General features: G+C 65.4%; 46 protein-coding genes and 1 tRNA gene (1 of these 47 cut by a window edge). 22 read left to right on the top strand and 25 right to left on the bottom strand.

Annotated elements, in window-relative coordinates:
• The 8 genes from ACFY5D_RS16630 to ACFY5D_RS16595 all read left to right on the top strand — a co-directional run.
• Positions 1 to 573 carry the final stretch of a hypothetical protein gene (locus ACFY5D_RS16630; protein ID WP_387532286.1) on the top strand. 897 nt of this gene lie to the left of the window's left edge, so only the last 573 of its 1470 coding nucleotides appear in the window; its start codon lies beyond the left edge, outside the window; it ends in the stop codon at positions 571 to 573.
• Complete coding sequence (locus ACFY5D_RS16625) at positions 570 to 4145, top strand: hypothetical protein (RefSeq protein ID WP_387532283.1); 3576 nt, start codon at positions 570 to 572, stop codon at positions 4143 to 4145. The genes ACFY5D_RS16630 and ACFY5D_RS16625 overlap by 4 nt, the downstream gene beginning before the upstream one ends.
• Positions 4146 to 4249: 104 nt before the next feature.
• Positions 4250 to 5059: a M15 family metallopeptidase gene (locus ACFY5D_RS16620; RefSeq protein ID WP_387532280.1), complete on the top strand. Its 810-nt coding sequence runs from the start codon at positions 4250 to 4252 to the stop codon at positions 5057 to 5059.
• Positions 5059 to 5403, top strand: a complete 345-nt coding sequence (locus ACFY5D_RS16615; protein ID WP_387532278.1) for a hypothetical protein — start codon at positions 5059 to 5061, stop codon at positions 5401 to 5403. Before ACFY5D_RS16620 ends, ACFY5D_RS16615 begins: the two co-directional genes overlap by 1 nt.
• A gap of 12 nt (positions 5404 to 5415) precedes the next feature.
• Positions 5416 to 5664, top strand: a complete 249-nt coding sequence (locus ACFY5D_RS16610; protein WP_387532275.1) for a hypothetical protein — start codon at positions 5416 to 5418, stop codon at positions 5662 to 5664.
• A 33-nt stretch (positions 5665 to 5697) separates the two neighbouring features.
• Positions 5698 to 6195: a hypothetical protein gene (locus ACFY5D_RS16605; RefSeq protein WP_387532273.1), complete on the top strand. Its 498-nt coding sequence runs from the start codon at positions 5698 to 5700 to the stop codon at positions 6193 to 6195.
• Positions 6196 to 6330: 135 nt separating this feature from the next.
• On the top strand, positions 6331 to 7128 hold the full coding sequence (locus ACFY5D_RS16600) for a hypothetical protein (protein ID WP_387532270.1): 798 nt from the start codon (positions 6331 to 6333) through the stop codon (positions 7126 to 7128).
• A gap of 764 nt (positions 7129 to 7892) precedes the next feature.
• Complete coding sequence (locus ACFY5D_RS16595) at positions 7893 to 8879, top strand: hypothetical protein (protein WP_387532267.1); 987 nt, start codon at positions 7893 to 7895, stop codon at positions 8877 to 8879.
• 674 nt (positions 8880 to 9553) lie between these two features.
• Here the strand turns inward: ACFY5D_RS16595 and ACFY5D_RS16590 are convergent.
• The 4 genes from ACFY5D_RS16590 to ACFY5D_RS16575 all read right to left on the bottom strand — a co-directional run bounded on the left by ACFY5D_RS16590 (position 9554) and on the right by ACFY5D_RS16575 (position 12873).
• Positions 9554 to 9685, bottom strand: a complete 132-nt coding sequence (locus tag ACFY5D_RS16590) for a hypothetical protein (protein WP_387532264.1) — start codon at positions 9683 to 9685, stop codon at positions 9554 to 9556.
• Positions 9686 to 9860: 175 nt separating this feature from the next.
• Positions 9861 to 10802 carry a type II secretion system F family protein gene (locus ACFY5D_RS16585; protein ID WP_387532261.1) on the bottom strand — a complete coding sequence of 314 codons (942 nt, stop codon included), beginning with the start codon at positions 10800 to 10802 and terminating at the stop codon, positions 9861 to 9863.
• Entirely contained in the window at positions 10799 to 11650 is an 852-nt protein-coding gene (locus tag ACFY5D_RS16580) for a type II secretion system F family protein (RefSeq protein WP_387532258.1), read from the bottom strand. The genes ACFY5D_RS16585 and ACFY5D_RS16580 overlap by 4 nt, the downstream gene beginning before the upstream one ends.
• The gene (locus tag ACFY5D_RS16575; protein ID WP_387532256.1) at positions 11647 to 12873 is read right to left on the bottom strand and encodes a CpaF family protein; all 1227 of its coding nucleotides are present in this window, start codon (positions 12871 to 12873) and stop codon (positions 11647 to 11649) included. The genes ACFY5D_RS16580 and ACFY5D_RS16575 overlap by 4 nt, the downstream gene beginning before the upstream one ends.
• 333 nt (positions 12874 to 13206) lie before the next feature.
• On the opposite strand from ACFY5D_RS16575, the gene ACFY5D_RS16570 reads away from it, so the two are divergent.
• Positions 13207 to 17352 (top strand): FtsK/SpoIIIE domain-containing protein, encoded by a 4146-nt coding sequence (locus tag ACFY5D_RS16570; RefSeq protein WP_387532253.1) that lies wholly within the window; start codon positions 13207 to 13209, stop codon positions 17350 to 17352.
• A 32-nt stretch (positions 17353 to 17384) separates the two neighbouring features.
• Here ACFY5D_RS16570 and ACFY5D_RS16565 read toward each other — a convergent pair whose 3' ends face one another.
• Positions 17385 to 17840, bottom strand: coding sequence for a hypothetical protein (locus ACFY5D_RS16565; protein ID WP_387532250.1), 456 nt, complete (start codon positions 17838 to 17840; stop codon positions 17385 to 17387).
• A 326-nt stretch (positions 17841 to 18166) separates the two neighbouring features.
• On the opposite strand from ACFY5D_RS16565, the gene ACFY5D_RS16560 reads away from it, so the two are divergent.
• Together ACFY5D_RS16560 and ACFY5D_RS16555 are read left to right on the top strand one after the other, a co-directional pair.
• Positions 18167 to 18415 carry a WhiB family transcriptional regulator gene (locus ACFY5D_RS16560; protein WP_068738138.1) on the top strand — a complete coding sequence of 83 codons (249 nt, stop codon included), beginning with the start codon at positions 18167 to 18169 and terminating at the stop codon, positions 18413 to 18415.
• Positions 18416 to 18575: 160 nt separating this feature from the next.
• Positions 18576 to 20801 carry a PASTA domain-containing protein gene (locus tag ACFY5D_RS16555; protein WP_387532246.1) on the top strand — a complete coding sequence of 742 codons (2226 nt, stop codon included), beginning with the start codon at positions 18576 to 18578 and terminating at the stop codon, positions 20799 to 20801.
• A gap of 220 nt (positions 20802 to 21021) precedes the next feature.
• Here ACFY5D_RS16555 and ACFY5D_RS16550 read toward each other — a convergent pair whose 3' ends face one another.
• A complete protein-coding gene (locus tag ACFY5D_RS16550) occupies positions 21022 to 22419 on the bottom strand; it encodes a class II 3-deoxy-7-phosphoheptulonate synthase (RefSeq protein ID WP_387532243.1) in 1398 nt (465 codons plus the stop codon).
• 111 nt (positions 22420 to 22530) lie between these two features.
• Positions 22531 to 23238, bottom strand: a complete 708-nt coding sequence (locus tag ACFY5D_RS16545; RefSeq protein WP_387532240.1) for a lysophospholipid acyltransferase family protein — start codon at positions 23236 to 23238, stop codon at positions 22531 to 22533.
• A 188-nt stretch (positions 23239 to 23426) separates the two neighbouring features.
• Between ACFY5D_RS16545 and ACFY5D_RS16540 the strand changes: the two genes are divergently transcribed.
• The 3 genes from ACFY5D_RS16540 (at position 23427) to ACFY5D_RS16530 (ending at position 26706) form a co-directional block, all read left to right on the top strand.
• A complete protein-coding gene (locus tag ACFY5D_RS16540) occupies positions 23427 to 24209 on the top strand; it encodes an alpha/beta hydrolase (protein WP_387532237.1) in 783 nt (260 codons plus the stop codon).
• Entirely contained in the window at positions 24202 to 24675 is a 474-nt protein-coding gene (locus ACFY5D_RS16535; RefSeq protein WP_387532234.1) for a hypothetical protein, read from the top strand. Before ACFY5D_RS16540 ends, ACFY5D_RS16535 begins: the two co-directional genes overlap by 8 nt.
• Positions 24676 to 24891: 216 nt before the next feature.
• Positions 24892 to 26706, top strand: a complete 1815-nt coding sequence (locus ACFY5D_RS16530) for an AMP-dependent synthetase/ligase (RefSeq protein ID WP_387532232.1) — start codon at positions 24892 to 24894, stop codon at positions 26704 to 26706.
• Positions 26707 to 26825: 119 nt separating this feature from the next.
• Here the strand turns inward: ACFY5D_RS16530 and ACFY5D_RS16525 are convergent, their stop codons facing one another.
• The 3 genes from ACFY5D_RS16525 to ACFY5D_RS16515 form a co-directional block, all read right to left on the bottom strand.
• The gene (locus ACFY5D_RS16525; RefSeq protein ID WP_387532230.1) at positions 26826 to 28256 is read right to left on the bottom strand and encodes a mycothione reductase; all 1431 of its coding nucleotides are present in this window, start codon (positions 28254 to 28256) and stop codon (positions 26826 to 26828) included.
• 3 nt (positions 28257 to 28259) lie between these two features.
• The gene (locus tag ACFY5D_RS16520) at positions 28260 to 28973 is read right to left on the bottom strand and encodes a hypothetical protein (protein WP_387532227.1); all 714 of its coding nucleotides are present in this window, start codon (positions 28971 to 28973) and stop codon (positions 28260 to 28262) included.
• A 237-nt stretch (positions 28974 to 29210) separates the two neighbouring features.
• On the bottom strand, positions 29211 to 32663 hold the full coding sequence (locus ACFY5D_RS16515) for a pyruvate carboxylase (protein ID WP_387532224.1): 3453 nt from the start codon (positions 32661 to 32663) through the stop codon (positions 29211 to 29213).
• Positions 32664 to 32943: 280 nt separating this feature from the next.
• Here ACFY5D_RS16515 and ACFY5D_RS16510 point away from each other — a divergent pair, with 280 nt between their 5' ends.
• Complete coding sequence (locus ACFY5D_RS16510; RefSeq protein WP_387532221.1) at positions 32944 to 33759, top strand: ParA family protein; 816 nt, start codon at positions 32944 to 32946, stop codon at positions 33757 to 33759.
• A 192-nt stretch (positions 33760 to 33951) separates the two neighbouring features.
• Here ACFY5D_RS16510 and ACFY5D_RS16505 read toward each other — a convergent pair whose 3' ends face one another.
• From ACFY5D_RS16505 to ACFY5D_RS16490, 4 genes are all read right to left on the bottom strand, one after another.
• Entirely contained in the window at positions 33952 to 34533 is a 582-nt protein-coding gene (locus ACFY5D_RS16505; protein ID WP_387532218.1) for a MerR family transcriptional regulator, read from the bottom strand.
• Between the two features lie 188 nt (positions 34534 to 34721).
• The gene (locus tag ACFY5D_RS16500; protein ID WP_387532215.1) at positions 34722 to 35204 is read right to left on the bottom strand and encodes a bifunctional nuclease family protein; all 483 of its coding nucleotides are present in this window, start codon (positions 35202 to 35204) and stop codon (positions 34722 to 34724) included.
• Positions 35205 to 35256: 52 nt separating this feature from the next.
• Positions 35257 to 35946 carry a MerR family transcriptional regulator gene (locus tag ACFY5D_RS16495; RefSeq protein ID WP_387532212.1) on the bottom strand — a complete coding sequence of 230 codons (690 nt, stop codon included), beginning with the start codon at positions 35944 to 35946 and terminating at the stop codon, positions 35257 to 35259.
• Between the two features lie 71 nt (positions 35947 to 36017).
• A complete protein-coding gene (locus tag ACFY5D_RS16490; RefSeq protein WP_387532210.1) occupies positions 36018 to 36482 on the bottom strand; it encodes an FHA domain-containing protein in 465 nt (154 codons plus the stop codon).
• Positions 36483 to 36652: 170 nt separating this feature from the next.
• Between ACFY5D_RS16490 and ACFY5D_RS16485 the strand changes: the two genes are divergently transcribed.
• Positions 36653 to 37375 (top strand): hypothetical protein, encoded by a 723-nt coding sequence (locus tag ACFY5D_RS16485; protein ID WP_387532207.1) that lies wholly within the window; start codon positions 36653 to 36655, stop codon positions 37373 to 37375.
• A 169-nt stretch (positions 37376 to 37544) separates the two neighbouring features.
• Here ACFY5D_RS16485 and ACFY5D_RS16480 read toward each other — a convergent pair whose 3' ends face one another.
• Positions 37545 to 39434, bottom strand: coding sequence for an FAD-binding monooxygenase (locus tag ACFY5D_RS16480; protein WP_387532204.1), 1890 nt, complete (start codon positions 39432 to 39434; stop codon positions 37545 to 37547).
• A 1425-nt stretch (positions 39435 to 40859) separates the two neighbouring features.
• Here ACFY5D_RS16480 and ACFY5D_RS16475 point away from each other — a divergent pair.
• Positions 40860 to 41045 (top strand): CsbD family protein, encoded by a 186-nt coding sequence (locus ACFY5D_RS16475; RefSeq protein ID WP_387532201.1) that lies wholly within the window; start codon positions 40860 to 40862, stop codon positions 41043 to 41045.
• 1369 nt (positions 41046 to 42414) lie between these two features.
• Here ACFY5D_RS16475 and ACFY5D_RS16470 read toward each other — a convergent pair.
• The 9 genes from ACFY5D_RS16470 to ACFY5D_RS16430 form a co-directional block, all read right to left on the bottom strand.
• Positions 42415 to 42488, bottom strand: a tRNA-Pro gene (locus tag ACFY5D_RS16470).
• 86 nt (positions 42489 to 42574) lie between these two features.
• Positions 42575 to 44110, bottom strand: a complete 1536-nt coding sequence (der, locus tag ACFY5D_RS16465; protein ID WP_387532198.1) for a ribosome biogenesis GTPase Der — start codon at positions 44108 to 44110, stop codon at positions 42575 to 42577.
• A 130-nt stretch (positions 44111 to 44240) separates the two neighbouring features.
• On the bottom strand, positions 44241 to 44906 hold the full coding sequence (cmk, locus tag ACFY5D_RS16460; protein WP_387532195.1) for a (d)CMP kinase: 666 nt from the start codon (positions 44904 to 44906) through the stop codon (positions 44241 to 44243).
• A complete protein-coding gene (locus ACFY5D_RS16455) occupies positions 44906 to 46009 on the bottom strand; it encodes a prephenate dehydrogenase (RefSeq protein ID WP_387532192.1) in 1104 nt (367 codons plus the stop codon). The genes cmk and ACFY5D_RS16455 overlap by 1 nt, the downstream gene beginning before the upstream one ends.
• Positions 46010 to 46016: 7 nt before the next feature.
• Entirely contained in the window at positions 46017 to 47084 is a 1068-nt protein-coding gene (locus ACFY5D_RS16450; RefSeq protein ID WP_387532189.1) for a pseudouridine synthase, read from the bottom strand.
• A gap of 36 nt (positions 47085 to 47120) precedes the next feature.
• On the bottom strand, positions 47121 to 47768 hold the full coding sequence (gene scpB, locus ACFY5D_RS16445) for an SMC-Scp complex subunit ScpB (protein ID WP_387532186.1): 648 nt from the start codon (positions 47766 to 47768) through the stop codon (positions 47121 to 47123).
• A complete protein-coding gene (locus tag ACFY5D_RS16440; RefSeq protein WP_387532183.1) occupies positions 47765 to 48676 on the bottom strand; it encodes a segregation and condensation protein A in 912 nt (303 codons plus the stop codon). The genes scpB and ACFY5D_RS16440 overlap by 4 nt, the downstream gene beginning before the upstream one ends.
• A complete protein-coding gene (locus ACFY5D_RS16435; protein WP_209996116.1) occupies positions 48676 to 49572 on the bottom strand; it encodes a ParA family protein in 897 nt (298 codons plus the stop codon). The genes ACFY5D_RS16440 and ACFY5D_RS16435 overlap by 1 nt, the downstream gene beginning before the upstream one ends.
• 247 nt (positions 49573 to 49819) lie before the next feature.
• Positions 49820 to 51136 (bottom strand): cation:dicarboxylate symporter family transporter, encoded by a 1317-nt coding sequence (locus ACFY5D_RS16430; RefSeq protein ID WP_387532179.1) that lies wholly within the window; start codon positions 51134 to 51136, stop codon positions 49820 to 49822.
• 173 nt (positions 51137 to 51309) lie between these two features.
• Between ACFY5D_RS16430 and ACFY5D_RS16425 the strand changes: the two genes are divergently transcribed.
• From ACFY5D_RS16425 to ACFY5D_RS16415, 3 genes are all read left to right on the top strand, one after another.
• Complete coding sequence (locus ACFY5D_RS16425) at positions 51310 to 53001, top strand: ATP-binding protein (protein ID WP_387532177.1); 1692 nt, start codon at positions 51310 to 51312, stop codon at positions 52999 to 53001.
• 93 nt (positions 53002 to 53094) lie between these two features.
• Positions 53095 to 53808 carry a response regulator gene (locus ACFY5D_RS16420; RefSeq protein WP_387532174.1) on the top strand — a complete coding sequence of 238 codons (714 nt, stop codon included), beginning with the start codon at positions 53095 to 53097 and terminating at the stop codon, positions 53806 to 53808.
• 119 nt (positions 53809 to 53927) lie between these two features.
• Entirely contained in the window at positions 53928 to 54449 is a 522-nt protein-coding gene (locus ACFY5D_RS16415; RefSeq protein ID WP_387532171.1) for a transposase, read from the top strand.
• A 1086-nt stretch (positions 54450 to 55535) separates the two neighbouring features.
• Here the strand turns inward: ACFY5D_RS16415 and ACFY5D_RS16410 are convergent.
• Entirely contained in the window at positions 55536 to 55721 is a 186-nt protein-coding gene (locus ACFY5D_RS16410) for a hypothetical protein (protein ID WP_387532168.1), read from the bottom strand.
• Positions 55722 to 56055: 334 nt separating this feature from the next.
• Between ACFY5D_RS16410 and sbnA the strand changes: the two genes are divergently transcribed.
• Both sbnA and ACFY5D_RS16400 read left to right on the top strand, forming a co-directional pair.
• Positions 56056 to 57129, top strand: a complete 1074-nt coding sequence (gene sbnA / locus ACFY5D_RS16405) for a 2,3-diaminopropionate biosynthesis protein SbnA (RefSeq protein ID WP_387532165.1) — start codon at positions 56056 to 56058, stop codon at positions 57127 to 57129.
• 164 nt (positions 57130 to 57293) lie between these two features.
• Positions 57294 to 57671, top strand: a 378-nt coding sequence (locus ACFY5D_RS16400) for a phosphopantetheine-binding protein (RefSeq protein WP_387532162.1), incomplete at its 3' end; no start/stop codon positions are given.

Raw genomic sequence — 57671 nt, 5'->3', positions numbered from 1 at the left:
GCTTGGTGGGAAACGGACAACCTCCAGACGGTCATCAACGATCTCGTGGACAGTGCCCCGTTCGAGTACGCCGAACGCTCCCACTGGGACGGCGAAGAGATCAAATACCACCTTGACCTCGGCTACCCAGCCATTGGTTCCCGCAAGGAAAACGCGCGCTTCGAAATCGGAGTAAACGTCTCAACGACCCCCAGGATTTCGCTGGATGACTACGCCTCGGAAGTGCTCATGTTCGGAGCCGGCGAGGGATCAGCCCGAGTCCGAGGACACCTGACAACACCCACTGACCGACTCCGAAGAGTCGCAGTCAAGACCGATCAATCCATCACCAGCACCGCACGCGCAGAGACCGTTGCACGGCCCTTGCTCAAGGAACTCAACGGTGATCGAAGCATCGATTCACTGACGATCATTGACCATCCACTGGCCCCTCTCGGCACCTTCCAACCCGGCGATCAGATCCGGGTCATCGGTGATGCCGGATGGGGAGACCTAGATATGTGGGTCCGAATCCTCGAACTCACCAGCACTCCCGACAACAATTCCATCTCCCTGAAAGTGGTGACAATATGACCCGCGACAACAACCGCTCCACCGAGTGGATCGCCAAGAAAATCAACGAGCAGGACCAACGACTTAAGAGCCTTGAAATCAAGCCGAAGCTAGCCCACTCATCCATCGATGACGGCTCCTTGGTCATCATGGACGCTGACGGAATCGTGTCGGCCATCATCGGCAAACAGGAAGACGGAACCTTCGTTGCCGCCTCGGTGAATGGTCCGACTCCCCCAACCCCATCGGCACCCAATGTGACTGCCTCCACCGGCAACATCACCGTCTCGTGGAACGGTGGTTTCGAAGATGAAGAAGACGCCACCCCAATGGACTTTGCACATGTTGAAGTACACATGTCAGTTGACGAGGATTTCGAACCGGATCTTGAAACGCTTGCCGGTGTCATCACCTCCAAATCAGGTGGCTCGAAGGTCACGTCCCCCGAGTACGGTGAATGGTTCATTTGCCTCGTGGCAAAGTCCCAGTCCGACAAGGCTTCCGATCCCTCGGCGGTCGTTGCCACGGTCCTCCGACCACTCGTTGATGAACCGGACATTGCCGGGGCCATCGATGAGATCTACGAGAAGGTGGCCGAGGAAGCAACCAAGGCACAGGCCTCAGCCGATGGTAAGAACTCCATTTGGCATATGGGAACAGCACCAGTCAACGACCCCCTGAAGCCACACAAGGTTGGGGACATCTGGTTCGACACAGCCAACGGAAACCGAATCAACAAGTGGGACGGAACTTCATGGGTCTCAGCCACCATCGGCATCGAGGGTCTTGGTTCGGATGTCACCACGGCCATCGAGAACGCGAAGACCAAGGCCGAACAGGCTCAAGCCGCCGCAGATCAAGTCACTTCGGATCTGGCTTTGGCCGAGTCGGACTTCGCAACCCAAATTCTGGCAACCAACAACTCCGTTGTCACCGCCAAGCAGGAATCCGCCACCGATGCACAGGCCAAGGCAACCCAAGCCAAGGCAGAAGCTGTTGCCGCCGCCAAGATAGCAACTGATCTAGCCGCCGCTGGAGCCAAACAAGAGGCCATCGACGCGGCAAAGATCGATGCCCAGACCAAGGCCACTGCCGCACAGAATGCCGCCATTGCTTCCGCTCAAGCTGATGCTACGGCGAAGGCTGAAGCCGCGAAGACAGCGGCAATCAACTCTGCCGCCCAAGATGCACAGGCCAAGGCCGATGCCGTAAAGGCTATTGCCGATGCCGCCAACCAAGCCGCCGCCGATGCCGCTGGTATCGCCAACGGCAAGGGCAAGGTTCTTGTCCAAAGCACCGCTCCGGGTCTGGCCGACCGCAACACCAACACGCTCTGGATCGACACCACAGGCGGGGCCAACACCCCGAAGAAGTGGACAACCGGAACCACGTGGATTGCCGTCACCGACAAAGCCACTACGGATGCCGCCACAGCCGCCGCTACGGCAAAGTCAGCCGCTGATGCCGCCGATGCCAAGGCCGTTACGGCACAGACCGCCGCTGGCACAGCCCAGACCACGGCCAACAGTGCCCTGACTATGGCCGGTAGCAAGACCAACGTCTTCTACAGCACCAACCCGGCAACTGGGACAGGTACACGCGTTGATGACATCTGGCGACAGCGCAACGCCCAAGACGAGATCATTGCCGAATGGCGCTGGGTTGGTGGAGCCACCGGCTGGCAAAAGATCACCCTCACATCCGGTGTCTTCTCCAACCTTGACGCTGGTCTCTTGACTGCCGGGACCATTCAAGCGGATCGAATCGGTGCCCAATCCATCACGGCCAACAAGATCCTTGCCAAGTCGATCACGGCCAACGAGATCAAGGCCGGTGCCATCACCTCGGCTTCCGGTGTCTTCGGAACCGTGGACGCTTCCGTTCTCAACGCGGGAACCATCAGCGCCGACCGACTCAACGCCAACGACATCAGAGCCAAGTTCCTCAACGCAGGGAAGATCACGGCCACGGACATCGTAGCCGGGACCATCACCGCCGAATCGGGAATCATCGGCTCCGTTGACCTTGGGACGGCCACCGTTGGAAAGCTCAACGGCAAGTACATCGAAGCCAAGACCATCTCCGTTGACCACCTTCTGGTTGGTTCCTTCGACAACCTAGTTCCAGACCCGATGTTCTCAAACAAGCTCGGTGACTGGCCAATGGGTGGGATTCACTCCGTAGACCCTACGGGTGGCCGTGACGGGAAGACCGCATACAAGCAGATCACCAACGCAACTCAGGCAGGTATGTATGCTAACCAACTACAACAAACCAATCCGGGGCAGTCATACAAACTCTCCGTTTGGGTGAAATCCTCGGTGGCATTGCCCATCAACAGTATTGGTCTTTATGCACGAAGTCTTCAAGCCAACGGGACAGCGGTCATTGGTGCGGATAACGCAACTTTCAATCACCCGGCGATCTCGGCCAACGTGTGGACTGAAGTGAAAGGCACTGTACCAACAAGGGCTGGAGCTGTTTGGGTTACTTTCGGTGTCTACACCCAAAGCAATACCCCGAACGGGGCAACTGTCCTGTTTGATTCGTTCTACGCGTCCAAGGCCGTGGATGCTTCCCTGATCGTGGACGGTGCCCTTGATGCCAAGATCATTACAGGTGCAACCATCACAGGTGGAACCATCAACGGTGCCGCATTCAACTACACCGGAACAGGGGCAGGTACCGGGTACGACGTTTCAATCAACCGGGACTCCGCTGGCTCGTTGATCAGCTTCACAACTCCGCTATCCACGACGGTGGGTTCTATCCGCGCAACGGATGAAGGCGGTTTGATTCTTCGAACCCCGGCCACTGCCGCATATCCGCTCAGAGGTTACCTCCGAATGGAAGGCAACGTCAGCTCAGGTGCAGGAATCATCAACAGCAACTGCGACATCTTCATGGAAGGTAAGGCTCCTACCCTGACTCTGGCATCTACGAATGCCAATATCACGGTGGGTACCGCTGGATCGATTACGGGCATGGGTGCGCTCACCATAGAGTCAACCAACACCATGTACCTAAAGGGCATGAACGGGGCTGACTTCTCGCTAGGGTATGACAGCTCCGCTCGACTATTCTCGATGGGCATCTACGACCGTACCTATACCAACGCGGCCAACATGTACATCACCAGCGCCGGAACCATTGGACGCTCCACGTCCTCTATCCGGAACAAGCTCGTGGTTGAAACTCTTCCGGGCACCATGGATGACAAGATCCTTTCGCTTCGTTCCGTGTCTTGGTTCGACAAGACCGAGTCCGAGAAGGTGGCCGAATACTACCGCCGCATAGCGGAGAACGACTTCCCGGTGGATGAGGATGGCAACGTCCAATTCCTTGAGACACCTAATGAACTCAGGCGTATCCCCGGAATGATTGCCGAGGAAGTCCTAGCGGCTGGTCTTGGTGAGTTTGTCCACTACGGCGAAAACGGCAAGGTAGAAGGTTTGATGTATGACCGTCTTGGTGTCGCATTGATTCCGGTGGTTGCACGCCAACGAGACCGAATCGATGAGCTTGGATCTTCCGTTCAAGACCTCACCACCCGGTTGGCAAATCTGGAAGCACGCTTCCCACCCGAAGCCTGATCCATGAATCAACACCTCCACAAATAACTGAACATACCGATCCACAAGGACGGGACTGAATCACTTCGATTCGGTCCCGTCCTTCCAAATTTAAGGAGTAGCACATGGCTACATCACAGAATGGTTGGCCCGTACTATCCGGCTCCAGCGCATTCCTCCAGAACTTCGAACCAATCACCGGCAAGCTCCGAGGCGGGGATGTCAACACCATCTTCACGTGGCTTGCCACGGAATACGAAAAACGCGTTGAGCCGATCACCAAGACCCACTCATGGGGATTCGCACCCCGACCAATCCGAGGTGGAACAACCCCGTCCAACCACGCCTCCGGAACCGCCGTGGACTTCAACGCACCGAAGCACCCACTGGGGGTCTCCCCCGCCAAGACCATGACCAAGGAACAGATTGCCGCTTGCAAGGCAATCGCCAAGGAATCCGCTGGAGTCCTTCGCTGGGGTGGAACGTACCTACTCCGCAAGGACACGATGCACTGGGAACTCAACGCCTCAGCCGCCAAGGTTTCAGCCTTTGCGGACAAGATCCGAGAAGGTCAGGTCAAGCCGAAACCTTCAAAGCCGGAAAAAGTTGTCATCAAGTCCAACCTGACCGCCGAGGTGAAGGCCAAGCTCAAGAAGATGGGCTTCGCAAAACAGGATGCCAACGCGGTTCGCACCTTCCAGAAGCAACACGGCCTCTTCGAGGACGGCAGTTGGGGAACCAAGACCGAAGCAAAGTACCAGACCAACATCAAGCTCCAGAAGGCGCTCAACAAGCTGAAGAGCACCACGGCCAAGCTGGCCGTTGACGGTTACATCGGCAAGCCCTCCGAAGCACGCATTGCCGATATCCTCCACCGCAACGGATGGAAGCGCCCGGATCTCGCTGCAAGCCTCAAGAAGATCGGAGCTTGGTGATGGCCGAATTCCTCATCTTTCTCGGTGTCCTAGTAACTGCCGCCTTTGCCGGTGGTGGTCTTCCCCGGATTATCACCGCAGTTAGTGACCACAAGAACCGCAAACAGATTGCCGAAGACAACAGCACCATCAAGGTTGTCAACCTTTTGGAAGCTCGACTTACCGCAAGCGAAAACAGAATCTCGTTGCTCGAAGACTTGGTCACGGATAGCCACGCCTACATCGGGGAACTAATCGAACTTCTCCGAGCCAACGCCATCCCAGTCCCCGAGCGTAGAAAGCCGAGGCAGGAACCTAGGCACTCGGCACAACCAACCAATGAACCTCAAGAGTTCACCGACTAGAAAGACACCGCAATGAACGAACTATTCAACAAGCTCAAGGAGCCTAAGACCCGCAAGTGGATCTACGGCATTGCCACAGCGGCCATCCCGCTCCTTATCGGCTACGGAGCACTTACCGCCGCAACCGGAGGTCTCTGGTTGGTGCTCGTGGGAGCCATTCTCGGGGTTGGCACCAACTCCCTCGCTTCTGCCAACACCAAGCCGGAAGCGCAGCCGTTGGAGGAATCCCCGGAATCGGATCAGGAAGAGCTAGGCCCCTAAACGCATATCAACATCTGGATGTACCCTTGATGTATGAGCAAATCACTTGACCAGATTTCCAAGCAGATCAAGAAGCTACTCAAGGCCGAGCGCGACTCTTCCGGAATGCCTTCCGTGGATAATCTCAAGGCCATTGCCAAGCTGATCGTAGAGGCTCGCCAAGACCACTTCACCAACAAAGTTGGAGACCCCGACCTCAAGGGGCAGTCATGGGCCTACCGACAATGGGCCAAGGAGGCATTCCTTGATGGCGAAGATAGCTCATTGGCTGCTCGCGTTCGATTCCACACAGGAAACGCGCTCCGTGAGATTGTTCCAGCAGAACAATTGAAGGAAGCCGGACTACTCCCTTCCTCCCCCAAGGAGCGCTCAAAAAAGGTCAACAATTCCATTGCCAACCTGAACCACATCATCAACGGCGGCGGCAAGCTCAGTCCGGATGAACTTCCACAGGCGCTGGAGATCCTTGCGAAACTCAGCAAGCGGATTCCGGACAAAAACAGAGATGACCTGAAAGCAATCTTCAAGTAGGACCACGAAAGACCCTCGACTACTCGGGGGTCTTTCCCTTTGCCCAGAATATTTTCTGCATATGGTTGTTGTTACCGTGGTAAAATATTATAAGCATCATTCAACATGCACATGTTTACAAACGAAGGAATTACAGTGACCAATATTCTAGACACCCTATTCAACTCATACATAGCCGTCCCGACCCTCACCGAGGAAGTGGAGCGCAACCTAATTTCCGAAGCCCTAGAAGGCAACGAGACAGCCATCGAGACGCTTCTATTTACCTATGCACCAGTCCTAAAGTCCGCCATCAAGAAAGCTCCATGGAGCGCCGACAAGGAAGACGTTCAGTCAGCCGTCCTCTTGGGATTCCTGGAAGCACTCAAAGCCTTTGACCCGAGCAAGCACAAACGCCTCGCCGGTGTCATCAAGAAACTCGTGCTGGCCGAAACTAGCAAGATCGGTCAGGATGCCATGGGATTCCACGTCCCGGAACGCACCCTATCCCGATTCTTCAACCTGCTTCGCCAAGCTGATGGCAACATCTACTACGCACTTTCATTGGCTCCGGAACAGTCCATGAGCGCCGAAGTCTTCATATCGATACTCACAGCACTTCGGCAGATCGGCTCCATTGATAAGGCACTTTCCGATGGTGACGTTGAAGCCGCATGGAAACTCGTTGACGGTCCACTCGTGGCAACCGAACCAATCGCCGAAACCGACCTCGAACTCATCCGGATCATCTTTGAAGATCGAGGCGACAACTTGGACTTCACGGAGCGCGAGCTGAAGGTGGTGCACACGGCATACGGCTTCCTCGACTACGACGACCAAGTGAAGCCTGATGCCGAAGTTGGCGAGATCCTAGATCTAACCCGTAGCACCGTTCAACGAACCCGAACCTCGGCACTCATCAAGGCCCGAAACCGCTTGGGACTCGCCGCCTAGAAGCATGAATCAACACACGCACATGAGATGAGGTTCGAGTCATGGGCCCTCTCGCCAAGCGGCGGGAGGGCTTTTTTGCTGAAGTGCACTAGCGGCGAAAACTTACTTGTGGACACTCCCGTGGTTGCGGACTCGCACCTCAAGCGGCGACCATAGCAAAGAATTAGACACGCCGAGGGGTGCGACACGCCAAAATAATTAACTGTGGGTTGTCCCTCCACAGGGTGTGGACATAGCGGGTCTTTTGCTGGAATCACGGGGTTAAAGTGGGTCAACTTATCCACAGTGCATGTGGAGTGCGGCTGACCGGAATGACAAACGTGTAATACATCATCTGGGGGTATAACCCCTCCGGCCCCACTAGATGTAGTATTGAATTAGAAATCAAGTTCGAACAAATCTAGCCCCACGGCTAGACCGTTGGGGCTGAGATTCGGTATTGAGTTGATTCCATGCGACCGGAATTTATCTAGCCTAGTATTTGGTAGGCACGATCACCAACTTTTATGTCGAGTCCCACCTTCCGACAGGTTCCGATTTCTGAACACGAGTCGAAGGACGACAAACATGGCCCAGAAGCCACTTAAGCCGGGGCAGACAGCACCCGCATCAGGACAGTACGGAATCCGTGGAGCACGCGGGGCAGACACGGGGATTGAACGCACCGTCCCCAAGGGGACTAAGCTACCTCCCACGCCGAAGGCCGGGCAAACATATGTGATGAATGACCGGACGGCCAACAAGTCTGGACGTGGTGTCTGAACATGAGCACGGCATCCAACGCCTCACGAGGCGGTTTCAGGGCTACCCCACCCGCAATCCTGCATCAGATTGAAGATCTTGGCACAGGTTCGACTTTTCAGATCGGATACCGGCGCGTCTTTACCAAGGATCAGTTGGAGCAAGGATTCCTTGCCCATGCAGGGGTAACTGTCGTAAACGGTGCGGTCACCTACGAGGAGTCATTCCTGCCCGCACCCCGCAAAAGGTGGGCACGATGGAACGTCAATGGGAGGCTGAAGGTCCGAAAGGACTTGCCCAAGCGAACCGTCTCATGGTCAATCACTTCGCCGAACTTCGGTGATGGTGCGAGGAACGGCTATTCGACCCAGACTCGCTCAGCTCTCGCATTCCGACGCGAATTGCTCCACGGGCGGGGGTACCAGATCCTTGTGTCCCACGACGAGCAGTCCAAGGATTCCTTCATCTTCACCTTCGTGGTTGATGCTGTCTTCCCGTCAGGCGTTGAGGATCACGACATTGACCTGCTGATGGCTGTGTCCCTGATCGGCGAAACGGTCGGATACCCGCAGGTAATCACCGCGACGCAGACCGCTGCCGAATGGGCGGCAACACAGGCGGTCGCGTGGGAAATCCTGCCAGTGGACCATGACGGACCGCTTCCCGAATTCGACGTGGTAGCTCAGCGCTCGAAGCTCCGTACCGGACGAGAACTGCCGGATACGTATCGTGAGCGATACGAAACGATGAAGAATCTTGCGCCGAGGGAGATCTACGAAGGAACTTCCGGGTTCAGCCGTTATATGGCTTTCGTTTTCGATGAAGCCGTTGTGCTGGAGAACTTCACCTACGGCAATGCTGCATACGTGATGTTCGATGATTGGAAAACCCTCAGCCAGCGAACCCGCCCCGACCTGCTGTCCGACCCAACGGCGAACTTCATTCGCATCATCCACAAGAACGGGTGGGCGAAACGTGTTGCTGCTGAAGTCAAGGCAAAGGTTGACTAGCTCCTAAGTACCGCTTGGTGCCGGTCGAACGCGCGCATTGGTTCGGCGTTCGGGCTAAACCAACCGTTCTCCCGTGCCACAAACGCCCCCAGCCGTTTCAACGGCTGGGGGCGTTCAAGCTAGTCACTGGGCTAGTCAAGGTATCTGGTAGAGTAGTTCCTAGTCACTTCATTGTGACGCACGAAAGTCGCACATGATTCGAGCATGTACGACTGAGTGCTTGTGTTAAGTTACCAACTTTTCAACATCGCTAGAGGTTTAGAAGTTATTACAACAATAACGTACACCCGGTACATTTCTCAAGTTACGCATAATTCACAACCGTAGAAATCTACCGGGGTACAAAAGTTGATCGGTAGAACACGGGCACTCAATTCCATGAAACACCACGTTATTGAGGAGTACCGAATGATTCACACTGTCAGCACACTACGCCCAAATAGCCGTTGTAACGGTCGCCGTATTTACACGGATGAATCAATCCCACCAAAACATGGTGATCGCCGAATTGGACGCGATGAATCATTTGGCAGGAATTGCTACGAATATTTCGATGCCGCTATCAATGCTTGGATTCCACACCCGTGACCTTTTGATCGGCAGATCCAATTAGGGTGAAACCCCGCTTACCCGACGATAGGCGGGGTTTCACCGCATATACATAACTCGTTATTTCAAATCATGACCCAGCCGGGCACGTCCCCGCGCTCATCGCGCCGGACCCGCCGCGCCAGGTTGCCGGTGCAGGCGGTTACCCACAATCCGACGCCGAACATCAAGTAGCCGATCCTGTGTGCGATTCTCATGACGGTTCCTCCGTGGTTTTGACCCGGTGTGGAGCCCCTTCGCCCGGGGTCGGGACTGCGGCGAAGAGGCATGCGGACTTGCGGACAACAGTGGTGCCCGGGTGCAGCCCCGGGCGGTCTTTCGGGAGCGATTCGGTGGCGGGATCCCCCGGCCGGCGCATCGGTGGCTCGCGCATCAGTAGCTCATGTCGATCAGCGACAGGCCCGGGTACACCGCAAAGACGATGGTCAGCGGGAGGATGCCGAAGACGATTGGCACCATCATGCCGATCTCCTTCTTGCCCGCGGTTTCCATCAGCTCGCGCTTGGCCGCGTCGCGCACGTCCTGCGCCTGGGCGCGCATGACCTGGGCGATCGGCGTGCCGCGTTCGCTGGCGACGGTGATCGCGTCGACGAAGCGGGTCATGGCGGTGAGCTGGATGCGGTCGGACATCGCGGCGAGCGCGGCCACCAGCGTCGAGCCGGAGCGGACATCGGCGAGCGCCATCGAGAACTCGTCGCTGAGCGCCCCCTTGGAGGTGCGGGCCACGCGCTCGATGGAGCCGATGGTGCTCTCCCCCGCGCCGACGGCGAGCGCCATCAGCTCGGCGATCGTCGGGAACTGGTTCAGGATGCGCTTGCTGCGCCGGGCGATCTGCTCGCCCAGCCACCAGTCGCGCAGCAGGTATCCGGAGAGGCCGCAGAAGACCAGCACCACCAGCGCCAGCATCGGGTTGAAGGACCCGCTGGCAAGGTTCAGGCCGAGGTACCCGGCGCCGGCCAGCACCAGCCCCGCGGACCAGAACAGCTGCTGGGCGCGGAAATCCAGCACGCCGATCGGCAGGCCGGCGCGGGCCAGCCGCCGGGCGAGCGCGTCGTTGCCGGGGTTCAGCCGATGGGTGAAGCGGGCGAGGTCGGCGAGCGCCGGGCCCAGGATGCGGCCCAGCGGCCCGAACGGGGTTTGCGCCGCGAGCGGCTCGCCGAAGATGCGGGAGCTGGTGCGCCCGGTGCGCAGGTGCGGGGCCATGCGGTCGGCGAAGCTGATCGGGCGCATGGCCGGCAGCCTGACCAGCACCAGCCAGAGGCCGCTGCCCAGGCAGAGCCCCAGGACCAGCGCGAGGATCGTCGTGGGGCTCATGCGAAGACCCGTTCCTCGGCAGGAAGCCGCCCGATGCGCATCATCGCCCGGTAGCAGACGAAGGACACGCCCAGGCCGGTGAGCAGCACCAGCATGCCGGTCACGGTGGAGTAGGCGGCGACGGCCGCGGGCTGGCCTGCCAGCAGCAACAGGATGACCCAGGGGGCCGCGACGGCCAGCCGCGCCGCGGAGACGGTCCAGGACTGCCGCGCCTCCAGCTCGCCCCGGGCGCGGGCCGAATCCCGCAGGAAGGAGCTGAGCGTGCCGAGCATCTCGCCCAGGTCGGTGCCGCCGACCTCCCGGGTGATGCGCAGCGCCGCGACGATCTTGTCCGCCACCGGGTCCGCGAGGCGGTCCGCAAGCCGGTTCAGCGACTCCTCGAAGCGGGCCGTGGCCCGGTAGTCGAGCCCGAAGTCGATGAAGGCGGGGCGCAGCGCCTCCGGCCCCTGCTTGCCGAGCTGGGTGAGCGCCTCGGGCAGCGAGAGCCCCGCGCGGATGGCCGAGCGCAGGTGGTCGACGACGTCGGGCCACTGTTCGCGCAGCGCGGCGCGGCGCTTTCCTGCCTGCCGGTGCACGATGGCCCACGGCGCGAAGGCCCCGAACCCGGTGAACGTCAGCGCGATCATGAACGCGCCGGTGAGCACCAGGACCGTGAGCCCGACGACCACGGCGCTGGTGATCGACGCGGAGATGAAGCCGGCCCGGGTGACCTTGTCCATCCCCGCGTGCAGCAGCAGGGTGTCGATCCTCGAGGGCCGCGCGTCCCGGGCGCGGGGCCTGGCGGGGGTGAAGGAGCGGAAGACGAGCAGCAGCCCGAATCCCAGGGTCAGTCCCAGCAGCAGGCTCATGCCACGGCCCGCCCGAGTTCGGCCACGTCGATCCCGGCGTCGAGCAGCTTCTGGTGGGCCAGGTCGGCGGCCGGCTGCAATTGCAGCACCCCGTCGACGGCCTCGAAGAGCGTCGTCGTCTCGATGGCGCCGTTCTCCACCCGGCGGCCCAGGCCCAGGATCTCCCCCACGTAGCGCCGCCCGGAGGCATCGCGCCGGCAATGCACCACCAGGTCGATGCACGCCGCGACCGTGGGCACCACGAACGCGGAAGAGATGTTCTCCCCGGCCAGCAGCGGCAGCGTGCACAGCTTGGTGACGGCGTCGTGCGCGGAGTTCGCGTGGATGGTCGAGAGCCCGGGCAAACCTGAATTCAAGGCGATCAGCATGTCCAGGGACTCGGCCTGCCGCACCTCACCGACGATCAGCCGGTCCGGGCGCATGCGCAGGGCCTCCTTGACCAGCTTGCGCATGTCGATCTCGCCGGTGCCCTCCAGGTTCTGCTGCCTGGTCTGCAGCCCGACGACATCCCGCAGGTGGATCTTCAGCTCGAAGATCTCCTCGATGGTGATCACGCGCTCGCGGCTGCCGATCGAGGAGGACAGGCAGTTGAGCATCGTGGTCTTGCCGGCCTGCGTGGCGCCGGAGACCAGCACGTTCAGTCCCGCAGCGACCGCCACGTCCAGGTAGTGGGCGCCCTGCGGGGTGATGGTTCCGAGCTCCACCAGGTGCTCGAGCCGGCTGGCCTTGACGATGAACTTGCGGATGTTCACCGCCCAGTGCCTCCGGGTGATGTCGGGGATGACCACGTGCAGGCGCGAGCCGTCGGCCAGCTGGCAGTCGACGAAGGGCTGCGAGAGGTCCAGCCGGCGGCCCGAGGCCTTGAGCATGCGCTCGACCAGCGCGGGGATCTCGGTCTCGGGGATCCTGATGCTGGTCAGTTCGGAGGTGCCTCCGCGGGCCACGAAGACCTCATGCGGGCCGTTGATCCAGATCTCCTCGATCTCCGGGTCGTCCAGCAGCGGCTGCAGCGCCCCGAGCCCGGCGACGGCATCGAGCACGCGCCGCCTGGCGGCCGTCAGGTCCCCGAGCGGGGGCAGCACCCCCATGAGCGAGCGCTCGTCGTAGTCGCGGACCACGTCCTCGGCCAGCCGGCGCACGTCGCCAAGCTGCGTGGCCGGATCCAGACCGTGCCGGCGGATGAGCTCGCGCACCTCATCGACCACGATGTTTATTGCGTCCACAACTTCGCCCCCCGCTTCGTTCCGCTCAAGCCGACCCACCGAAGGTCCGGCGGAATCCGGCGTGTCGTCGAACGAATGCGCTTCGGGCCGCCTGTCTTGCCCCATGTGACGCCGGGATCCCCATATTTACGGCGAGACTACCCGCGGCCGCAGCGGCCAAACAAGGGCGCGGCGGAATCTGTTGATATCCGGCCCGGGCCGCGGGTCGCCCGTCCACAGTCCGCACCTCCCGCGCACCGGCTCCCCACCTGCACTCTTACGATTGGACCAGGAATTTTCGATGCCGCGGCGCGCCGGTGCCAGCAGCCTCGGAACCGCGCAGAAAGGCAGAAAATGGCCGATCGGCTATTCATCCGGTTGTGCTCGGGGCATCCGCAGCGGCGGGCCCTGCTGGAACTGGTGTGCGTCCGGGCGTGCAGCGGCCGGTTGCTGGCCGGGGCGCTGGGCGGGCACTGGCCGGACGCGCGCTGGTTCTGGGGGCCGGTCCCCCTGTCGGAGGTCCACCTGTTGCCGGTGTCCGGCGAAATCTTCCTGTGCGACATGCCGATGGGCGGGCCTCCGGACGGTTCGAAGGGCGGGCGGCCGGGTTGGCCAATCGACGGACCTCCGGACGGACAATCGGATGGACGAACGGACGGACGAACGGAGCGCGGCGTTCGCCGGGCGACGGCCGCCCTGGTCGTCGTGGAGGGCCCGGACCCCGGCGGCGCGCTGCCGCTGCTCCGCGGCGCGTACTCGCTGGGGCGCGGCGACGTCGACTTCCGCATCGACGATCCCCGGCTCTCGCGGCTGCACGCGGTGCTCCGGGTGTCGGAGACCTCCATCGGGATCAGCGACGAGGGCTCCGCCAACGGGCTCTGGTTCGCCGGGGCAAGGATCCGCGAGAGGCGGCTGCTGCTCGGGGAGCGGTTCACCGCAGGGGGCAGCACCCTTGCGGTGCTTGCCACCCAGGCACGCGAGACCGGGCGCGGCCCCTGGCCGCTGCGTCCCGTCGCGATCGAGGGCCGCGAGCCGCCCTCGCACCCGGGGACCGTGCTGCTGGGGGCCTTCACCCCGCTGGTGCTGGGCGCGGGACTCTACCTGATGACCGGCCGCGCTTTCTTCCTGCTCTTCTCCACGCTGTCCCTGCTCACCGGCGGCCTGCCCGCGTTTTTCATGCTCCGGGCCCGGCGGGCCTACCGGCGCGCCGCGGGGCTGGCCCGCACCAGGGACGCGGCGAGGCGCGAGGAGCTGGCGGCGCCGATCGGCTCGGTGGCCGCCGGACTGTGCCGGGCCGTGACAACGGGCGCCGACGGCTTCCCGCCGATGGTGCCGGGGCACGCGGTGCAGCGCGCCTGGATTCGTGCGGCGTCCGGGGCGGATCCGGGAGCGGCCTCGGGGGCCTCGTCGGGGGCGGATCCGGGAGCGGCCTTGGGGGCCGCGTCGGGGGCCGCGTCGGCCGCGGGAGCGCTCGCATCGCGCGGCGAACCCGCGCGCCGTTCCCCGGTGTTGGTCGCCATGTACGACGGGCTGCTCCTGGCGCTCGAGGGCAGCGACTCCCGGCGGGGCGGGCTGTTGCGGGCCGTGCTGGTGCGCTGGCTGCCGCTGCTGCACAGCGGGGCATTGCGGGTGTTTCTGGTGGGCCCGGCGGAATTCCTGCCCGCCGAGTTCCTCATGCTCCGCGGCGTTGAGGTCTGCGAGGTCGGGTCCGGCGGTGCCGGGCAGTTCACAGCCGCCGTGCCCGTGCCGACCGTCGTATTGGTCGCGCCCGGCGAGGAATACGGCCCCGCCGGAAGCGCCACCCCGGGGAACACAGCCCCGCCGAAGCCGGAGCCACGGCCCGGTTCCGCCTCGGCGCCGGGCGGCAAGTACGGTGCGCCGGTGGCCTGGGTGTACTGCGGCGGGACCCCGAAGCAGGTGCGCGCGCAGGTCACGCTCGACGGCTCGGGACTGCTGCTGCTCGACGAGGCGGCGCTCGCCCACAGCCCGTGGCTCGGGGCCGCGGCCACCTCCGAGGGCCTGCGGATCGAACCGGCCGCCCTCGGCTTCGAGACCCTGGCCCGGGCGGTCCGCCGGGTGCTGTCGACCGGAAGCGGGGACCGGCCGCGGCCACCGGCGACGGGGCTCACCCCGGGCGCCGTCCCCCTGCCGCCGGGGCCACCCCGGCGGGCCCTGGACACCGTCGTCGGCGACGCGGACGGCGGTCCGCTCCCGCTGGATTTGCTCCGCCACGGGCCGCACCTGCTGGTCGCCGGAACCACGGGATCGGGCAAATCCGAGTTGCTCCGCACATTGGTGCTTGGCCTGGCACGCGGCCACGGCCCGCATGAACTGGCCTTCATGCTGGTGGACTTCAAGGGCGGGGCGACGCTTGCCCCGCTGGCCGGGCTGCCCCACGTGCAGAACCTGGTGTCCGACCTGGACGCCGCGGGTGCCCGCCGCGTGCTGGAGCAACTCTCCTGCGAGTTGCTCCGCCGCGAACGCCTGCTGGCGGCCCACCACGCCACCGACATCGCCAGCTACCGGGAATCGCGCACCGACGCCGACCCGCTGCTGCCGGCACTGGTGGTGGTCGTCGACGAATTCCGGGTCTTCGCCACCGAGCTGCCCGGGGCGCTGGAACGGATCGTCCAGGTGGCCACCGTCGGCAGGTCGCTGGGCATCCACCTGGTACTCAGCACCCAACGCCCCGCCGGGACCCTGAACGCGCAGCTGCGCGCCAACATTTCCAGTGTCATCGCCCTGCGCACCACCGGCGAATTCGAGTCGACCGACCTGATCGGCACCGACGCGGCAGCGCACCTGGAACCCGGGGAACCGGGGTGGGCGTTCCTGCGGTTCGGCGGCGAGGCCCCGCTGAAATTCAGGGTGCACATCAACGCCTCGGCCGGCACCGGGGCAAGCCTCCGGGCCTGGGGCAGGAGCCTGCGCACCCCCCTGTGGCGGCAGGAACTCGGCGGGCCTGCAGTGAACGGACGGCAACCCGATGAACAAGGGCCCGTCGAACAGCCCTGCCCGCAGGCCCCCGGCACCGGAACCGCGAAGGCGGTCGAGCAGATCCGTCGCGTCTGGTCCGGCCAGGAACGCGCGGCAAGCCCCTTCTCCCCCGCGCTGCCGGAGGTGCTGGCGCAGCTTCCCCGGGCGGCCATGCAGTCGGTCCCCTCAGACGGCGCAGTCGCCATCGGGCTGGTCGACCGCGTGGAGTCCGCCCGCCCCGCGGCGATGCTCTTCGACATCCGCTCGTGCGGCGGGCTGGCGGTGTGCGGCCTTCCCGGGTCCGGCGCCGAAACCGTGCCGGCGCTCCTGGTCCGGGCGCTGAACCGGCTGGCCTGGACGGCTCCCTGTTTTGTGCTCGACGGCAACGGCGCGCAGCGGGAGCTCGCCGGGCATCCCGGGGTCGGCGGCTACTTCGGGCCGCAGGATTCCTGGCGCATCCAGGAGCTGCTCCTCCAGCTGGCCGATGCGGCACCCACCGACCCTTTGGTGCTGGTGGTCAGCGGGCTCGGCGGCTGGGCGCAAGCGTTGGGGCCCGGCGCCCAGGCGCTGCTCGAGGCCGCCTTGGGCGCGTTTGCGCGGACCGCGCAAACGCCGGGCCGGGCGCTGGTGCTCTGCGGGGACCGCGAACTGGCCGGTTCCCGCATCGCGTCGCTGTGTGAAACGCGCTGGTACTTTCCGCGCGGCGCCGGGCCAGAGGTCCTGATGGGCTGGCCCAAGCTCAAGCAGGTCGGCCCGTTCCCGGGGCGCGGCCTGCTGGTGGGGCCGGGCGAACCCGAGACGGGAACGGAGTTCCAGCTGCTCGATCCCTCGGCAGCGGCCGGCCATCCCCGGGGGCCGGTTCCGCCCGGCTGGCTCCGATCGGTCCCGCTGCCGGAGCTGTTGCGGCCCGCTGAGTTGGACGCGTTGCTGCCGGCGTCGGTATCGGAGTCGCGCAGGCCGACTGGAAACGGTCTGGATCATCGCCCGTCGGCGCTCCCGATCGGCGCGTGCGGACCGGACAACCGGGCATTCAAGTGGTCACCGGGGCAGTTCGGGGTGGTCATCGGGCACGAGGGCTCCGGCAAGAGCGGATTGTTCGGCCACCTGGCGGCGCGCGGCCTGCCGGGGAACCAAACGTGCCTGCGATTCGGCCTGGACGACGCGCTGCCCTCGCACCCGGGGCAGCTGAGGGAGGGGCGATTCGCGGACGCACGGGTGGGCCTCGTGCTGATTGACAGGGCCGACCTGCGAGTGCGGGAGGCTGCCCGGGCCCTGGAGATCCTGGGCGAGGCGCGGATCCAGGTGGTCTTCGGCACCGAGCCGTCGGCGCGCATCCTCATGGAGCTGGGTCTCGGCGCGGTGGTGCGCGACCAGCACAGCTTCCTGGTGCTCGATCCGCGCTCGCCTGCCGACGCCGACCCTTCCGGGTTCAGGTTCACTCCCGATGCCCGCAGCATTCCAGGCAGGGCGCTGGTCTGTGACAACGGGACGCTGCGCCAGATCCAGTGCGCGAACGCTTCATGACACCTTCGCGACCGGGCATGCCCGCGGTTTGGCTAGCCGTCGCCGGGGCCCGCGTCGGCCCGGCCCGCGGAGGGCCGATCGCCCAGGAAACCGGTGGTGCGCGGATCGAAAAGCAGCACCGTGACCACGGCCGCGGGGACCAGCCACAACCAGGCCATCAGCGCGTTGCCGGGCATGACGAACTGGAAGGCCAGGATGATCTGGAAGACCTGCCAGACCAGCACGGCGGCCCGGGTCCAGGCCCGACCGCGGAAGAAGAAGTGGGCGACCAGCAGCTGCCATGCCCCGGCCGCAAGGACCAGCGCCAGCATGAACAGCCGCGCACCCAGGCCCAGTGTCCCGGGTGCTCCCAGCTGCATCGCGTAGCCCACCCCGTAGGCGAGCACCGCCGCGCCCTCGAGCACCAGCAGGGCGCTAATCAGCAGCACCGAAACCGGACGGCGCATGGGAACGGGATGGGAGGGTTGCACGGCAGGCTGGTTCATCACCCCTCAAATCTAGCCGGGCGCACCCGGCGAAGCGAAAGCGGAGGGGATCGGAATTCGACCCGAACGGCGGCGAAGGTGCCAAACAACACCCTTGTCAGCGGCGCCGAAACCTGTTACTCGATGCCCCGTTTCGGCGGCTTGTGACGAAGCACTCAAGACTGCGGCCCTATTTACAACACCGGCCCCTTGTTTACGTGAACGTAACATGAAAACCTTGTTAGGCAGTCGATCGGGCGAGCTAAATTCTCCCGTCCTGCTGTTTTCGCCCCGGCTGCAAGCCTTGGGCAGTTCTCCCTCAGACCTACTTTCAAGGAGCATCATCAAGCATGGATTGGCGTAGCCGCGCGGCCTGTCTGGACAAGGACCCGGAGCTGTTTTTCCCGGTTGGAAACACCGGACCGGCTCTGCTCCAGATTGAAGAAGCCAAGAGTGTCTGCCGACGTTGCCCCGTCGTCGACACCTGCCTGCAATGGGCCATCGAATCCGGCCAGGATGCCGGCGTCTGGGGTGGCATGAGCGAAGACGAGCGCCGTGCGCTCAAGCGCCGGGCTGCACGCGCCCGTCGCGCTTCCTGACGCTTCACAGCACCAAGATTTCGATCGGGGGCCGGTTCCAATGGAGCCGGCCCCCGATTTTGCACCTCCACACCTCCCGATCCGAACACCGGCAGCAACAAACCTGCACGGATTCGTGTTGGAACAACCCGATATCCGCACCCATAGTTACGATCGATAAGTGACAGAGCCCCGAACCGACCCACGCATTGGCGCCACCCTCGACGGCCGCTACCGGCTGGATGCACGCATCGCCGACGGCGGCATGTCCACCGTGTACCGCGCCATGGACACCCGCCTGCACCGCACGGTGGCCGTCAAGGTGCTGCACGCACACATGTCCTCCGACCCGGTGGTGCTCGAGCGCTTCGCCGCCGAGGCCATCATCTCCGCCGGGCTGACCCACCCGAACATCGTGGGCGTCCGCGACCACCACGTCTCGGGCGACGCCGCCTACCTGGTCATGGAGTACGTGCGCGGGCTGAACCTGCGCGAGGTGCTGGCCGAGCGCGGCCGGTTCACCCCGCGCCAGACCCTTGCCGTGCTGCAGGCCATCTGCACCGGGCTCTCCGTCGCGCACGCCGAAGGCATCGTCCACCGTGACATGAAGCCCGCCAACGTGCTGATTTCCGACGACGGACGCGTGAAGGTCGCCGACTTCGGGCTCGCCCGCGCCGCCTCCGCGCACACCAACGCGACGACGTTCTTCGGCACCGCCGCCTACATCTCCCCCGAGCTTGCCGTGGGCGACCCGGCCGACGAGCGCAGCGACATCTACGCGGTGGGCATCATCGCCTACGAGCTGCTCACGGGGCAGCAGCCGTTTACCTCCGAAAGCGCCTACGGGCTGGCGTTCAAGCACATCAACGACCGCGTCCCGGCGCCCTCGGCGATCGTGCCCGGGCTCTCCCCGGAGCTGGACGAGCTCGTCGCCTATTGCACCAACAAGGACCCGGAGGACCGCCCGCAGGACGCGTCGTTCCTGCTCAGCGATCTCAAGCAGATCCAGCAGTCGCTGACCCGCGAACAGCTGGACCTCGATTCCGAGACCCTGGGCGGCATCACCGACCTCATTCCCCCGGCCGCGGCCCCGCACACCACGGTGCACGACAGGCTGGCCCAGGCGCAGCTGTTCCGCAATTCCGCCGCCGAAAGCGCCGCTTCGGCCATGGCCGGCGCGGCGGGCGAAACCGCCGTCCATGCGCCGCAAGACGACGCCACGGCGGCCCTCCCGGCCTTGGCGCGGGACGGCGATCCGGAGGCCGCGTCGCTCTCGGACGACCGGACGCAGGCGATGCCCGCGCCCTCGCAGGAGACCACGCTGCTGCAGCCCCGCTCCGACCAAACCAGCGTGCTTTCGCGGCAGGGTTCGGTCGGCGGCAACACCGGGCAGCTTGAAACGGTGCAGTCACCGGGCCAGCGCCCGCTCTCGGCGCGGCAGGCCAAGAAGAGCGCCCGGGCCGCGGAACTGGCGTGGAAAAAAGAAGCCCAGATCCCCACGCACCAGCTCGCCCCGAAGTCCCCCGCACGGCGCAAGTGGCTCATCGCCGTGCTGCTGACGATGCTTGCGGCGGCGATCGTGGCGGTCGGCCTGTTCTTCGGCATGGGCCCCGGCGCCCCCTTCACGGTTCCGCAGCTGACGGGCGTGGCGCGTGCGGAGGCGCTCTCGCGGCTCGAGTCGCAGGGCGTCGCCGCCACCACCAAGGAAGTTTTCGACGAGAAGATCGAGCGCGGCCTCGTGGTGGGAAGTGAACCCGCCGCCGGGGAAACGATCCGTCGGTTTCAAGGTCTGGAGCTGAGCGTTTCCAAGGGTCCGGAGCTCTTTGCCGTGCCGAACCTGACCGGCCGCAAGCTGGCCGCCGCCGAAAAGGACCTGGCGGAGGCCCATCTGGCCCTCGGCGAGGTGTCCAGGAAGTACTCCGAGGAGGTCGACAAGGGCGTGGTGATCAGCCACAGCCCCGAGACCGGGGACAAGGTGCGGCGCAGCAGCAAGGTCGCGCTCGTCGTCTCCCGCGGGCCGGCGCCGGTCGATGTGCCGAACCTCGTGGGCATGAAGGCGGGGAAGGCCAAGTCCGCGCTCAAGGATGCGGGGCTGAAGGGCGCCGAGGGGTCGAAGGAGTACAGCCGCACGGTCCCCGAGGGCGCGGTCGTTTCGCAGGACCCCGCGGGCGGCCAGGCGGAGCGCGGCTCCACCGTCACCTACGTCGTCTCCCGCGGACCGCGGATGATCGAGGTCCCGGACGTGCAGGGCAAGCAGGTGGGCGAGGCCCGCGCGGCCTTGGAGGCGCTCGGCTTCAAGGTCGAGGTCGACGAGTTCCTCGGCGGGTTCTTCGGCACCGTGCGCTCCCAGAGCCCGTCGGGCGGCACCGCCCCGGAGGGATCGACCGTCAAGCTGGTCGTCGTCTAGGAAGGCGTTCCGGGCAGCAGGTTGCCCGCTGCAAACTTGAATCGTCGAGAGCCCGGGCCCGCCGGAGTTCTAGGCGATCAGCCTGTTGCGTGCCGCCACGGGTGATGGCCCGCAACGGGCCAAAGTCCCGGGCGCACAAAGTCCGATGGCCGGGTTCCTACCCCACGGAAAACGTGGGAAGGAACCCGGCCATCGTGCTATGCCGTGGTTGCGGGAACCGCTAGCCGCGCTGTCCGCGCTTGGCCAGCGCGCCGGAGACCAGGAACGCCATCTCCAGGGACTGGCGGTGGTTCAGGCGCGGGTCGCAGACCGACTCGTACAGGTCGTCGAACTGTTCCTGGCGGATCGGGTCGGCGCCGCCGAGGCACTCGGCCACGTCGTCGCCGGTCATCTCCACGTGCAGGCCGCCCGGGAAGGTGCCCAGCGCGTCGTGCACCTCGAAGAAGCCGCGGACCTCGTCCATGACGTCGTCGAAGTTGCGGGTCTTGTAGCCGTTGCCGCTGGTCACGGTGTTGCCGTGCATCGGGTCGGTGACCCAGAGGACCTGGGCGCCGGAGGCGGTGACCTTCTCGACCAGGTTCGGCAGCTTCTCGCGGATGTTCTTCGCGCCCATGCGGGTGATGAAGGTCAGGCGGCCCGGCTCGCGGTTCGGGTCGAGCTTGTCGATCAGCGCCAGTGCGTCCTCCGGGGCGGTGGTCGGGCCGAGCTTGACGCCGATCGGGTTGCGGACGCGGGACAGGAAGTCCACGTGCGCGCCGTCCAGCTGGCGGGTGCGCTCACCGATCCACAGGAAGTGGCCGGAGGTGTCGTACGGCAGCTCGGTGCGCGAGTCGGTGCGGGTCAGCGCGCGCTCGTAGTCCAGCAGCAGGGCCTCGTGGGAGGCGAAGAACTCGGTGCGCTTGAGCGCCTCGAAGTCCGCGCCGCAGGCGTCCATGAACTTGACCGCGCGGTCGATCTCGCCGGCCAGCTGCTCGTAGGCGGTGTGCGCCGGGTTGGTGGTGAAGCCCTTGTTCCAGGAGTGCACGTCGCGCAGGTCGGCGAAGCCGCCCTGGGTGAAGGCGCGGATCAGGTTCAGCGTGGCCGAAGAGGTGTTGTACGCCTGCACCATGCGGCGCGGGTCGTGGGCGCGGGACTCCGGGGTGAAGTCGTAGCCGTTGACGATGTCGCCGCGGAAGGCCGGCAGCGTCACGCCCTCGCGGGTCTCGTCATTGGAGGAACGCGGCTTGGCGAACTGGCCGGCCATGCGGCCCATCTTGATGACCGGCATGGAGGCGCCGTAGGTCAGCACGACGGCCATCTGCAGGATGGTGCGCACGCGGGCGGAGATCTTGTCGGCGGTGGCGCCGTCGAAGGTCTCGGCGCAGTCGCCGCCCTGGAGCAGGAAGGCCTTGCCCTGCGCCGCGGCGGCGAGGCGCTCGCGCAGCACGTCGACCTCGCCGGCGAAGACCAGCGGAGGGCGGGAGCCGAGTTCACGAATGGACTCGGCATAGTGCGGGTTGTCGTTCCAGGTCGGCTGCTGGGCGATCGGCAGGGTGCGCCAAATATCCAGTGCTGGGTCGGCTGCGGGGCCCGCCGGCGAACGGCCTGGCAATGAGGAATTCGAAGATAGCTGAGTCACCCTCTAAGCGTAAACCGCCGCGCCCGCCGCGCGGGCATCCGGAGCGTAACCCAAGGCATCGGGCCGTTCACAGTGCGCCGCCAATCCGCGGCGCACCGGCGGCGCCGCCGGCTACTTCTTGCCCTGCTGTTCGCGGCGTTCGGCGTCGAGCCGCGCCTTCACCGTCGCCGCGTAGGAGTCCACGTATTCCTGGCCGGAGAGGCGCATGATCGCGTACATGATCTCGTCGGTGACGGAGCGCTGCACAAAGCGGTCCTCGCTCATGCCGGCGTAGCGGGAGAAGTCCAGCGGTTCGCCGATGATCATGCCGACGCGGCGGATGTTTGGCACGCGCTTGCCGATCGGCTGGACCTTGTCGGTGCCGATCATTGCGACGGGGATGACGGGAACCCCGGCTTCCAGGGCGAGCTTGGCCACGCCGAGCTTGCCGCGGTAGAGCCGCCCGTCGGGGCTGCGGGTGCCCTCCGGGTAGATGCCCAGCAGCTGCCCGTCGACCAGCGCCTGGGCGCCTGCGCCGAGCGAGTTGGCGCTGGCGGCACCGCCGGAGCGGTCCATCGGCAGCTGGTTGATCATCCGGAAGAACCACGCGGTGACGCGGCCCTTGAGGCCCTTGCCGTTGAAGTAGTCGCTCTTGGCCAGGAAGATCACCGGGCGGTCGACGGCCACGGGCAGGAAGATCGAGTCGGAGACCGAGAGGTGGTTGCTGGCGATGATCGCTCCCCCGGTTTCGGGGATGTGCTCGATCCCCTTGACCCACGGCCTGAAGAACACCGTTACCAGCGGTCCGACGATGAACCGCTTCATGAACAGGTAAAACATGTGGTGTGTGCCTTCCGGGCCGGTATGGGATTGTGCTGGCGGGCGCGCGAAAATGCCCGCACCGCAAATCAAGTGATGATTCGGTCGTTCTCCGTTAGGCTCTAACTGTAGGCAAAACATTGCCAAAGGTCATACCCCGGCCCGTGCCGAGAGCGCCGTTCGGCCAAACCCATGCGAGGGAGCAAACCGTGCCAAGCAACCAGAAGCTTTCCGGCCAGGACGCAGAAGTCAACGCGCCGTTCCACCACAAGGGGGACAACGGCGAGGCGGTTCTGGTCATCCACGGGTTCACCGCCGGCCCGGCCAGCATGCTGCCCTGGGCCCAGGCGTTCGCCAAGGCCGGATACACCGTGGACCTGCCCGTCCTTCCCGGGCACGTGACGAGTTGGCAGGAGCTCTCCAAGACGCCGCACTCGTACATCGTCTCGGCGGTGGAGCGGGCCTACGAGGCGCTGGCCGCCAAGCATTCGCGGGTGTACGTCGCCGGCATGTCGATGGGCGGGGCGCTGGCCCTGCACCTTGCGGCAACGCACTCCCCGGCCGGCCTGGCGCTGATCAACCCGGGGTTGACGATCGAGTCCCCTGTGGTGAAGTTCACCGGCGTGCTGCGCTTTTTCCTGCCGTCGATCAAGTCGATCGCCAACGACATCGCCAAGCCCGGCGGCGACGAACACGCGTATTCCCGCACCCCGATCGGCGGCGTCCACCAGCTGCGCAAGCTGTTCAAGGCCGCGACGCAGGGCCTGCCGAAAATCACCTCGCCCATCATCGTCTTCAGGTCCGACCAGGACCACGTGGTCCCCGAAAGCAGCATCGAGGTGCTGCGCTCCGGGCTGAACGAGAACCTTCCCGTCCAGATCCGCCGGCTGGAACGGAGCTACCACGTGGCCACGCTGGACTACGAGGCCGACGAAATCTTCAACGAGTCGATCGAGTTCTTCAGGAAGTTGAGCAGCGCGCACCATGACTGATCCGTTTCACGAGCCGGCATCCCCCGGCGATTCCGACGACGCCGTCTGGGAGGACCTTGTGCGCCGCCTGGAGGAAGATCCCGCGGCCGGTCCGGACCTGCCCGGGGAACCGAGCCCCAGCGCCGGCACCGGCACCGGTTCCGGCGGCACCGACCACGTGGACCCGACGCTCTTCCGGATGCACCCCGCGCTTGGCGGCCCGCGCGACTACGAGGCTGCCGACGACCACGAGGGATTTGTCCCCGAGGATCCCCCGGCGCTGGGCTCCGGGAACCCGCTGCTCACCCTCGCCTGGACCGCGGCGGCCGGGGCCCCGCTGATGCTGCTGGTGCTTGCCATTTTCTGGCGGCGGGCGCCCATGCCCCTGTGGATCGGCCTGTGCGTCGTGGCGCTGGCCGCGGGCGGGTTCCTCTTCGCCCGGCTGCCTCGCTTCCGCCACGAGGGCGACGACGGGGCCCGGGTCTAGGGTGCCGGTCGCGGCCTCGGGATGCGCGTCGACGTTCGCGTCGGGAATCGCGCGTCCCCGCTCCCGCCACCGCAAAGACGATCGGGCGTGTTGCCAAGACCGGAAAATCCCCGTAGGTTACCAGTGAGTAAACAATGTGACGCAAGCCACTAGGATGGTGGTAGTGGGACCGGTAGCAGGCATGCAGATCCCGGCCCTCCGACCGAAGGAGCCCCGATGCAGGAATTAGTTGTCCCACCGCTGGTGGAGTCGCCGCCCCAGACCAACACCACCGACTTGCTGCTGCGCCACGCACGCTCCGCGGCGAACCCGCCGTTGCTCTCGAAGCCGGGGCCGAACGGCAGCTGGATCGACATCTCCGCATCCGAGTTCGCCGCGGACGCCTCCGCCCTGGCCAAGGGATTCATCGCCAGCGGCATCGAACCCGGCGGCCGCATCGGCCTGATGGCCCGCACCCGGTACGAGTGGACGCTTGTCGACTTCGCCATCTGGTTTGCCGGCTGCGTCACGGTCCCGGTCTACGAGACCTCCTCCCCCAGCCAGGTGGCCTGGATCCTCGGCGATTCGCACGCCGCCGCCGTGGTGGTCGAGGCGCCGCGCCACGAAAACGTCGTCCGCCAGGCGGCGCACCAGGAGGGCCTGGACGAGCTCAGCCACGTGTGGCAGATCGACGGCAACGGCCTGGACGCCCTGCGCGAGGCCGGCAGGGACGTGAGCGACGCAGCCTTGGAGGAGCGCCGCTCCGCCGCCGGGCTCGACTCGCTGGCCACCATCATCTACACCTCCGGCACCACCGGGCGGCCCAAGGGCTGCGAGCTGACCCACTCGAACTTCGTGGAGCTCAGCGACAACGCCGCCGCGGCGCTGCCCGAGTGCGTGTACCCCGGCGCATCGACCATCATGTTCCTGCCGCTGGCACACGTGTTCGCCCGCTACATCTCGGTCCTCAGCGTCGCCGCCGGGGTCAGGGTCGCGCACACCGCCGACGTGAAGAACCTGATGGGCGACCTGCAGTCGTTCAGACCGAACTTCATCCTGGCCGTGCCGCGCGTCTTCGAGAAGGTCTACAACTCCTCGATGCTCAAGGCCGAGGACGGCGGCAAGGGCAAGATCTTCCACGCCGGCGCCGACACCGCGATCGCCTTCTCCCGCGCGGAGCAGGACGGCAAGGTGCCGCTAGTCCTGAAGCTCAAGCACAAGCTCTTCGACGTCCTGCTGTACTCGAAGATCCGCGCCGCCATGGGCGGAAACGTGGTGCACGCGGTCTCCGGCGGCGCCCCGCTGGGCGAACGCCTGGGCCACTTCTTCCACGGGATCGGACTGACGGTCCTGGAGGGCTACGGCCTGACCGAGACCACCGCGCCGATCACCGTGAACACCCCGAAGCACATCAAGATCGGCACCGTCGGGCGCCCGCTGCCGGGCAACGGAGTGCGGATCGCCGAGGACGGGGAGATCCTGGCCAAGGGCTTCTGCGTGATGCGCGGCTACTACAACCGGCCCGACCTCACCGCGGAGACCTTCGTCGACGGGTGGTTCCGCACCGGGGACATCGGCGAACTGGATGCCGACGGCTTCCTGCGCATCACCGGGCGCAAGAAGGAAATCATCGTCACCGCCAGCGGCAAGAACGTCGTCCCGGCGATGCTCGAGGACCAGATCCGCGCCGACGCCTTGGTGTCCCAGTGCGTCGTGGTGGGCGATGCCCGCCCGTTCATCTCCGCGCTGGTCACCCTGGACGAGGAGGCCCTGCCGGGCTGGCTGGAGCGCCACCACCTTCCGGCCGGGACCACCACCGCGCAGGCGGCCGTGATGCCGGAGGTCCGCGAGGCGGTTGCGGCGCTGGTTGCCAAGGCGAACGGCAGCGTCTCGCGCGCGGAGCAGATCAAGGAGTTCCGGATCGTGCCGACCGACTTCACCGAGGCGTCGGGGCACCTGACCCCGTCGATGAAGATCAAGCGCGCCCAGGTCCTGAAGGACTTCGAGTCGGTGGTCGAGGAGATCTACGGGGGCGTGAAGCCGCGCGCCTGAGAGCCGCGGCAACGCCGGGCCGGGCCCGGCGCGGGAGAACCGTCCGTACCTGAGGGGCAGGGACGGACACCAACGGTGTCTGTCCCCGCCCCTCATTTTCGTCCCGGGCGGCCGCGAGTCTAGAGGGGGTCCCCGGGCCGCGACTCGAGGCCCAGCGACAGCAGCGCGTTTTCCACGACCTCGCTGAGCGCCGGGTGGATCCAGAACTGCCCGCGCGCCATCTCGACCAGGTCCAGGTCCGTCACCATGGCCTGGATGAGCGGCTGGATCAGCAGAGCGGCCTCGTGCCCCATGATGTGGGCACCGAGCAGCCGGCGGGTGCCCTTGTGCGCCACCAGCTTGACGATCCCCTCGGTGTCCTCCATGGCCCAGCCGTAGGCGGTGGACCCGAAGTGCTGGATCGCCGTGGCCACGTCGTTGGCACCGTGCGCAGCGATCGCCTGGGCCTCGGTGAGCCCGACGGACGCGACCTGCGGGTTGCTGAACACCGCAGCGGGCACGGCGCCGCGGTCCATGACACGCATCGCCCCGGGGTTCTCCAGATTGTGGACCACGACCCGCGCCTCGCGGTTGGCCACGTGCTTGAGCTGGTCCACGTTGGCCACGTCGCCCAGCGCGAACATCCCCTCGACGGGCTCCCCGCCGCGCATCACGCGCTGGTACTGATCGACGCACAGGGCGCCGTTGGAGCGCAGGTCCAGGCCGAGCGCCGCAACGCCCAGGGTGTCGGTGTTGGGCCGGCGACCCACCGCGACCAGCACCGTGTCGGCGTCCAGCACCAGTTCGCCCCCGGCGCGGGCAAAATGCAGGCGCAGGTGGCCGTCGTGCTCCTCGATGCGCACCAGGTTCGCATCGAGCTCCACGTTCCAGCGCTTGGCCGCGGCCTCGGTGAACGCCGCGGAAATGTCCGCGTCCTGCTCCCGCAGCAGCGCGCCGGAGCGGTTCACCTGGGTCACCGTCGAGCCGAAGGAGGCAAACACCGCGGCAAACTCGCTGGCCACGTACCCGCCGCCGACCACGACCAGGCGTTCGGGCAGCGCCTCGAGGCGCATGATGGTGTCCGAGGTGTGGATGCCGGGCAGCTCGATGCCCGGCACCTGCGGCAGCACGGCGCGCGAGCCGGCCGCGATCACGATCTTCTTGGCGTCGATCGTCGTCCCGGAATCCGTGAGCAGCCGGTGGTCCGCGGTGAGGGTGACGTGCTGCTGGTACAGGTCGACGTTCTCCAGCTCGTCGGCCCGGTAGTGCCGGCCGCCCTCGGAGATCGCGTCGATGCGCCCGAAGATCCTGTCCCGGATCGCGGCCCAGTCGCTGCCCTCGTGCACGAGGTTCACCCCGAGCTCCCGGGCCTGCACGGCGCTTGCCGCCAGCTGCGCCGGGTAGGCGAACATCTTGGTGGGGATGCACCCGACGTTGAGGCAGGTGCCGCCGAAGATGCCGGCATCGATGATGGCGACCTTCTTGTCGTCCCAGAACGGGGTGATCAGCGAGTTCCCGGAGCCGGAGCCGATGATTGCGAGATCGTAGTGCGCGGTCCCGTAGTGCGCCACGGCCTAGCTCCCCGCCCTAATCGCGGAAATTTCGGCGACCAGCTGGTCCAGCGCGTGGCGTGCGGCCCGGCGCGGCGCCCGGCGTTCGGGTGCAGGCAGGCCCAGCGCCGCGTCATGCGGCAGCACGACCACGGGCCTGTCCAGCGACGCCGGCAGTTCGAGTGCGCCGCCGTCCTCCGTGGCACCGTAGTTGACGACGAAGACCGTGCGCTCCACGAGACCGGCGTTGTCGTTGGCCTCCAGCCAATCCAGCTTCTCGCGGAAGGTCCCGGTCGCCGGGGCCGCGGCGGGTGCCAGCAGGACCAGGACGTCGGTGTCCTTGAGCAATCCGTCGAAGGCGGCACGCATCAGGCCCGGGCCCGCGCCGCGGACCTGCAGGTTCCGGCCCTCCAACCGGTACTCGAGCGCAGCGCACAGCGTCGCCAGGCCGGCATGCGGCTCCAGCGCAACGACGGTGACGATTCCCGGCGCGCCGGCCGGGGCATCGGGCCGTCCGGTAAGCCGCTCCCCCGCCACCTCGGCATCGGAATCCGCCGGCGCGGACGCGGCGTGCAATCCCGCCGGGGCCCCGGCCTGCGGCTTGCCGTCCGGCCCGGCGGACGGGCCTTCGGTCGGGCTCGCCCCGGTAGCCTTGTGTGCCGACGGCGCGGCCGCCCCCGTGGTGGCCCCGCGTTTCCGGAACAACCTGGCGAAGAAACCCGCAGAACTCCCTGGCATGAAACCCGACCCCTTTTCGCAGTGTCTATGTTCGCAGTGACAATTTTTCGAAACAGCTGTTTGCCGCGGGCGGCCCAACCTGTGGTCAGGCCGCCGAATCGCACCATAACACGTGAGCGAGGATGAACGCCCGGTCCGGGGTCCATCCTCGCTCACGTGTTCATCTGGTGCACGAACCACGCATCAACCGCAGTCAATGCCCGGTTCGTGCCCGGTTGGTGTACCGGCTGGCGCTGGTTAGGCGGGTACGACGACGAGCAGCAGGTCCCCGCCCTGCACCTGCGCGGTGCCGCCGATGGCCAGGCGGCTCACCGTGCCGGCGACGGCGGAGGTGATGCCGGCCTCCATCTTCATGGCCTCGATCGTCGCCACCGTGGCGCCGGCCTCGACCAGGTCGCCCACCGCGACCTTGGCCGTGACGGCACCGGCGAACGGCGCCGCGATGTGGCCGTGGTTGGACGCATCGGCCTTCTCCGCGAGCACCGCGGTGGACTCCACCGAATTGTCGCGCACCATCAGCTGGCGCGACTGGCCGTTGAGCGTGACCATCACGGTGCGCATGCCCTTCTCGTCGGCCTCGGAGACCGACTGCAGGGACACCAGCAGGCGCACGCCCTTGCCCAGGGACACGACGTGCTCGCGGCCCCGCACCAGCCCGTAGAGGTAGTCGCGGGTGTGCAGGGCGGACAGGTCCCCGTAGGTCTCCAGCGTCGCAAGGTAGTCGCGCGTCGGGCCGGCGAAGAGCAGGCGGTTCAGCGTGGCCCGGCGGGTGTCCGAATCCGCCTCCAGCGCCGCCGAGTCCTCCGGGTCCAGCACCTCGAGACGCGGGTGCACGACGCGGCCCTCCAGCGCCTTGGAACGGAAGGGTTCGGGCCAGCCGCCCGGCGGGTTGCCCAGCTCCCCGGAGAGGAACTGGATCACCGAGTCCGGGATGTCGAAGGACTTCGGGTCGGCCGCGAACTCGTCGGGGTCCACGCCCATGCCCACCAGCGCCAGGGCCAGATCGCCCACCACCTTGGAGGACGGGGTGACCTTCACCAGGCGGCCCAGGATGTGGTTCGCCGCGGTGTACATGTCCTCGATGGCCTCGAAGCGCTCCCCCAGGCCCAGCGCGATGGCCTGCTGGCGCAGGTTGGAGAGCTGGCCTCCGGGGATCTCGTGGCGGTAGACGCGGCCGGTCGGGGCCGCAAGGCCGGACTCGAACGGCGCATACATGGCGCGCACCGATTCCCAGTACGGCTCCAGGGAGGCCGCTGCCTCCAGGGAGATGCCGGTGTCGCGCTCGGTGTTCTCCAGCGCGGCGATCAGCGCCGAGGAGGAGGGCTGGGAGGTGGTCCCGGCCATCGAGGCCGCCGCCACGTCCACCGCGTCGACGCCCGCGTTGATCGCGGCCATCAGGGTCGCCAGCTGGCCGCCGGCGGTGTCATGGGTGTGCAGGTGCACCGGCAGATCGAAGCGCTCGCGCAGGGCGGTGACCAGCTTCGCCGCGGCGGCCGGGCGCAGCAGCCCGGCCATGTCCTTGATCGCCAGGATGTGCGCGCCGGCGTCGACGATCTGCTGGGCCAGGTTCAGGTAGTAGTCAAGCGTGTACAGGTCCTCGGCCGGATCCAGCAGGTTGCCGGTGTAGCACAGCGCCACCTCGGCCACCGCGGTGCCGGTGGCCCGGACCGCCTTGATCGCCGGGGCCATCTGCGAGACGTCGTTCAGCGCATCGAAGATGCGGAAGATGTCGATGCCGGTGGCCGCGGCCTCCTTCACGAACGCGTCGGTGACCTCGGTCGGGTACGGGGTGTAACCCACGGTGTTGCGCCCGCGCAGCAGCATCTGCAGCGGGATGTTCGGCAGCTCCGCGCGCAGCAGCTCCAGGCGCTTCCACGGGTCCTCGCCCAGGAAGCGCAGCGACACGTCGTAGGTCGCCCCGCCCCAGACCTCCATGGAGAACAGCTGCGGCATCACGTGCGCGTAGGCCGGGGCCGCGGCCAAAAGGTCGCGGGTGCGCACCCGGGTGGCCAGCAGCGACTGGTGCGCGTCGCGGAAGGTGGTGTCGGTGACGGCGACGGCGGTCTGCGCGCGCAGGGCCTTGGCGAAGCCCTCCGGGCCGAGTTCCAGCAGGCGCTGGCGCCAACCTGCCGGCGGGGCCTGCTCGGTGGACGGGCCGTCGAACGGGGAGCGGTCCGGTTCGGAGAGCTTGTCGCCCGGGAAGGAGGGCAGCTTCAGGCGCGGGTCGATGCCCTCGATGCGCGGCCCGTTCGGGTGGTTGACGGTCACCCCGGCCAGGAAGGACAGGGCCTTGGTGCCGCGGTCCTGGGACTTGTTGCCGGTGAGCAGGTCCGGGCGCTTGTCGATGAAGTCGGTGGCGACGTCCCCGGCGATGAACTGCGGGTCGGCCAGCACGTTCATCAGGAACGGGATGTTGGTGGTGACCCCGCGGACGCGGAACTCGGCCAGCGCGCGCCGGGCACGGGCCACCGCGGTGGCGTAGTCGCGGCCGCGGCAGGTGAGCTTGACCAGCATCGAGTCGAAGTGCGGGGACACCTCGGCACCGGTGTAGATGGTGCCGCCGTCCAACCGCACCCCGGAGCCGCCGGCGGAGCGGTAGACCGTGATGGTCCCGACGTCGGGGCGGAAGCCGTTGGCCGGGTCCTCGGTGGTGATGCGGGACTGCAGGGCGACGCCGCGGATCTGCAGCTCGTCCTGGCGGATGCCCAGGTCCTCGAGGGACTCGCCCGCGGCGATGCGCATCTGCGCCTGCACCAGGTCGACGTCGGTGATTTCCTCGGTGACGGTGTGCTCCACCTGGATGCGCGGGTTCATCTCGATGAACACGTGCTGGCCCGCACGTTCGCCCACGGTGTCGAGCAGGAACTCGACGGTTCCGGCGTTCTGGTAGCCCAGGGCCTTGGCGAACTTGATGGCGTCGGCGTAGAGCGCCTGGCGGATGCCCTCGTCCAGGTTCGGCGCCGGGGCGATCTCGATGACCTTCTGGTGGCGGCGCTGCAGCGAGCAGTCGCGCTCGAAGAGGTGCACGATGTTGCCGTGCTCGTCGGCCAGGATCTGGACCTCGATGTGGCGCGGGCGCAGGACGGCCTGTTCCAGGAAGACCGTGGGGTCCCCGAACGCGCTGCCGGCCTCGCGCATCGCGGCGGAGAGGGATTCGGCGAGCTGGTCGCGGGTGTCCACGCGGCGCATGCCGCGCCCGCCGCCGCCGGCGACGGCCTTGACGAAGATCGGGAAGCCGATCTTCTCGGCCTCCTTGGTCAGGTAGGCGACGTCGTCGCTCGGTTCGGAGGACTGCAGCACGGGGATGCCCGCGGCGCGGGCCGCCTTCAGCGCGGCAACCTTGTTGCCCGCGAGCTCCAGCACGTCCGCGGAGGGGCCGATGAACTTGATGCCCTCGGCGGCCGCGGCGCGGGCCAGGTCCGGGTTCTCGGAGAGGAATCCGTAGCCCGGGTAGATGGCATCCGCGCCCGATTCCTTGGCGACGCGGATGACCTCGGCAACATCCAGGTAGGCGCGGACCGGGTGGCCCTCCTCGCCGATCTGGTAGGCCTCGTCGGACTTCTGGCGGTGGATCGAGTTGCGGTCCTCGTACGGGTACACGGCGACGGTCTTTGCGCCCAGCTCATAGCCGGCCCGGAAGGCGCGGATCGCGATCTCACCGCGGTTGGCTACCAAGATCTTCGTAAACATGGCGCTCCTGCAAAATGATATTAAGGGTGAATTAAGCACACGGGTTCGAGGGTCAGAACTCATGGTTTCGGGATGGAAGCCAAGGTTTCCGGCCCCCAAAGTCACACCATACCGTGATCTGGCGCACCCAAAGCAAAAAGATTGCGCAGGGTACGAAACAGTAGTCTCACCGCAAGCTGGTAACCGTGGCGGCAAAGGTCCGTGAACCCGATTATGATATTAAGGGAACCAATCGTTGCATCATGGGAAATCGACAGTAGAAAAGGGCGTGGTCCGTTCCGTGCAGGTAGTGAGCATTAGCAGCCTTAAAGGTGGCGTAGGAAAAACCTCCGTTACATTGGGGCTCGCTTCGGCCGCCCTGGCAGCTGGCATCCCCACGCTCGTCATCGATCTGGATCCGCATGCCGATGCCAGCACCGGTCTGGGTGTCCGCGCCGATGGCAAGATGACAATCGGCCGCATGCTGAAATATGCGCGCAAGGCTGATATGTCACAGAACATCGTTTCGAGTGCGTGGCAAGCCAAGGCAATTTCGAAGCGTTCCCTCACCCGGGTTCCGGTCCTGGACGTCGCCGTCGGCGATGCCTACACCGGCATTTACGACCGGCCAGACCTGCGCGCACGCGATTTGCGCCGACTGACCCAGCTGCTTGCGCGCACGTCCGGATACGCGTTGGTCCTCATTGACTGCCCGCCATCCCTCAACGGCCTGACGCGCATGGCATGGAGCGCCAGCGATCGGGTGCTGCTGGTTGCCGAGCCGAGCTTGTTCTCCGTGGCCGGAACCGAACGCACCCAGCGTGCCCTTGAAATGTTCCGCAATGAATATGCCCCGGACTTGGGACCGATCGACGTCGTGATCAACCGGGTGCGCAAGGAATCGGACGAGCACCGTTTCAGGCTCACCGAAATGCGTTCGATGTTTGGCAGCGCGGTACTCAACCCCGAGTTGCCCGAGTTTGCCGATTGGCAGCAGATCCAGGGTGCCGCATATTCCGTGCACCAGTGGCCGGGCAAGGCCGCCAAAAAGACGGCGGAGTTGTTCGATGACCTGTTGCGCAACATTTCCGACGCGGGAAAGATGCGTGCACGGTAGCCAATTGCTGGCGGCGCATTCCTAGATTCATGGAAGAGCCGGCGTCCGACTGGGAAACCAGTGGGGCGCCGGCTCTTGCGTTGTCCCCCGGCAGTGCCTGGCCGGAACGGATAACGCAACGGCCGGCCGGTTCGCACACCTGGCGGTGTACGGGCCGGCCGGCCGTTGGGAAGAACTCGCGTATCGGAGGCCTTAGCTTGCAGTTCGCTTCGCGGCCCGGCGTTGGGCCAGTTCATCCTCGGGAAAATCGGAGGCACGCTCGCTTGGCAACTGCGAAAGCGATCCCTCCACCTCGCGCCAGACACGGCCAACGGCAATTCCGAATACGCCCTGCCCGCCCTGGACCAAATCAATGACTTCGTCCGCGGAGGTGCATTCGTAGACCGATGCGCCGTCGCTCATGAGGGTGATTTGCGCCAGGTCATCCACTCCCCGTTCGCGAAGGTGCTCGACGGCCGTCCGAATCTGCTGCAGGGACACACCCGTGTCCAGCAAGCGCTTAACTACCTTAAGGACAAGGATGTCTCGGAACCCATATAGACGTTGGGAGCCCGAGCCCTTGGCGATGCGAACGGCCGGTTCAACCAGACCCGTGCGGGCCCAGTAATCCAGCTGGCGGTAGGTGATTCCGGCTGCCTTGCAGACGATCGGGCCACGGTAGCCCGCATCTTCGTCCAGCACCGGCAGGTCTTCGGTGAAGAGCAGACCCTGGGTATTGCCGGTCGACGCGGCAGGCCGGGTCTCGGTTGCGCGTTGATCATCTGTGGGATTCATCGGAATCTCCTTGCTCAAGCATCCCCATAAGGGAGGGAGGGTTGCTCATGGCGTGGAACGATTCCTTGCGAGTGAAATCGGTGTCCGCGGTCGGCAAACCTTGGGAACTTATGTTTCGACGGTACGACTTGGAAGGGGCTTCGTCAAAGACCTTCACCCCAAACTTGGAGCGTGTCGTCGACGGTCGTCTATTTATCGAAATCTTCGGGCTCGACCTCTTCGAGGAATTCGCGGAATTCCCGCAGCTGGTCTTCTTCGCCCTCGGCGGCATCCTGATCGTCGGCGACAAGCACGCCCGCCTCGTCCAAAACGTGTTCGTGGCACATGATCGGGCATTCGGCGCGCAGCGCCAGCGCAATGGCATCGGAGGAACGGGCATCGACGCGTACGTCGTTGGCAAACACGAGTTCCGCGGTGAAGACCGCATTGAGCACCGAGACGATTTCCACCCGCAGCAGCGGTGCATGAAGCGCCTCAAGGGTCGCAATCATCAGGTCATGGGTCAGCGGCCGCGGCGGGATAATCCCCTGCTGGAACATGGCGATCGCAGAGGCCTCCGGGGCACCGATCCAGATGGGCAGGTGGCGCTTGGAATTGACATCCTTGAGCAGGACTAGGGGCTGGTTGGAGGGAAGTTCGATGCGAACTCCCACAACTTCAAGCTCATGCATGGTTCGCTCCTTAGCGTGATCCCTGCTGCAAGGGTCACCGTAGTCGGTCGACCTAGTGGTCCAGCTTGGCGATGGCACCATTGACCAACGCACCATGCAACGCCATGCAGGCATCGCTTATTTCGCGGGCAGTCTCGGCGGCCCGTGCACGGGAGGCGACGTCGCGCCTGCTCATCTGGGGTGCAACGGCGCGTTCCACCAGGCCGACCTCGCGATCGGCCGCGGCACGGAAGGCACGCAGGTGCCGGGGTTCGATCCCGTGGGCGGCCAGCGCCGCGGAAGCCGCGGTGATCTTCTGTGCGTGTTCGTCGAAACGGTCGTTCTCGGGAACGATCATCCCGAACGCCAGCAGGTCGTCAACGAGTTCGGTGCTGGCGCCGCACAGGCCCTGCAACTCGGCCTTCGTGACGGGCCGCGCGTGCGCGACGAGGTCCTGGGTCATCTGCTCGCTGATGCTGCGCGGGGCCAGGGTGTGGCCGCCGGGAAGCTGCTCCGGGCGCTCTCCCCTGTCCACTGCGTCGAGGTAGTCCTTGATGACCTTCAGCGGCAGGTACTGGTCGCGTTGCAGCCCCAGGATGAAACGCAACCGCCCCACGTCGTCCGGCAGGTACTTGCGGTAGCCGGCCGACGTGCGCTGCGGCGTCAGCAGGCCCTTTTCCTCAAGGAAGCGGATCTTCGATGCCGTCACCTGCGGGAATTCGTCATGCAGCTCCGAAAGCACCTCGCCGATATTGAGTGCCACAGGGCGCGCGCTATCGCCGCTGATGACAGCCAGTCGAGGGTTTCGGGCTACATGATTCACGGGGTTCCTGCTTAGTCGAGCGCGTTGGCCGGGTTGTTCGGCAGCGCGACGTAGAAGGTCAGGCGGAATTTTCCGATCTGCACCTCGGCGCCGTTGACCAGGCGCACCGAGTCCACGCGGTCGTTGTTGACGTAAGTGCCGTTCAGCGAACCGGAGTCCACCACCGTGAAGCCGTTGGCGTCGCGGACGAATTGTGCATGCTTGCGCGAGACCGTGACGTCGTCAAGGAACACGTCGGCCTGCGGGTGGCGGCCGGCCTGCGTGACATCCTCATCCAGCAGGAAGCGTGCACCCTGGTTTGGCCCGGAGTGCGCAATGAGCAGGGCGGAGCCGGCCGGCAACGCCGAAACCGCCGCGCGTTCCTCGGGGCTCAGGGCATAGAAAACTACTGGTTCGCGCTGCACCGGCGGAAGGGTGATGCCCGTCGTTTCGGTCGAAGCCTCGCGCTGCTGGTTCGGCACCCGGGTTTCATCCATGTCCAGTCCTCCCAAAAATTCTTGCTCAAACAAATCCTTAGCCGCTGCTCCATCCCAGATTGGGGCAATGCGTCTACAACCAGATTAGCCTACTCGCGTTCATCGGGGATTCCGCGCAAGAAGGTCTTCAAATCTCCGCCGTTTCCGCTTCGGCATGGGATGATGCACGCATGCCAGATTCAGATATCCCCGCTCCTCCGGCAGCGGCAGAGCGTCCCCCGCAGTCGCCCGCGGCCACGAAACCCCGCTGGGGCTTGCGGATCGGCCTGGGCGCCGCGGGGCTTGCCCTGCTGGCGGTCGCCTTCCTCCTCATTCGCCTGTTCCTGCCCGTTTGGTGGGCCACCCGGATCGCCAACCAAACGCAGGGCTCGCTGAGCGGCGGGCTGCTGCTGGGCCTCACCTACGGCTTTGCCTTCACCTTCATACCGCTGGTCATCGCATGGCAGGCACGCTACAAGAAGATCTCGTGGCCCTGGAAGTGGGTGATCATCGGCGTTGCGGTCCTCGTTGCCCTGCCGAACCTGCTCACGCTGGGCATCTACCTGAACTCGTCCGGCGCGGCGCAGAAGGCCAGGCTGATGATCGACACCTCGGCGATCTGGTTCCCGTCGTGGTCGATCGGCGGCGCGATGGCCGGCGTGCTGCTCTTTGCGGGCATCGCAACCTTCTGGCACATGTGGCGTTCCCGCGGGCGCAAGATCAAGTCGTTGCGCCTTGAGGTGAAGTCCCGGGCCACGGCCGGGTCGAACCCTGCGGCAGCGCAGGGAACAACAGCCGGCGTTGAAGCGAGTGGTCCTGCCGACGATGCGCCCAGCGAACCGGACAGCAATGCGGACAGCGATGCGGACAGCGATCCCGCCGACGGAATGCCGCCGGCAAGCACCCCTGCCTAGGCCCAGGACCCACACATTTCGGACCGGTTTCCCGGGCCACGGTCAAGAACCTTAAGACAGCAGTGTCCCGGCGAATCGAATTCGCCGGGACACTGCTGTCTGCGGTTGAGGGGCCCCGAAGATCGGAGGCCGGCCACGGATTCGCGGGGCGCCTGCTTCTCGGTCGGGCCTAGCGTTCGATCAGGATCGGTGCGAAGAAGTCGCTCAGCTCCTCGCGGGCACCCAGCGGCAGCACATTAGCCACGTACTGGTCCGGACGGACCACCACGATCGCACCGTCGCGGGAGACGCCGCGCTTCTCGAAGATGTCGTCGCCCTCGAGGGTTGCGTAGACCTTTTCGTAGTCGATGGTGCCGAACACGCCGGTGCGGGGCATGAAGGCCTCCGGGACCTGGCCCAAGTCGACGTTGGTGTAGTCCTGCTGATAGACCACCTTGACGTCGAATATGGAGTCGATGTCCGTTCCGGCCGGAGTGTACTTAAGCAGCGGGGATTCCGGCGACTCGGTCAGCCAGGCGGCCCACTCGCGCAAGGCCGAGGCATCCTGCGGCGCCGCGGCGTCGGCAAAGGCGTAGAGGCGCCAGCGGCCGTCGGCGCGGTGGTGGTGGCCAAGCTGCACCGGGTTGGCATCGCCCACGCGCAGGGCCGGCGACGACTTGAAGCGCTTGCCCACCGGGAAGCCTGTGGCGAGCTCCTGGTGGGTCGCCTCGCCGATCAGCATGGAGGGCTTGTACTCGGTCATGAAGCCGGCCGGGAACTCGGCGGTCTGCACGTAGAAGCGCTCAAGTTCGGCGGGGTCCGCCATTTCCTCGGGCTTTGCGGCCATGAGGGTCGACCACTGCTTGTCGAAGTCGATCAGGTTCTTGGCGATCACCTGGCGCTCCGCCGAGTAGGTGCGCAACAGCTCGGCCGGGCTGCGACCGTCAAGCACGTGGCCGAGCTTCCAGCCGATATTGAAACCGTCCTGCATCGACACGTTCATGCCCTGGCCGGCCTTGGCGCTGTGCGTGTGGCAGGCGTCGCCGGTGATGAAGACGCGCGGGGTGCGGTCGTCCGCGTCGCCGTCCTTCAGGTTGTCGAAGCGGTCGGTCAGTCGGTGGCCGACCTCGTAGACGCTGTGCCAGGCCACCGACTTCACGTCGAGCGTGTACGGGTGCAGGATCTGGTTGGCCTTCTCGATGATCTCGTCCAGCGGGGTGTTGCGCACGTTGCCGTTGTCGTCGTCGGCCACCTCGCCCAGGTCGACGTACATGCGGAAGAGCGAGCCGCCCTCGCGCGGAATGTGCAGGATGCTGCCGCCATTGCCGGACTGGATGGCGCACTTGGTGCGGATGTCCGGGAAGTCGGTGACGGCCAGGACGTCCATGACGCCCCATGCATGGTTGGCCTTGTCGCCGGACATGGTGCAGCCGATGGATTCGCGGACCTTGGAGCGGGCACCGTCGGAGCCAACCACGTACTTGGCCTTGACGATGCGCTCCTGGCCCTCGAGCTCGCCCGAGGTGTGCACGAGGGTCACGGTGACCGGGTACTCGGCCTCGTCGTCGACGCTCAGCGTGCGGAACTCGTAGCCGTAGTCGGGCTTCATGCGCGTCGGTGCGTTGTGCATGAACTCCGCGAAGTAGTCCAGCACGCGGGCCTGGTTCACGATCAGGTGGGGGAACTCGCTGATGCCGTGCGGGTCGTCCGCGGTGCGGGCAGCACGGTAGATCTTCGAGGGATCCTCGGGGTTCGGCTTCCAGAACGCCGTTTCGGTGATGTGGTATGCCTCTTCGCTGATGCGCTTGGCGAAGCCGAAGGCCTGGAAGGTTTCCACGCTGCGCGCCTGGATGCCGTCGGCCTGGCCGATTTCCAGACGGCCCGGGCGGCGCTCGACGATGCGGGTGGTGACACCCGGGAACTGCGACAACTGCGCTGCGGCAATCATGCCGGCCGGGCCGGAGCCGACGATCAGGACGTCCACCTCGTCGGGGAGTTCCTCTGGGCGGTCGATGCCAACACCCGCAGGCGGCTGGGTGAGCGGGTTTCCGGAAACGTACCCGTTGTGGTGGAACTGCACTGGTTTTCCTCACTTCTCTGTGAACGATTCAGTCACTTCGGCCGTCATCGTTTCGTTGTGTTCCATAATGGAACACTGAATTCTAATATCGCACACAAAGCATAACCGGAAGTGAGTGCACTCACAAAGGTGCATGACGCAGCGCATATCGAGGAGTGGGCTGAAACGCGGATCCAAACGGCGGCGCTGGCCCTCGCGCGACACCCGGCGGCGGGCCGAGGTGGTCACTCGTAGCCGGACGGCAACTGGCATTGAGTCCCGGGGCGCGTTTTGTCCGCCCCAGGGACGATGATGCTCGCGAAGCCCGCCAAGAATCCAATCTCCACTGGGCATGGAAACGAGGGTGGCTCGCCAGGGATTTGCCGAACCGCCCGCGCATCAGCCTGTCGGGCTAGAGGGATGCGAACCCACTGCCGGTCGATCGGGGTGCCGGGCACTCAAGCCAGGCGCATCCTTGCGCGCCCATCAGGGGCCCGACACCTCGGGGAAAATCCCTGCAATTTCTGGACCGGAAGCAGTGCCGCGATCCCTCCCGAACTCCGCCTCCCGGGCCACACGCTCACGATGATTCGCCCAACGTTGACCCAGGACCGCTGAAGCCAACACGGCCAGCATCATGCCAACCATGGCCAAGAGCATTTGTCCTTCAAGCATTGTCATGGAAACCCCACATGCCGAATTGTTCATAAGGTTGAATGCCGCGTTGCCGCATGCGACAACAGCTCTGAGGAATTTGCCGGGGCGCATGGGCAGCCACAGCGAATCACGACGCCAAATCACTTGTTGCCAGTGAATGTACCTGAAACTTTCCCGGTGCCGAAGAGGTAAGCCGGAACCGTTACGGGAAACCCGCATGGGATTCCGAGAAACGATCATCGACAAGTCCCAGTAATCGGCAGGAAGTGCCGTCGACGCCCCAGATCTCAAGACCCAGGGCGGCAATGATCGGGCGGCGGCAAAAAGCCAGCCATGCCGGCGACGACGCCACCGGCGCGGCGATGAACCGCACCACAAGGGAATCGCCCCGAGCATTTCGGCGAGAACTCAACCCCTGAGCCGCTTCAGCCCTTTCAGGGAATCCGAATCCCGGAAAATGCACAAAAGTCGCAAAAAATTTCCGGGCATGAAAAAACCCCGGCAGCTCAACGTTGATTCGTTGATCTGCCGGGGTTTCAACCGGTCGGGCTAGCGGGATTCGAACCCACGGCCCCCCCGACCCCAAGTCAGGAAAGCCAGCCAGTGGCGTGGACCTGCCGCTGCGCACAACGCACGAGCCTACGCCTAGTCAGATGCTCTTAACAAGACTTGTTGATTTTCCATGGCAAGCAGCACAACAACTAGCTTGGCTATCGAAATCCCCAGCGTTTGATCAGAAACGGGCCCTAGGGTCGAAAGGACAAGCCAGATCATCGAAAGGAAACCCACATGGGACTCGGAGACAAGATCAGCAACAAAGCCCAGGAAGTAGCCGGCAAGGTCAAGGAAGGCGTTGGAAGCGCCACCGACAACCCGGACCTGAAGGCCGAAGGCCACAAGGACCAGGCCGCAGCAAAGGCCAAACAGGTAGGCGAAAACATCAAGGACGCCGCCAAAGACCTCAAGGGCGAGTAGACGCGCCCGGTCGCTACTCACCGTAGACAGCAACCTCCCCGTGGGATAGTTTGGCGCCACAACTAAATAGCGTGCATTCGCTCTGGAAGGGTTGTGCACGCCACCAAATCAAACAGCCCCACCCGATCCGCAAGGAAAGGGCGGGGCTGTTTTTGCGTTCAGAAGGAAGCCGTCGTTATTACCCGGTTCTGACCTGACAAGCCCACGCGTATCCCGCGCTTCGGCGAACCCTAGACACCGTCTGGTTTCGGGCGTAGTGTCGCTCGGACAACTACAAATAGTTGTGAAACCCCGAACCGCAAATGAACCCAGGAAAGCTCACCAGCTTGCTCCCGGGTGTAGTGGGACTCCGTTTTTCAGATGTGGCTAGTCGCCGGTTCCTGAAATCGTTGGCAGGGTTTCGGCGGCGCAGGTGTCCCCCAAGTCCCTGCGCCTGCGATTGCAGGTGCTTTCCCCAGAAGGCATCTACGAATCCGATGGGCCCCGTTCGATGGGGGCGGGGCCCATCTTCGCATTCGGGGGCACCGCGCATTTCTGGCAGCATCACCCAGTGCTGCACTCGCTCTCGGACAAACTAGCCGAGCAAGATTGGCACTAAAACCAAGCACTGAAAGCTATATACACAAGGCTTCAGTCCGCTTATGTTTGTCTCACAACTAAATAGCGTGCGTACGCCTTGGACGGTACGCGCACGAAACACTCGTAACTAGCCCCAATCTCGGTTTGAGAGTGGGGCTAGTTTTGCGCTCAGAAGGTCACACCGGGCTACCGATGATCCCGGATCTGGTAGATCCGCAGCTTTGACAGCACCCTTGCCTCGGTGATGCGAACGGCCGCAATTCCCTCCGCGCACGCTTCGCACACAAGTTCGTTCAGCGCCGCAGACTTTTCTTCAAGAACGGTCTGCGCTTCGGCTTTGGAGTCACCGTCTACGCGGATCCGGTCCAATATGCTAACTGGTCGTTCACCGTTTCCTGATGACGTCAGCGGACAATCCGGCCACCACGACCCAAGCCGCGCTGAGCCCGATCCACAAGCATGGGTATCGCTCACTGAACAGGATTCCGCCAACACCGATGACGGCGCCGGCCAGGATTACGGTTAGAGCAAGGGGATGATTGAAATACTTCATGACTTCTCGAGTAAATATACTTGGTAGGGCGGGTGCCCGAGTTGGTTGGAACTTCTCGGACACCTGCTTTATTTATCCCCGGCGCTCACCTCATCCCGTGCGAAAATCCACTGGCAATGAGTCCGGGCAGAGAATCCGAAACCCTCGGAAATACGCGGAAGTGCGAAATGGGCCGCAGACAGAGAAAAACCCCGGGGAATCTTGGAAAAATCCTTGATTCCCCGGGGTTTCAACCGGTCGGGCTAGCGGGATTCGAACCCACGGCCTCCTGACCCCCAGTCAGGCGCGCTACCAAGCTGCGCCATAGCCCGGTTGCTTTCGCAGCCGTTCTCCCGAACACTTGCGTGCGGGTGCCGTCTGCGAAAAGCTCCTAGATAACCCTACCCTATTTTTCGGACTACTTTGTACGCTGACGCTTTTCGCGCACTCGCATGGCCACTTCAATGGGGGTTCCTTCGAATCCGAAGGTCTCGCGCAGGCGGCGAGTAATGAATCGGCGGTAGCCCGGATCCAAGAAACCTGTGGTGAAGAGCACAAAGCGAGGTGGTCGCGAAGACACCTGGGTACCGAACAGGATGCGTGGCTGCTTGCCGCCGCGCAGCGGGTGCGGGTGGGCCGCCACAAGCTCGCCCAGGAAGGCGTTGAGCTTGCCGGTGGAGATGCGCTTGTCCCAGGATTCCAAGGCCGTGTGCAGGGCAGGAACGAGCTTGTCCTTGTGCCAGCCGGTCTTCGCCGAGATGTTCACGCGCGGTGCCCACTCGACGTGCGCCAGGTCCATTTCGATCTCGCGCTCGAGGTAGCGGCGACGATCGTCGTCCATCAGGTCCCACTTGTTGAAGGCGAGGACCAGGGAACGGCCCGAGTCGATGGCCATCTGCAGGATGCGGACGTCCTGCTCCGAGAGCACCTCGTCGACGGCCAGGAGCACTACGGCAACCTCGGCCTTTTCCAGGGCGGCCTGCGTACGCAGCGAAGCGTAGTAGTCCGAGCCCTGCGCCATGTGCTGGCGGCGGCGGATGCCTGCGGTGTCAACGAAGCGCCAGACCTCGCCGCCGAGCTCGACGAGCTCATCCACCGGGTCGCGGGTGGTGCCGGCCATGTTGTCGACGACAACGCGCTCGGAACCGGCCATCTTGTTCAACAGCGAGGACTTGCCGACGTTCGGGCGGCCGATCAGCGCGACGCGGCGGGGGCCGCCGCGCGGGATGATGCCGCCGAAGGCGGAGTACTCGGGAAGCTTGGCGACAACTGCGTCAAGCAGGTCGGCCGCGCCGCGGCCGTGCAGGGCCGAGACCGGCCAGGGCTGGCCGAAGCCAAGGCCCCAGAGGAACGAGGCGTCGGCTTCCTGGTTTGCATCGTCGACCTTGTTGGCGACCAGCAGGACCGGCTTCTTCTTCCGGCGCAGCATCTTCACGACGGCCTCGTCGGTGGCGGTGGCGCCAACGCGCGAGTCAACCACGAAGAGGATGACGTCGGCGATGTCTGCGGCGATCTCAGCCTGCTCGGCCACGCGTGCGTGGATGCCCTTGGCGTCGTGCTCCCAACCGCCAGTGTCGACGACCGTGAAGTTCCGGCCGTTCCATTCGGCCTGGTAGGAGACACGGTCGCGGGTCACGCCCGGGACGTCCTCCACGACGGCCTCGCGGCGGCCCAGGATGCGGTTGACCAGCGTGGACTTGCCCACGTTGGGTCGGCCGATGATGGCCAGCACCGGCGGGATGACCTCGTCGGCATCGTCGTCGTAGTCATCGCCCAGACGCGCGAGAAGTTCCGCGTCCTCCGGGTCAAGCTCGTAGTCCTCGAGGCCGGAGAGGAGCACGCTGGCGCGCTGCTCGGCTTCTTCCTCGCTGATTTCGGCCAGGCGGTCGGCAATGTGGTCGTCGTTGACGGGGACGTACTCTTCGCCGTCTCCCGTTAGCAGGCTCTCACTCATGGTGCGGTTCCTTTGCGTTGCGTGCCTCCACCAAACGCGGAAGCCAGTATCCATTTAAGCATGTGCCCCGCATCGGCGCTTTGGCCGGTGCGGGGAAGCGGCCCGGGAAACCCCCGGACGGGGTGGGGTTCTACGAGCGGGCCTGCGCCGAAATGGCTGCAAGCACCGCGGTGACGGTTTCCTCGAAGTCGAGATCCGAGGAATCCACGGTTGCGACGCCGTCGGCCGCGACCTGGAAGTTCACGACCGTCGAGTCCTTGGCATCGCGCGCCAGGACCTGCGCCTCCAGCTCGGCCGCGGACTGCGTGCCGCCCAGCTGGATGCCGCGGCGGCGCAGGCGCGCCTCCTCCGAGGCGGTGAGCAGGATGCGTGCGTCGGCGTCCGGGGCCACCACGGTGGTGATGTCCCGTCCCTCGGCGACAATGCGGTCGTGCGCCTGGATGATGGCGCGCTGGCGCGCCACAAGCTCCTTGCGGGCCTCCAGGTTGGTGGCCACGGCGGAGACGGCCGCCGAGACGAACGGCTCGCGGATCGCCTCGGTCACGTCGGTGCCGTGGATCTTGACCAGCTCGACGTCCGGGTCGGTGGAGATGAACAGGTCCGCCGCCTTCACGGCGGCGGCAACGGCCTCCGCGTCGGTCAGGTCGGTGCCGGCGTCAAGGGCGTGCCAGGTCACCGCGCGGTACATGGCACCGGTGTCCAGGTACGCGGCCTCCAGCCGGCGCGCGGCCTCCTTGGAGACCGAGGATTTGCCGCTGCCCGAGGGGCCGTCGACGGCAACCACGATTTTCTGCACTACTGCACTACCTTCCAGCCAAGTGCGCTGAGCACTGTGATCAATTCTTCGCGACGGCCCGGGATCACCGAGACATCGACAAGGCCCACCTGGTGGCCGGCCGAGTGCTCGACGCGCACGTCCTCGACGTTGATGCCCGCATCACCGATGTCCACCAGCAACTTGGCCACCTGGCCCGGCCTGTCCTGCACCACGATGGTGACCAGGGCAAAGGCCTGCGGGGGCGCGCCGTGCTTGCCCGGGATCCGGGCCTGTCCGGCGTTGCCCTCGGCCATCAGCTGGGCGAGGTCCAGCAGCGCGCCGGGTGCCGTCGGGTCCTCGAGGGTGCCGATCAGGCGTTCGAGGTCCTCGTGCATGCCGCGCAGGATGGGCACCAGCGCATTGGCGTTGTGGCTGAGGATCTGGATCCACAGCTTCGGGTCGCTGGCCGCGATCCGCGTGGTGTCGCGCAGCCCGTTGCCGGCCAGCGCGAGCGAATGCCCCGGCGCGTTCATCAGCCGCGAGGCGATCAACGAGGAGGCGACCTGCGGGAAGTGGGAGATCAACGCGACGGACGAATCGTGGTCCTGAGCGTTCATCCGCGACACCGTCGCGCCCAGGTCGATGGCCAGGGCCTCGGCGGTCTTCAGCGATTCCCCGCGGGATCCGGTGTGCGCACACACCACCCACGGCATCGAGGTGAAAAGCTCGCCGCGCGCCGCGGCCGGGCCCGACTTCTCGCGCCCCGCCATCGGGTGGGTGCCCACGTAGCGGGCCAGGTGCGCATCGGTGATGCGCGGGTCCGCACGCACGGCCTCGAGGATCGACTCCTTGACGCTGGCGATGTCCACCACGGTGGCCATCGGGTAGTCAAGCAGTGCCTGCACGACGACCTGCGCCGAGACGTCCGGCGGGGCGCCAACCACCACCAGCTCCGGGGCCAGGGGGCGCCCGGGGGTGAGGATGGTGCCCGCGCCGATGTCCTGCGCCACGGTCTGCGCGCTGGGCGAGGGGTCGGAAAGCCAAACGTTCAGGCCGCGCTGACTAAGCCCCAGCCCAACGCTGGTGCCCAGCAGCCCGGTCCCGATGACCAGGATTGGTCCGGCCAGGTGCGTGGTGGGCATCGTCTTGTTACATCCCCACCAGTGCGAGCAGGTGTCCGACTTCCTGGTTGCCCAGGGGGCGGATGGTGCCCTGCTTCTGGTCGCCCAGGCGGATCGGGCCGACCTGGACGCGCACCAGGCGGGTCACCGGGTGGCCGACCGCGTCAAAGAGGCGGCGCACGATGCGGTTGCGTCCGGAGTGCAGGACGACCTCGATGAGCAGGTAGCCCGGGGTCGAGTCGATCAGGCGGAAGGAGTCCACGGAAGCCCAGCCGTCTTCGAGCTTGATGCCCTTCTTCATTTGGGCGCCGATGCCGTTGGCCATCGGGCCGCGGACCTGCACCAGGTAGGTCTTGGGGACCTCGTAGGACGGGTGCGACAGGCGGTTGGCCATCTCGCCGTCGTTGGTGAGGATCAGCAGGCCCTCGGTCTGGAAGTCAAGGCGTCCGACGTGGAAGAGTCGCTGCTGGCCCTGCTTGCGGATGAAGTCGGAAATGCACTTGCGGCCTTCCGGGTCCTCCATGGTGGAGACGACGTTGCGCGGCTTGTTGAAGACGAAGTACTTCATCTCCTCGTTCAGCTGCAGGCGCATGCCGTCCACGTGCACGGTGTCGCGCTCCGGGTCGATGCGGACGCCCGGCTCGACGACCAGAGCGCCGTTGACCTCAACGCGGCCACCGGCAATCATTTCCTCGCAGACTCGGCGGGACGCCACGCCGGCGTTGGCCATGACCTTCTGCAGGCGCACGCCCTCGAGATCCGAGTGTGCGGCCTGGGCGCGCTCGCGCTGGGTCGGCTTGTTGGGACGGTCGGCCTTGACCGGGCCGAGGTTCTGGCCGAAGCGCTCCTTGCCGAAGGCCTTCGGGCCCGTGTACTTCTTGGCGCCGGAGCCGCCGGTTCCCGGCTTTTTGCCCTGCTTGGGGCCGCCGTGGGTCTTGGACCATGAACCCGAGGTGGATTCGCCGCCGCGTTCGGAGCCCGAGCGAGGGTTGGAGTTCGAGCGGCCTGCGCCGGCTGCTCCTCGGCCTCGGCCATTGCCGGAGCCGGAGCCTTGTGGGCGCTGGTTGCCGCGGCCTGAGCGCGATCCCTGGGTCATGTCTGTCCTTATGTTGTTTCGTGGTTCGCCGAATTGCTAGGGCAAATCAACGTCAAATTCGTCAATGTCGCCCACTCCTGGGAGATGCGGGGAAAGCATGGGTAGCTCCGAAACGCTGCCCAGCCCCAATCTTTCCAGAAAATACGAGGTGGTCTGATACAACGTGGCACCACTTTCACCCTCATCGGGTGCCTCGTGGATCAGTCCGCGCGTGAGTAACGTGCGCACCACTGAATCGACATTAACCCCACGAATCGCCGCGACCCTCCCGCGTGAAACGGGTTGCCGGTAGGCGATTACTGCCAAAGTCTCCAGGGCAGCCTGGGTTAGTCTTGCCGTTTGGCCGTCGATGACGAAGCGTGAAACAAAGGGAGCAAAATCACGTCGGGAGAAGATGCGCCATCCTCCGGCCAATTCGCGCAGCTCAAAACCGCGCGGTGTATCCCCTCCATCATACTGTGCCCGAAGCCCGTGAAGGGCCGCTGTGACGCGTTCCTCACTGACCTCCAGCACCTCGGCCAGACGCCCGGCCCCGACCGGCTCGTCGATGACCATGAGAATGGATTCGATGCCCGCGGCAAGCCCGCCGGGCAAATCGTCGACGGCCGCGCCCGTTGCATCGGCAGTCGGCACCGCCCGTTCCGGTGACGCCGGCGCCGGAACCCCGGTGTTTGTCTCGCTCATGCCTCGGGCTCCCCCTCGCTGGTTGTTGGTGATGTGGCTGCGGCCCCATCGGGCACCGCGGCCTCGTATTCTTCGCTCAGGGTCACCGCGTTCCAGTCCTCCGCAGTTTCGGACCAGGTCACCTGCAATGTGTCCAAGGGCGCATTTTGCGAGAACGAAACGACCCGCTCCCTGTACATCTCCAGCAGCGCCAGGAACCTTGCCACGACCACCAGGTGGCTGTCGGCGTCCGCGGTGAGCTCGGTGAAGCTGAGCGTCTGGCTCTCCTGCAGCATGAGGGCCAGGATGCCCGCCTGTTCGCGCACGCTCACCGCTCCCCCGTGCAGGTGTGCCACGCCGACCTCGGCCGGCGCCGCTTCTTCCTTGGGGGCCAGCGCGGTCAGCGCCAACTGCGCGAGCATCTCCGGCGTCGTCTTGAAGACCAGATCCGGCAGCAGCGCGGCGAAGTGCGCCTCGAGACCGGCCTGGCGCGGGAAGCTTTCGGCCTCGTCCTCGAGCCGCTCGGAGATCCACCCGGCCGCGTGCTTGAAGGCCTTGTACTGCAGCAGGCGGGCGAAGAGCAGGTCGCGGGCCTCCAACAGCGCCATGTCTTCGTCATTGTCGTTTTCGTTGCGGGGCAGCAGGCGCGCGGCCTTCAAATCCAGCAGGGTCGAGGCGACGACGAGGAACTCGGTGGTTTCATCCAGCGCCTTGGAACCGGGCCTGGTTTGCAGGACCTTCAGGTAGCCGATGAAGTCGTCGGTCACCTCGGCCATCGCGATCTGGGTGATGTCCAGCTCGCGCTTGGCGATCAGCGAGAGCAGCAGGTCGAAGGGCCCGGAAAAGTTTTCCAGCTGAACCCGAAAGCCACCGGCCGAGTCGTCTTCGACGGTCGGCACGGTGGCTGGCAGGACGGCGGTTGCCGTCATTACGGGGCGCCGCCACGGGAAATCAGTTCCTTGGCCAGCTGGCGGTAGGCCTCTGCACCCGGGTGGTTTGTTGCATAGGTGGTGATGGGTTCGGCGGCGACGTTGGCGTCGGCGAACTTGATGGTGCGACGGATGACCGTCTCGAAGACCGTGTCCCCGAAGGCTTCCACCAGGCGGCCCACGACTTCGCGTCCGTGCAGGGTGCGCGGGTCGTACATGGTGGCCAGCACGCCGTCGATCTGCAGGGCCGGGTTGAGCCGGTCCTGCACCTTTTCGATGGTCTCGACCAGCAGCGCCACGGCGCGCAGGGCGAAGAACTCGGCGGTGAGCGGGATGATCACGCCGTGCGCGGCGGTCAGCGCGTTGACCGTGAGCAGGCCCAGCGAGGGCTGGCAGTCGATCAGCACGATGTCGTAGTCGTCGGTCACCGAACGCAGGGCGCGTTCAAGCACCTGCTCGCGGGCCACCTCGTTGACCAGCTGGACCTCGGCGGCAGACAGGTCGATGTTGGCCGGCAGCAGGTCGACGTTCGGGACGTCGGTGGTGATGATCGCGTCGCGGATGTCGGTCTTGCGGTCCATCAGCACGTTGTAGACGGTGACGTCGAGTTCGTGCGGGTTGGTGCCAAAGCCGGCGGAGAGCGCTCCCTGCGGGTCGAAGTCGACAAGCAGGACCTTGCGGCCGTACTCGGCCAGTGCCGCGGCAAGGTTGATGGTGGAGGTCGTCTTGCCGACCCCGCCCTTCTGGTTCACCATGGCGATGACGCGGGCCGGACCATGGGAATCCAGGGATCCCGGCTCGGGGAAATCCGTCTGCGGGCGACCCGTGGGACCCAGGGGGGTCGGTTCCTTGAGCAGTCCTACGCCCCGGGGCTTGCTGCCCTGTTCCTCGCTCACGGTATTAACCACGCTTCCGTTCGTTGTGGGAATTGATGACTATCGCCTTAAGGGTATCGGTTGCGCCGGTGCGCCACGGACACCTTGGCCCGCTCACGGCGAGCCTTTACCTTAAAGCTGAAGTCCAAGGTTTAGGATGCCGGTCGCTTTCAAACCGGCTCCGGCGTTAAACCGTACAGCCATCGCGCCCACCGAAGTGAACGCGATGACTGTAGATTGCGGCCCGGCGATGGGCGCCGGGTGCCGGTCAGTGGCCGTTTTCGGTCAGCGAGAGCTCGTCGAAGGGGCGATCCCCCGCCAGCACCGCGCGGGCCTGGTCCATGTCGATCTCCCTGGTCCATTTGCCGATCAGCAGGGTGGCCACGGCGTTGCCGGTGAAGTTGGTCAGCGCGCGGGCCTCGGACATGAACTTGTCGATGCCCACGATCACGCCCATGCCGTCAAGCAGTTCCGGGCGGTGCGACTGCAGGCCGGCTGCCAGCGTGGCCAGGCCGGCGCCGGTGACGCCTGCGGCGCCCTTCGAGGCGACGATCATGAAGACCAGCAGGGAGATCTGCTCGCCGATGTTCATCGGCATGCCCATCGCGGTGGAGACGAACAGCGCGCTCATGGTCAGGTAGATGGCGGTGCCGTCGAGGTTGAAGGAGTAGCCGGTCGGCACCGTGATGCCAACGACGGGCTTGGAAACGCCGGCGTGTTCCATCTTGGCGATCAGCCGCGGCAGCGCCGATTCGGACGACGACGTCGAGAAGATCAGCAGGTATTCGCGGCCCAGGTACCTGAGCAACTGGAAGATGTTCAGGCCGGTGACGGCGCGCAGCAGCGAACCGAGGACCACCACGATGAACAGCGCGCAGGTGGCGTAGAAGGCGCCCATGAGGATCGCCATGGAGCCGATGGCGGCCCAGCCGGTGGCGCCGACCACGGCGGCGATGGCACCGAAGGCGCCGATCGGGGCGGCCCACATGATCATCATCATGATGCGGAAGACGACGGCCTGGATGTGCTTGATGGCGCCCAGCACCGGTTCGCCGCTCTTGCCCATGGACTGCAGCGCGAAGCCCACGAAGAGGGCCAGCACGAGCGTCGGCAGCACCGGGATGTCGCCCGGGATCAGTTCCAGCAGGAACTTCACGGTGGCGTTCTCGGTGCCGCCCGCGGCACCCTCGTAGGGCTGGAGCTTCAGGCCGGAGCCCGGGTGGATCAGGTTGCCCACGACCAGTCCGATGGCCAGCGCAAAGGTGGACATGGTGATGAAGTACAGCAGCGCCAGGCCGCCGACCTTGCCGACCGTGGCGGCCTTGGCGATCGAGCCGATGCCCAAGACGATGGTGCAGAAGATGACCGGGGCGATGATCATCTTGATCAGCGCGACGAACCCGCTCCCCAGCGGCTTCAGGGCCTTGCCGAGCTCCGGGGCGACCAGGCCGATCGTCGCACCGGCCACCACGGCGACGATCACCATGATGTAGAGCCAGTGCGTGCGGTCCTTCTTGGCCGGCGGTGCCTCCGGGGTGGTCGGTTCCGGCTCAAGAACGCCTGTCGATGCTGGCTTCGTTGCCATGCGCTGACTCCTTTGGAAGTGTTTCGGGGCTGCGGGTACCTGGAGGGGGTCCCGGACTACTTCCATGGTGCTGCCACACGTGACGGGGATCTCGCTTGTGTTCATATTGTTCACGGCCGGGCATCACCGAAATCCGCGGACGTGCGTTAATGGAGCAGATCAAGGAGGTGGCCATGCCACGAGTTCAACGGGCGTCGCCCGCCGGCCGGTCCCCCGGCTCGCTCTCGCTGGCCGCACGGATCCTGGCGGCACAGATCGGCCTGGTGACCCTCGTGGTGCTGTTGATCAGCGCCGCCAGTTACGTCAACGTCCGATCCCAGACCCACGGCTTCTCCGCCAAGCGGGTGCTCTCGGTGGCCGAGACCCTGGCCCACGACCCGTTCGTGGTGTCCGCGGTGGAACTGCCAGATCCCTCGCAAAAGCTGCAGCCCTTCGCCGATTCGGTGGTGGGCACCGCGGCGGTCGACTTCGTCACCATCATGGGCACCGACCGAACGCGCTACACGCACCCGAATCCCGGCGAGGTGGGCAAGCCCTACGTGGGCAGCGTGGCCCAGGCGCTGGCCGGGCAAAGCCACGTGGAGGACTACCGCGGCACCCTGGGCGAGTCCGTGCGCGCGATCGTCCCGGTCCGCAACGCGGAGGGCAGGATCACCGCGTTGGTTGCCGTGGGCGTGACGCTGCAGAACCTCAGCCTCGCCCAGGCGGCGACGGTTCCGGCGATCATCGGCGCCGGCGCCCTCGCGCTGGGGCTCGGTGCGCTCTTTGCCTACGCGCTCAGCCGCTACCTGCGCCGCGCCACCCTCGGCTACGGGCCGGAGGAGCTTCGCAGGCTCTACGCCTACTACTTCTCCGCCCTGCACTCGGTGCGCGAGGGCCTGGTGCTGGTGGACGCCAAGGGACGCCTGGTGCTCTACAACGACCAGGCGGCCAGGCTGTTGGGACTCCCTCCCGCCGGAACCCTGCGCCCGCTGCCGGTGGACAGGATCGGCCTGCCCGAAACCGTGGCCGGGCTCTTTGCCTCCGGCCGCCGGGCCACCGACGAGATCCACCTGACCAACAACCGGGTGCTGGTCATCTCGCAGCAACGGGCCGAACAACCGGACGCCATCGAGTCGGCGCGCGTTCCCTGGCCGCTGCGCCGCAAGGCCGTCGAATCGTCACTGGGCACCGTCGCCACGCTGCGGGACCGCACCGAGGTCCAGGCGCTGACCGGCGAGCTGGAGTCGATGACGACGCTCGCCGAGGCGCTGCGGGCCCAGACCCACGAACACGCAAACCGCCTGCACACCATCGCCACGCTCATCGAGCTCGGCCGGGAACGCGAGGCCCTGGACTTCGCCGTGGCGGACCGCCAGGAGTCGCAGCGCCTGACCGACGAGTTCGTGCAGGCCATCGACGAGCCCTACCTGACCTCGTTGCTGGTGGGAAAGGCGGCCCAGGCGCACGAACGCGGCATCACGCTGACCCTGAGCGCCTCCGGGTCCCTGCCAGCCGGGGCTTTGGACGCCCGGGACCTGGTGACCATCACCGGCAACCTGCTGGACAACGCCTTCGACGCGGCGGCCGGCTCCGAGCTCCGCCGGGTGTGGGCGGATTTCGCGGCCGACGAGGAATCCGTGGTCATTTCGATCGCCGACTCGGGGCCGGGGCTGGACACCGACCTGATCGAGGAATTCTTCCGGATGGGTGTTTCCTCCAAGGCCGTCGTCCCGGGAAGCGGTCCGCGCGGGCTCGGCCTGGCGCTGGTCCGCCAGGCCGTGGCCAGGCTCGGCGGCACCCTGGACGTGGACAACGATGCCGGCGCGATCTTCACCGTCACCATCCCCCTGCCGCCCCCGGGCGGTCTTGGCTATCGGCACTAGAATGGTGCGCTGGGCTCCAACGCCCCTCGGCCCGGCGACCGGCCCTCGAACCAGAACCAGAACCCAGTGAACGGAAAGGACCCGCACGCGGCCATGGATACCCCGAACAGACCGCTCCGCGTCCTGGTGGTGGACGACGAACCCACCACCGCCTCGGCGCATGCCAGTTTCGTCTCCCGTGTTCCGGGCTTCGTCGTGCACGCGATCGCCCACAACGGCGCGGAGGCCTTCGCGGAGCTGAGCCGGGCCACTGCCGAGGGAACGCCCATCGATCTGGTGCTACTGGACATGAACCTCCCGGACCTGCACGGGCTGGATGTCGCGCGGCGTGTGCGCGGCAAGGGCGACACCGTCGACATCATCGCCATCACCGCGATCCGCGACCTGAACGTGGTGCGCACGGCCATCGCCACCGGGGTGACGCAGTACCTGATCAAGCCATTCAGCTTTGCGGCGTTCAGCGAGAAGCTTTCCAACTACCGCGAGTTCCGGCTGAATCTGGGCACCGCCGGGACTGCCGCGTCGCAGGCCTCCATCGACAACGCGTTTGCCGCGCTGCGCTCCGTCGGCCCCGCGCCCCTGCCCAAGGGCCTGATCGCCGAAACACTGGCGGCCATCGGCGAAACGCTTCGGTCCACCGAAACCGCCCTTTCCGCCACGGAAGTTTCGGAGGTCCTTGACCTTTCACGCGTGACGGCGCGGCGCTATCTGGAACACCTGGCGGAAACGAACCAGGCCTCCAAGGCGCCACGCCACGGCACCCGCGGACGCCCCGAGTACGAGTACCGCTGGCGACCGAAGATCTAGTACCGCGGCTTGTAAGGTTTGCTTCCTTGGCGATACGGGTGGGGTCGGTTCCCGTTGCGTACGCGGTGGGTTGGCCGCAGGCTGGATATGCGGGTTTCCCCTCTCTCCAGGAGGCTTCGATGTCACACCGCGTGGTGGTACGAGAACTTGAAAACGACGAGGATGCCCGTCTGTTGCAGATGGTCCGGCGCGGTTCGGGCCCGGTGGTGACCTGGAGGCGGGCGCAGATGGTCTTGCTCTCGGCCCAGGGCCTGGACGTGGCAATGATCGCGCAGGTCGCGTTCACCAGCCCGGACAGGGTCCGCGACGTGCTGCACAACTTCAACACCGACGGATTGGACTCGCTGCATCCCCGCTACGCGGGCGGGCGTCCTGCGAAATTCACCGAGGCGCAGCGCGAAGAGATCACCAGGATCGCCCTTGGGCGTCCCGCCGACCACTGCCTGCCGTTTTCCGCCTGGAGCCTGTCGAAACTGGCTGGCTACCTGGCGGACCAGGGGGTGGTTGACGAGATTTCCAATGAGGGCCTGCGCGTGCTGTTGCGCAACGAGGGCGTCTCCTTCCCAAGCCATCAAAACGTGAAAAAGAAGAACCGACCCCCAGTACGAGGAAAAGAAGAACCGCGCCCTTCACCTCCATGAGGTCTCCGAAGGCAGGGCCGAACCAGGTGAGGGCGACCCGGACGTGGTGATCTGCATGGACGAATGCGGGCCCCTGAACCTCCAGCCCCACCCCGGTCACCAATGGGCGCCGACCGCCCCGGGAACCAGCAACAAGCAACCGGCAATCAAGGTACCCCGCGACGGCGACGGCGCAGGGCCACCTTCAAACGCCCGCACGCGGTTCGGCACCTGCTCGCAAGCTATGACATGTCCTCCGACCGGCTCTACGGGCACGTCAAGATTCACAATCGCAGGACCGAGTTTCTGGCCTTCATGCGCTACTTGCGCCCACTCTCCCGACGAATCGCCATCATCATGGACAACTACTGCCCGCACCAATCCACCGGGGTGGACACCTGGATCCGGGGCCTGGGCCGCGGCAAACAACGGCGAACTCGCCTACGTGCCCTTCTGCGGCTCATGGCTGAACCGGATCGAACCCCAGTTCACCGCCCTGCGCTGATTTGCCCTGAACGAAACCGACCACCCAAGCCACCGCGAGCAATCCAGCATGATAGGTCGCCACACCACCGACCCCCGGCTGCGCAAGGTCATCCCCTGGCCGAAACCATGAAACGGGCAAAGGTTTCCTGACACAGCACTAGCTGCCATTCCCGTAACTGATGGCGTCTAGAACTCGCTCTGGGGAAGTAATGCCGTGTGTCATTTTCAGGAATTTTCTGCATTGATGTCAGCAGCCATGTGCACCGCCTGAGTGAGGTTCGTTGGGTCGGCTGTCACTGATGGGGCCAAGGGTGGAACGATAGACTCCACCCGGCCATGGCTCGGTTCGTAAAAGACAAGACATGGCAGATCAAGAAATCCGCCCACAGGAAAACCGCCGCAACCACCGGTCTGATCTGGTGCCGGCCCGCGGGAGCGGCTCGGCGTGCCCCGAAGTCCTCGGTTCTGGACGGCCTACGCTGTCTTGTCCAGGACGGACCTGCAGCTGCCGTGCTGGCACTTCATCTCCGAGACGTCGCCGTGCTTGACAGGTTCGAGCACATTGCGTTTCCAGCCCCAACCCGGGGTTGCTGTAATTCCCGGTGAAGAACACGTCGGCAACTAGTTTTCAAACATGGCAAGGACCGTTTCCTGCCGGTTGCGCTCGTTGCCTTCGAAAGCCCCCAGGAAGTCCTCCGTCCAGGCGCGCTGCCAATATGTCGAGGCAATGGACTCGCCGAGGCCGTCAGTCTCACATTGTCCCCCGGCTTCGTTGTATCCGGAGGGAATGCTAGTCGGCCAGTCCACCCCGTCATGTCAGGAAGGGCTGCGGAAAATTTTCGGCCATTTCCCGGAAGAACGAAGGCACCTTTCGACCACTTTCCGGAAGAACGAAGGCACCTTGTCAAGACCGACAAATGCGGGCAAATTGGCAGTTCATTCTGTGCCGATAATGGCGGGATAACACCGCGATAACTATTTGGCAAGCATATTGACTTGAGACATGTCGGGGTCCACTGTGAAGGCATTCGCAAACGTGCAGCTTCATGGGGTGCTTGGGGAGTAACGCGATGCTCACTGATCCAAACCGCCATTCCCTGGCGACCCTGGCCAAGCTCATGGCAGGAGAACGAGGGAGATCATGACGATCATCAAGGATCCGCACCTGTTCAACGAGCAGAGCCTATTCGTCGATCTGGAAGGGGTGCTGGGCCGCCGCCTCTACCTGAAGATCGAGGGGTTCAACTTCGCCGGCTCGATCAAGCTCAAGCCCGCGCGGGAGATGGTCGAGCGCGCCGAGCGGGAGGGGCTGATCGGGCCCGGCTCCACGCTCGTGGAGTCCTCGTCGGGCAACCTCGGTGTCGCGCTCAGCATGATCGCTGCCAGCAAGGGATACCGCTTTGTGTGCGTGGTCGATCCGAACTGCAATCAGACGACCCGGCAGCTGATGGAGTCGCTCGGGGCACAGGTTGACCTGGTCGCCGAACCGGATCCCGTCGACGGGTTCCTTGGCGCTAGGCTCAACCACGTCCGGGAACTGTGCGCGTCCGACGAGCGGTACGTCTGGCTCAACCAGTACGTCAACCCCGGCAACTGGGGCTCGCACTACCGTTGGACCGCCCCCGAAATCGCCGCCGAATTCCCCGACCTCGATGTTCTGTTCGTCGGAGCCGGCACTACGGGCACCCTCATGGGTTGCGCGCGGTACTTCCGTAAGTATCGCCCCGACGTTCGGATCGTCGCGGTCGATGCCGTCGGATCGGTCTCCTTCGGCGGCCCGCCGGCGCGCCGGCTGATCCCCGGCCTCGGCATGAGCGTGCGGCCGCCCCAGCTTGACGAGTCCTTGCTCGACGACGTGGTGTTCGTCAAGGAGCTGGACACAGTGCGCGCCTGCCACCGTCTGGCCGCGGGCGGGTTGCTGCTCGGAGGGTCCACCGGGACCGTGGTCCATGGCGCCATGACATGGCTCGCCGACCACCACGCCCAGGACGTCACCGCGGTGGCCATCTCGCCCGACATGGGCCGCCCGTACCTGGACACCGTCTACCAGCCCGGCTGGGTGCTCGACCACTTCGGGGCCGAAATGCTCGCAAGCGCGGGCTCTACGGCAGACCCCGGCCTGCAGTCCGACCCGGTCTCGGGGCCACAACTTCCGGCAGCCGCCCCGATGACTGATTCCGTGGCCACTGCCTCACTAAGAAGGCTCGCGCAGTGAACAAGTCCGTCGACACGCCGCCAGCGTCACAGTGTCCCACGATTCCGACGATTCCCCCGACTCTGGCGGCACCTACGGCTCCGGCCGGGAACGACTCTCCAGCAGCGCCTGCCACGGGTGCAGGCGCTGCTTTGGAGCGCCGGCTAGCGGATCTTCTCGCATCGGTGGTGAAGAAGGACGACGTCCCCGTGGACGCCAACTTCTTCTACGAATTGGGCGCGGACTCGCTGGTGATGGCCAAGTTCTGCGCAAGGGTGCGCAAGCAGCCGGACCTGCCGGCGGTGTCCATCAAGGACATCTACCAGCACCCGTCAATCGCAGCCCTGGCCGCGGCCTTGGCACCGGCGGAACCGGCGGAGTCGCCCGTGCAGGGCCGGCTGGCCGAGATTCTCGCCGGCGTGCTCGGCATCGAGCAGGTCCCGGTGGGCGCTGATTTCTTCCAGGAGCTGGGCGCGGACTCGCTGGTGATGGCCAAGTTCTGCGCAAGGGTGCGCAAGCAGCCGGACCTGCCGGCGGTGTCCATCAAGGACATCTACCAGCAC

It is taken from the genome of Paeniglutamicibacter sp. NPDC012692 (genome assembly GCF_042901625.1).
Taxonomy (GTDB): domain Bacteria; phylum Actinomycetota; class Actinomycetes; order Actinomycetales; family Micrococcaceae; genus Paeniglutamicibacter.
Note: the sequence above shows the minus strand (reverse complement) of the source record. Positions and strands in the feature narration are given on the sequence as shown.

Coding starts and splice junctions, on each gene's coding strand:
- ACFY5D_RS16625 (WP_387532283.1), top strand. CDS start 570: ATGACCCGCGACAACAACCGCTCCACCGAGTGGATCGCCAAGAAAATC.
- ACFY5D_RS16620 (WP_387532280.1), top strand. CDS start 4,250: ATGGCTACATCACAGAATGGTTGGCCCGTACTATCCGGCTCCAGCGCA.
- ACFY5D_RS16615 (WP_387532278.1), top strand. CDS start 5,059: ATGGCCGAATTCCTCATCTTTCTCGGTGTCCTAGTAACTGCCGCCTTT.
- ACFY5D_RS16610 (WP_387532275.1), top strand. CDS start 5,416: ATGAACGAACTATTCAACAAGCTCAAGGAGCCTAAGACCCGCAAGTGG.
- ACFY5D_RS16605 (WP_387532273.1), top strand. CDS start 5,698: ATGAGCAAATCACTTGACCAGATTTCCAAGCAGATCAAGAAGCTACTC.
- ACFY5D_RS16595 (WP_387532267.1), top strand. CDS start 7,893: ATGAGCACGGCATCCAACGCCTCACGAGGCGGTTTCAGGGCTACCCCA.
- ACFY5D_RS16590 (WP_387532264.1), bottom strand. CDS start 9,685: ATGAGAATCGCACACAGGATCGGCTACTTGATGTTCGGCGTCGGATTG.
- ACFY5D_RS16585 (WP_387532261.1), bottom strand. CDS start 10,802: ATGAGCCCCACGACGATCCTCGCGCTGGTCCTGGGGCTCTGCCTGGGC.
- ACFY5D_RS16580 (WP_387532258.1), bottom strand. CDS start 11,650: ATGAGCCTGCTGCTGGGACTGACCCTGGGATTCGGGCTGCTGCTCGTC.
- ACFY5D_RS16570 (WP_387532253.1), top strand. CDS start 13,207: ATGGCCGATCGGCTATTCATCCGGTTGTGCTCGGGGCATCCGCAGCGG.
- ACFY5D_RS16560 (WP_068738138.1), top strand. CDS start 18,167: ATGGATTGGCGTAGCCGCGCGGCCTGTCTGGACAAGGACCCGGAGCTG.
- ACFY5D_RS16545 (WP_387532240.1), bottom strand. CDS start 23,238: ATGTTTTACCTGTTCATGAAGCGGTTCATCGTCGGACCGCTGGTAACG.
- ACFY5D_RS16535 (WP_387532234.1), top strand. CDS start 24,202: ATGACTGATCCGTTTCACGAGCCGGCATCCCCCGGCGATTCCGACGAC.
- ACFY5D_RS16530 (WP_387532232.1), top strand. CDS start 24,892: ATGCAGGAATTAGTTGTCCCACCGCTGGTGGAGTCGCCGCCCCAGACC.
- ACFY5D_RS16520 (WP_387532227.1), bottom strand. CDS start 28,973: ATGCCAGGGAGTTCTGCGGGTTTCTTCGCCAGGTTGTTCCGGAAACGC.
- ACFY5D_RS16515 (WP_387532224.1), bottom strand. CDS start 32,663: ATGTTTACGAAGATCTTGGTAGCCAACCGCGGTGAGATCGCGATCCGC.
- ACFY5D_RS16505 (WP_387532218.1), bottom strand. CDS start 34,533: ATGAATCCCACAGATGATCAACGCGCAACCGAGACCCGGCCTGCCGCG.
- ACFY5D_RS16500 (WP_387532215.1), bottom strand. CDS start 35,204: ATGCATGAGCTTGAAGTTGTGGGAGTTCGCATCGAACTTCCCTCCAAC.
- ACFY5D_RS16490 (WP_387532210.1), bottom strand. CDS start 36,482: ATGGATGAAACCCGGGTGCCGAACCAGCAGCGCGAGGCTTCGACCGAA.
- ACFY5D_RS16485 (WP_387532207.1), top strand. CDS start 36,653: ATGCCAGATTCAGATATCCCCGCTCCTCCGGCAGCGGCAGAGCGTCCC.
- ACFY5D_RS16475 (WP_387532201.1), top strand. CDS start 40,860: ATGGGACTCGGAGACAAGATCAGCAACAAAGCCCAGGAAGTAGCCGGC.
- der (WP_387532198.1), bottom strand. CDS start 44,110: ATGAGTGAGAGCCTGCTAACGGGAGACGGCGAAGAGTACGTCCCCGTC.
- ACFY5D_RS16455 (WP_387532192.1), bottom strand. CDS start 46,009: ATGCCCACCACGCACCTGGCCGGACCAATCCTGGTCATCGGGACCGGG.
- ACFY5D_RS16450 (WP_387532189.1), bottom strand. CDS start 47,084: ATGACCCAGGGATCGCGCTCAGGCCGCGGCAACCAGCGCCCACAAGGC.
- scpB (WP_387532186.1), bottom strand. CDS start 47,768: ATGAGCGAGACAAACACCGGGGTTCCGGCGCCGGCGTCACCGGAACGG.
- ACFY5D_RS16440 (WP_387532183.1), bottom strand. CDS start 48,676: ATGACGGCAACCGCCGTCCTGCCAGCCACCGTGCCGACCGTCGAAGAC.
- ACFY5D_RS16430 (WP_387532179.1), bottom strand. CDS start 51,136: ATGGCAACGAAGCCAGCATCGACAGGCGTTCTTGAGCCGGAACCGACC.
- ACFY5D_RS16425 (WP_387532177.1), top strand. CDS start 51,310: ATGCCACGAGTTCAACGGGCGTCGCCCGCCGGCCGGTCCCCCGGCTCG.
- ACFY5D_RS16420 (WP_387532174.1), top strand. CDS start 53,095: ATGGATACCCCGAACAGACCGCTCCGCGTCCTGGTGGTGGACGACGAA.
- ACFY5D_RS16415 (WP_387532171.1), top strand. CDS start 53,928: ATGTCACACCGCGTGGTGGTACGAGAACTTGAAAACGACGAGGATGCC.
- sbnA (WP_387532165.1), top strand. CDS start 56,056: ATGACGATCATCAAGGATCCGCACCTGTTCAACGAGCAGAGCCTATTC.